The organism is Rhodoferax sp., assembly GCF_013297935.1.
In the GTDB taxonomy this organism is placed as follows: domain Bacteria; phylum Pseudomonadota; class Gammaproteobacteria; order Burkholderiales; family Burkholderiaceae_C; genus Allorhodoferax.
Genome location: NZ_JAAFIX010000001.1, coordinates 392,784 through 450,454, shown reverse-complemented (window position 1 = coordinate 450,454; position 57,671 = coordinate 392,784). Strand labels below are relative to the sequence as shown.

Here is a 57,671-nt window from a genome sequence, read left to right as displayed (position 1 = left end):
CAGCTACCAAGCAGAGAGCTACCAGGTAAGCGTAGGCAGCAGTGGCGGCAGTGCGGGTGCAGGCCAAGACAGTGGCAGTGCCAGCAGCACCACCAAAGCTGCGATTAGCGGCATAGCAGGCAACCAGGCTGCAAGAACGGGGGATGCGGAGACGGGAATCAAGAAGATCTTTGATCAGACGGCGGTGAGCAAAGAGATTAATGCGCAGGTGGCGATTACGCAGGAGTTTGGCAAACAGGCCCCGAAAGCGGTAGCGGACTACGCACAGGCCAAGGCAGATGCACTGACCAAAGCAGGCGACAAAGAAGAAGCCAAGAAATGGATGGAGGGCGGCATCTACCGCGTCGCCCTGCACGCCACGTTGGGCGCACTGAAGGGAGGTACCAGTGGCGCGGCAGGGGCGGCCACCATCGCCGCTGCGGCACCGTTGATGGACCAGCTGCAAGGGCAGTTGGCGGCAAGCCTAGAGAAAACGGGTCTGAGCAAGGAAACAGCCGCAGGCATCAGCAAAACCATTGCGCAAACCACGGCGTTGGCCGCAGGCGCGGCAGTGGGTGGCGTACAGGGCGGCACTATGGCGCTGAATGTGGATGCTAATAATCGGCAGTTGCATCCGGATGAGCGCAGGCTCGCGGCACAACTGGCAGCCAAGAGCAAAGGCAAGTACACGGTCAAGCAAATTGAAGATGCTATGCGCAACAGTGGCAACGGCAACGGGGAAACCATCACCAAAGGTATGGTGGTCAGCGCCAATGACCCCACAGCAATCTACGACAAAGGCGCCCAATGGCAAAAAGGAGCGGATGGCAAGCTTGTTCAGGTACTTCCCAACGGCACCAACGTAGACCCGGCACTGGCTGCGTTTATTACCAGCAGCACAGGTGGCAGCCAGTCTGCCTACAGCTGGTACGACTATCAGCAGGGCAAAAACAGCCCGCTACCAACAAGCGCGGGGTCAACCGGGAACAAGCAGCGTTACGAACAAGTCGCAGCCAACGGCAAGGTCTACACCCTGCCGGTTGCCGACTGCCCCGCAGTCAGTTGCACTACTGACTCTGCGATCGCGCGCTATGGCGTGAGCGCAGAAAACGCAGCTACTATCGCCGCCTACGACGCGGCCAAGAAAAAAGAGATGGCCAAAGACGCCGTCACTGGTGGGCTGATCGTGGCCACCACCGTGGCCCTACCAGCCACAGCCATAGGCGCGGCCACCGGGGGCGCCATTGTGGGCGGAGGCAGCAGTGCAGCTAACCAGAGCATTGACGACAAGCCTATGGACGGCGCTGTGGTAGCCACCGAGACAGTCAAAGGCGCAGCATTGGGTGTGGCGAGCTATGGGGTCGTTAAAGGCTTGGGTGTTGCAGATGGTGTGCTGAGCAAGGCCTCGACCAAAGCCGATGATGCAGCGGTGCTGGAGGCGCAGGCAGTGCCTAAGCAGAGGGTGGAGAACAACATTAATGCGGAAAATGATTTACTTTCTACCAACTTAAACAGGAGTCCATTTAGAGGGCAGCCCTCTGAAATTTCAAATCCTCAGGTTCTTGCTTCAATAATGGAGCGGGGAAATGTTGAGTTAAAGCCCGGCGTTAGTTCCAGCGATGTTTTTCAAAATGTCTTGCAAAAACCAATTGGGCAACGGGCCGATCCATCAACTTACTTGAGTGCTGAATATATTCAGAAAAATCTTACTCAATACACGGATGGAGCTTCTCGAATAATGCTAGACACTTCTTACCATAAATATGGGGTAGGGCAAACGGATGGCACTTCATTTATTATGCCGAAATCAGAGGTCGATTTCATTATGAAGAGCACAAACGGCGACCCAGTAGCAATTGCTAGATATTTGGGTATACCAGAAGCGCAACTACAAGGTGCATCCCTGATAAGGATTGATATTTCTAATCCGTCACAAGCCGGGTTAAGAATTCCGTCTGGTAATGAGGCCGGAGCTAACCCGCAATGGATACCAGGCGGAAAATTGCCGAATGGAACTTCTGAGGCAGTGATAGATGCAACCAAGGTTACTCCGGAAATGCTAAAAACAACTGTTATCAAGAAAGGAAACTGAAATGCTCCGCTTCGTAGATCATTTTGTATCAAGAGAATTGCAGTTTAGCGCTGGAATCGACAGTGAAACGGGCAAACATTTCATCTCTTTTATGCAACCAACCATGAATAGACAAAGCGACTATGAAGTATATTTTTTTATCCCGGAAAATCTATTGGAAATCGCCACAAAGAGTCCAGCCTCTTTAAATGATTATGTAAATGAATGCCGCAATGGACTTCATAAAATCAATGAGATAAATTAAGTTTGATCAGCAAATCAAAGCAGTGCAAACATGGGCTACATCAAGATCAGCGGCGAAAAGATGCAAGTTTATGTACAGACGGACTCGAGTACTAATTCCAAAGGCATTGCAAACAATATCCAAATTTAGCGAGGTGTACAGAATGTTCCTGTAGGCCCAAAGTAACCGCAGTCACTGCGCTAAACCTCCGTTTGTGCGGCTACCGCTGCGGCCTCAGGCCTTGCGCCCTTCGGGTTTACCAAACCCCCGTTATGTCTTGCGCCCCTTGCCCTGCGCGTGTGGCCCATTGCTCACTGCGTGTAGCAACACGCCGCACACATGGCTACTGCAGCCAAGAAAGGTTGTGGTTCCGCAATAACGAGTAGTCTGAGTTAAAAATTGCCATTTGCGCCCATCAATATTGCGCAAGCAGCTATCAAAAATGCAGCAAAGGCGCTAGCCTAGTCCCAGCGTGACGCAAAAGCGCCTTGGCGACATCGTCTGGCTGGTGCAGCAAGAAGTCACGCTGAAAGACGGAAGCAAGCAAAAAGTGCTGGTACCCCAGGTCTATGCCATGGTGCGCAGTGGCGACTTGAGCGCCAACGGCGCCCTGCTCTCTGGCAATGTGGTCAACCTCAACACGACGGGCGACATCCGCAACAGCCACGCCAGCATCCAAGGGCGTGAACTGGTGAACCTGAATGCTGACAATGTGCGCAACCTAGCAGGCCGCATAGAGGGCAAAGCGGTCGCGCTCACCGCCACCCAAGACATCGAGAACACGGGCGGTGCTGTCATTGGGCAGCAAGGCCTCTTGGCCAACGCTGGGCGCGACATCTTGGTACAAACCACCACGGTAGACAGTATCAGCAGCCAAGCTGCGTCACCTTCGAAGGCACCGGCAACAACACCAGCGGCCAGTGCTAGCCTGATTGGCGGTAGTGCCAGCACCGGCCTGCAAACCCACTCCACCGACATCAGCCGCGTAGCGGGCCTGTACGCCACGGGGGATGCCGGCACCCTGGTCGCCAGCGCCGGGCGCGACGTAGAACTCATGGGCGCCCTGGTGCAAAGCGCAGGCAGCACCCGCGTCAATGCTGCACGCAGCCTGAATCTGAGCACGGTGACTACGCGTGCCAGCATGGACGCCACCAAAGACGCCGACAACTACAACCGCAGCAGCAGTAGCCGAGAAGTAGGCACCACCCTGCAAAGCACCGGCAACACCACGCTCACTGCGGGCAACAACATCACCGCCCGCGCCGCCGACGTACAAGCCGCTGGCAACCTGAATGTGACGGCAGGCAACAACGTCGTCATCGAAGCTGGCCAAGCCACCAGCAGCGTGTCTTCTGCCAGCAAAACCAGCAACAGCGGCTTCCTGAGCAGCAGCACGCGCACCGAGCGCAGCAGCAAAAGCAGCACAGAGGCCATTGCCAGCAACTTTGGTGGCAACACTGTCACGGTGACCAGCGGCCAAGACCTAGGCGTCAAAGCCTCCAACGTGGTGGCCGACAAAGATGTCAAGCTGGCCGCAGCAGGCAACGTGCGCCTAGAAGCCGGCACCAACACCCAAAGCCAAAGCAGCTACAGCGCCATGAGCGAATCTGGCCTCATGAGCAGTGGCGGCCTGGACGTGAGCATAGGCAGCCGCGACCAAAGCACCGACCAGAAGAACACCCGCACGACAGCCGCCGCATCCACGGTGGGCAGCACGGGCGGCAACGTCAGCATTACCGCAGGCCAGACGTACACCCAGACGGGAAGTGATGTACTGGCCACCAGCACCACCACGGCGTCTGGATCGACAAGCACCGGCAACATAGCCATCACCGCCAAGAAGGTAGACATCGTCGAAGCCCGCGAAACCAGCAGCTCCGAGACCAAAACCGAATTCAAGCAAAGCGGTATCACCCTGGCCTTGAGCAACCCGGTGGTGAGTGCAGCGCAAACCATGCAAAAGATGGCCACGGCGGCAGACAACACCAAGAGTGACCGCATGAAAGCCCTGGCTGCAGGAAGTGCGGCTTTGGCCGGCTATGGCGCATACACCGCCGTCGATAACGGACGATCGCTCAAAGATGCCACAGCGGTAGACAAGGCCGGTGGTGTCAGCATCAACGTGAGCATAGGCTCCAGCAGCAGCGAGAGTAGCACCAGCATCAGCAGCGACACTGCACGCGGCAGTACGACTGTTGCAGCTGGTGACGTCAACATAACCGCAAAGGGTGCGGGCAAAGATTCCAACTTGCTGGTACAGGGAAGCATAGTGTCGGCAGGAAACACCGCGAACCTGCGTGCAGACAACCAGGTACAGCTGCTGGCTGCGGCCAACACCAGCACCCAAACCAGCAGCAACAGTAGCTCCAATGCCAGCGTCGGCGTGGGTTTCAGCACTGGCTCTAAAAGCGGCATTACCATCAATGCCAGTGTCGGCAAGAGCCAAGGCAGTGGAAACGGCCAGGACATCACCTACACCAACACCCAGATCAACGCTGGCGGGCAAGCCAACATTACCAGCGGGGGCGACACCGCCCTTCAAGGGGCGGTCGTAGCAGCCCAAACTGTCAAGGCCGATGTGGGTGGCAATCTGTCCATTGAAACCCTGCAAGACAAAAGCACCTACAGCGAAAGCAGTAGCAGCAGTGGCGCAGGGGTGAGCGTGTGCGTACCCCCCCTGTGCTACGGAACTAGCAGCGCCAATATTAGTGCCAGTAACACAGACATCAACAGCAACTACCAAAGCGCCAACGAACAGACGGGCATTAAGGCAGGTGATGGCGGCTTTCAGGTCAGCGTGCGGGGCAATACTGACCTCAAGGGTGGCGTGATAGCCAGCAGTGACCAAGCGATAACGGACAATAAGAACAGCCTGAGTACCGGCACGCTCACTACGAGTGACTTGAACAATGAAGCCAGCGCGTCCGCTACGACCAGCGGTTTCAGCCTCAGTACGGATATGTTGTCTCAAGGCAAGTATGGTGCTGCCAAAGGTGTGTTAACCAACCTTGTGGACAACGCCAGTCAATCGGGTAGCAGCACCGGTCAAACCAAAGCCGCCATCAGCGCAGGCACTGTTCGCATCACCGATGATGCTGCGCAAGCCCAGCTAACTGGCAACACCGGAGCGCAGACCATCGCCAGTCTGAATCGCGACACCCAAAATGCCAATACGGTGGCGCAACGCCAAGACGTACAGGCCATGAAACAGACCGTGGAGGCAGAGCGGGCGATCAAGAATGAGGCGTTCAAGCAACTCACCACACTGACCGATGAAGCGTACCGGGTCATGTTCAAAGAGGTACCCAAGTTTTACAAGGTAACGTGTCCCGCCAATACAAACTGCACCACAAATCCCGAAAAAGCAACCGTACAACTGGTGGACAAAGACACTCAAACTGAACTGGCCAATGCACCCAGTGGGGCCGTTCTGGCTGTGAACGGCATTGACAATCCATTGGAACGCGCTGGTCAACTGGCGATGCAGAATGCGGAGCTTGTTAGAGATGCAAATGGCGTTGAAGCTAAGCCCACAACGATCTACCTCATGCACTACGTACCCGCCAATAATGGATTGAGTGAACTCATGATTGCAGCCTATGAAAAAAGCCTTGCCTCCACGTTTGGCTACTCCAACCAGGATGAAGCCTATGCCGCAGCCATCCAAGCGCGGGGGCAGCTAGAGACCACCAGCCTGGGGCACAGCCGTGGCACCATCGTGCAGACGAATGCCAACAACATGCTTGGCGAGCAGAACTTCACCAATCCCAACTTGAGTGTGCGCGGTGTGGGTGGGGCGGTAACAGGGGAGACATATACCGCCGCGGCGCTCAAAGTTGCTGCCAATCCCGACAAAGAGGACAAAAATATCACGTTTACATACTTTTCCAATGACCCGGTGCCAGTAGTAGCGGGTGGCAATCCAGGAGTGATCAGCTTGGCGGAGTTTTGGAAAGTTCTGAGTACCTCCAACAGTGCACACAGTTGCTACGGAACCGGGGCTGTTGGTTGCGCCCAAGTGGAAGTATTGTCTCCGAAAGCACCGGAAGGGGCACATCAGAGCAACAGCAACTTGATTCGGTATGAGGGGGGCAAACGTATCGACAACTCTGCCATGGCCCGCTGACTGAGACTGACAATATGAAAACACCTATTTGGGGCCTTGTCATTGCGACAACTTTGCTGACGGGTTGTGTCAGCAACTTTGTTCGCAACAATGACGAAAGGTATATGCAGCCTGGTGCTCTCGACCCGAACCTGAGCGGCTATTACGACGTTTACAACGTGTCTTTGCTGAACAAGTATCGAATTCGATACGAGTGGCCATTGCCTGCAAGGGCTTGCAAATATGGTTCCATGTCGACTTTAGGAAAGGAGCAGGACCGATATACAGGCGAGATTTTTTGGGTCAATCCAATCTTTGAAGAAGCCGGAAAAACTTTGCAAGAGTCATCTACGGGGGAACCTCGAAATTTTGATTCCTTCGTACGCAGCATCAAAGTACAGCGACCAGTCTATGAAACAGTGAACGGTGTGCGCGGTATTGTTCGTTATGAGGAGAACGAAGAAGGCTTGCAACCGATTTGCTTTGAGGCTTGGGTGGGCAGTAGTCATGCCGTGACAATTTTTCTATATCAGCGTACTGTCGGTCAGTGGCAGGAAGCATTAGCGAAATGGAGTAGGGGCGCCTACCTTGGCAAGGACGCAACGCAGGGTATTGATACTGTCATGGGCAACAAGTGGCATGTCTACCGATTGCCATTGAAACCGCGCGAGATGAACCGCGTTGCGGGGGCCTATGAACTCCGCATATCGCCCATTGGGGACACCGGATACACCTTCGCAATGGAATTTGGCGCCACTGTGGAGTCACTCGATAACCCCCAAGCACACGCCGCCTTCCAAGCCATGTTCAAACGTCTAATTGAGTCGGTCAAAATCGAACCACTGACCCCCGCCATAGAAGCAGATATGGAACAACTCAAAGCCAAAGCATTTGAAGTCACTCGCAAGAATTGCTTACGTATGAAAAATCCATCTGGGTATTGCAAGAAGTACCTCGCACCCTCATAAATGCCAGCGTCACCCGGCCCCAGGTCTACGCCGTCGCCCGCAGCGGCGACCTGGCCGCCAACGGCGCCTTGCTGGGGGGTGATGGGAACAGTGTCATCTCGGGCAACCAGGTCAACATCACCACCACCGGCGACATTACCAACAGCAGCGCCACCATTCAAGGCCGCGAACTCGTGAGCCTCAACGCCACCAACGTACGCAACCTGGCGGGACGCATCGAAGGCAAAGCGGTGGCCCTGAACGCCACGCAAGATATTGAAAACATCGGCGGCGCCGTCATCGCCCAGCAAAGCCTGAACGCTACTGCCGGGCGCGACATCTTGGTGCAGACCACCACGCTGGAGAGCCGCAGCGCAGCGCCCGCCCAGGCCAGCGCACCCGCACCAACCCCCGGCAGCCTGCTGGGCACCGTGGCAGGCGGCGCCAGTGCTGGCACCAGCGGCAACTTGCAAACCCGCTCCACCGACATCAGCCGGGTGGCGGGCCTGTACGTCACGGGAGATGCAGGCACCCTGATCGCCAGCGCCGGGCGCGACGTAGAACTCATGGGCGCCCTGGTGCAAAGCGCAGGCAGCACCAGCGTCACTGCTGCACGCAACCTGGGCCTGAGCACCGTCACCACCAGCGCCAGCATGGACGCCACCCGTGACAGCGACAACTACAACCGCACCAGCCGCAGCGCAGAAGTCGGCAGCAAACTGCAAAGCGCTGGTAGCACCAGCCTTACTGCTGGCCAAAACATCACCGCACGGGCCGCCGACGTACAGGCCCAAACCAGCCTCAATGTTGCAGCCGGTAGCAACGTCACCATCGAAGCGGGGGTTGCTACCAGCTCCATTGCGTCCGCGAGCAAGACCAGCAACAGCGGCTTTATGAGCAGCAGCTCGCGCACCGAGCGCAGCAGCAAAAGCAGCACAGAGACAATAGCCAGCAACTTCGGTGGCAACACTGTCACGGTGACCAGCGGCCAGGACATTGGCGTCAAAGCCTCTAACGTGGTGGCCGACAAAGATGTCAAGCTGGCCGCAGCAGGCAACGTGCGCATAGAAGCTGGCACCAACACCCAAAGTCAAAGCAGCTACAGCGCCATGAGCGAATCCGGCCTCATGAGCAGCGGCGGGCTGGACGTGAGCATAGGCAGCCGCGACCAAAGCACCAACCAAAAGAACACCCGCACGACAGCCGCCGCATCCACGGTGGGCAGCACAGGGGGCAACGTCAGTATTACCGCCGGCAAGACGTATATCCAGACGGGCAGTGATGTTGTGGTGCCCGCAGGCGACGTCACCATCACGGCCCAAAAGGTAGACATCACTTCTGCCGCGCAAAACAGCCTGAGCCAGACCGACACCGAATTCAAGCAAAGCGGCTTGACGCTGAGCATCAGCAACCCGGTGCTTTCTGCGGTCCAAACCATCAACAGCATGGGCAAAGCCATCGAGAAGGCCAAAGACGGACGCATGCAAGCCCTGGCCTTGGCCAGCGCCGGGGCAGCGGGCTACAACGCGGCTGACGCCGTGCAAAAAGGCCAAGGCAGCACGGTTGACGGCAAAGCCAACCAGCTGCCCGTGCTGGATGACAAGGGCCAAGTCACCGGCTACCGCGACGCCACCACTGCCGACAAAATGGGCGGCATCAGCATCAACCTCAGCCTGGGAGCTAGCAGCAGCTCCAGCCACAGCACCAGCCAAGCCACCACCCAGCGCGGCTCCAGCGTGGCCGCCGGGGGCGATGTGACCACCAAAGCCGAGGGTGTCCCGATTTTCAGTGACCCAGTGCGATACATTCGAAACGTTGACTCCGTGCGGGTTAGCGACCTGTGGAGGCTGAGCAAACCAAAGCATGAATCTGGGGCAAATTCGCATCGGCGCCAGCAGCTAAAGAACTGACCCCGGTTCGCCTAGTGCCAGCTGCCGCTCCGTTAGCATCGCAGCCATGAAAACCAGTTTTATCTTTATCGCCATTCTGGTGTGCAGCGTTGCGGGCACACTCACTAGCAACCGCGCTGTCAAAACCGGCATGCTTGTCGTGTGTGGTGCCCTGTCGCTTTACGGGATGCTGCGGTTTCTGGGTTGAGTAGCCGCGCTCACCCTGCGTATGAGTAAGCCTATCCAACATCTATGCATTTCACCCGGCGGCCATGCTCACCGCCTGGCCCGGTGGCACAGGCGCCTACCCGGCGATGTGACGCCTTGCCCGAGCACACCTCCGCCAGCGCTGTCGCTGCTGCCACCGCTGCGTCTGCCGTGCCCTTGAGCCCGGTGCTGCAGGGTTTCATACTCACCCGCAACTGGCGCGACACCCCGGCCGGCACCGAGCTGGAGTACTGGCTGGCCACCGACACAGGGCCTTTGAAAGTGCTGCTGACTGCGCAAATCTCGGTGGCCTTTGTGCAGGCGCAGCACCGTGCCGCCGTAGAGGCGCAGGTGAAGGCCCTGCCCGGCGTGGAGCTGCGGGAGCTGGAGCTCAAAACTTTTGCGCAAAGCCCGGTGCTGGGCATCTACGCAAAGCAGTTCCGCCAGATCGGCCAACTGGCGCGCGCCCTGCAGCCGCACGGCATTGCGCTCCTGGAGGCCGATGTGCGCCCGCACGACCGTTACCTGATGGAGCGCTTCATCACCGCCGGGGTGCAGGTGGAAGGCGGGCGCGCAGAGCAGGGCGCTCGGGTGGACTGCAAGCTCAAGCCCGCGCCCGACTACCGGCCGGTGCTGAAGGTGGTGTCTTTGGACATTGAGACCAGCGAAAACGAGGAGCTGTATTCCATCGCGCTGGATGGCATGGCCGAGCGCGTGGTTTACATGCTAGGCGAGCCGCCGCCGGTGGCTGCAGAGCCTGCGCAGGACGTGGACTTTGCCCTCATCTACTGCGCCACCCGCAAACACATGGTCGAATGCCTGAACGACTGGTTCGCCCGCAACGACCCCGACGTCATCACCGGTTGGAGCGTGATTCAGTTTGACCTGCGGGTGCTGCAAAAAACCGCAGACGCCTGTGGCGTGCCGCTGCAGCTGGGCCGCGAGCGCCAGCCCATCAAATGGCGCACCCACCCTGGCAAGCAGGGCTATCTGTTTGCGCCCATGCAGGGCCGCATCGTCATCGACGGCATCGAGGCACTGCGGGCAGCGGCCTGGAGCTTCTCCTCGTTCAGCCTGGAGAACGTGTCGCAAGCGTTGCTGGGCGAGGGCAAAGCCATTGGCGACGCCTACGACAAGATGGCCGAGATCAACCGGCGCTACCGGGACGACAAGCCTGCGCTGGCGGTCTACAACATCCGCGATTGCGAGCTGGTGCTGCGCATTCTTGAAAAAACAAAGCTGCTGCAGTTTGTGCTGGAGCGGGCGCACACCAATGGCCTGCAGGCCGACCACTGGGGTGGCTCGATTGCCGCATTCAGCCACCACTACCTGCCGCGCATGCACCGGCTGGGTTATGTGGCACCCAATGTGGGCGAGATCCAGTCCAAGGCCTACCCCGGCGGCTATGTGATGGACTCGCGGCCCGGCTTCTACGACTCGGTGGTGGTGCTGGACTACAAGAGCCTGTACCCGTCCATCATCCGCACTTACTTGGTGGACCCTGTGGGCTTTGCCGAAGGCCAGGCGACCCCCGACCCGGCGCTGCTGGTGCGGGGGCCAGAGGGCACCGTGTTTGACCGCCACAAACACTGCCTGCCCGAAATCGTGACCACGCTCTCACTGGCGCGGGACGAGGCCAAGCGGGTGAAGAACGAGCCCTTGTCGCAAACGCTCAAGCTGCTCATGAACTCCTTCGCCGGGGTGCTGGGTGCTACCGAATGCCGCTTCTTCAACCCCAAGCTGGTGTCGGCGGTGACCCTGCGCGGCCACGAGATCGTGAAGCGCACGCAGGCCTTTGTGGAGGCGCGTGGCTACCAGGCAATTTATGGCGACACCGACTCCATCTTCATCTGGCTCAAGCAGCCCCATAGCACCGCCGACGCCCACGCCGTGGCGCGGGAGCTGGTGCGCGACATCAACGCGTGGTGGACGCAGACGCTGATGGACGAGCAGGGGCTGCAGAGCTACCTGGAGATTGAGCTCGACACCCACTACCAAAAGTTCTTCATGCCCACCATTCGCGGCTCAGACGTGGGCAGCAAAAAGCGCTACGCCGGTTTGAGCGTGGACGCCAGCGGCAAAGAGGAAATGATCTACCGCGGCCTGGAAATGGCCCGCAGCGACTGGACGCTTTTGGCGCGCCAGTTTCAAGAAGGCCTGCTCTCGCGCATCTTTCACGAGCAGCCCTACCGCGAGTTTGTGGCCAACTATGTGCAGGCCACGCTGGCCGGTGACAAAGACGACCTGCTCATCTACCGCAAGCGTCTGCGCCACCGCCTGGATGACTACCAGGTCAACGTGCCGCCCCAAGTGCGCGCCGCTCGCATGGCCGACGCCTACAACGTGCGCGTGGGCCGCCCCATGCAGTACCAAAATGGAGGCTGGATTGAATATGTGATGACCCTGAGCGGCCCCGAGCCCCTGGAGGCCCGCCAGTCGCGCATTGACTACCAGCACTACCTGAGCAAACAGCTGATGCCGATTGCGGACGCGATTCTGCAGCCCATGGGGCAAAGCTTTGCGGGGCTCACCTCCCGGCAGCCGGGTTTGTTTTAGGGGGGCATCAAATAGACACTTGCACCGGTGGGTAAGTTTTAGTATGATACGCATCATGCGAAAAACATCTGCCAATATCCGCTCCGCCACCAAAGAAGCCTCTCACGAGCGCATCGTGGATGCGGCGGCGCGCGCTATCCGGCGCAGTGGGTACAACGGCACGGGTGTGGCCGACATCATGAAAGAGGCCGGGCTCACGCACGGCGCTTTCTACGCTCACTTTGAGTCCCGCGAGGCCATGCTGGCCGAGGCGGCAGACCGTGCGGGTGCCGAGTCCAACGCCCTGGCCGCCAGCGTGACGGCCAGCGTGCCCCCCGAGCAAGCCTTGCAGGCGCTGATGCAGGTGTACCTCTCCAAAGAGCACCTGGCGGCTATTGAAACCGGCTGCCCCATTTCGGCCCTGGGTTCTGAGATGCCCCGCCAATCGACCGAAGTGCGCAGTGCTGCTACGCGCCGCATTAAAGAGATGATTGACCTGGTTGCCCGCCAAATGCCCGACTGGGGCCAGCCCGGCGCGCACGAACGTGCGCTGGTGGCCGTGGCCACCATGGTGGGCACACTGACCTTGGCCCGTGCGGTGAATGACTCCGCTTTGTCCGATGCGTTTTGTGCGGCCGCCCTCAAGCAATTGACCCCCGCGAAAGTTTGATGCCTATCCAAGCCGCTTTTTTTGGCTCATAAATATGATGATCGTCATGCCAATTTGAATGACACGCCCAGCCACTCCAACCCATTACCTTTGAAAAGAAACAACACCATGCAAGCCCTCGTTCTCAAGCGCTATGGCAAATCCCCACAGATCGATTTCGCCGATATCGCACGCCCCGGCATCCAGCCCGACGAGCTGCTGGTGCGGGTGCATGCCGTGGGCCTGAACCCGATCGACAACAAGATCCCGCTGGGAACATTCAAACCCGTCGTCAAGCTCAGCCTGCCCGCCACGATGGGCAGCGACCTGGCAGGTGTGGTGGTGGAGGTCGGCAATCGAGTGACTCGCTTCAAGGTGGGCGATGCTGTGTTTGCCAACATCTTCGATCTGGACCGAGGATCACTTGCAGAGTTCGCGGCGGTGCCGGAGAGTGCGGCAGCGCACAAGCCAGAGAACCTGGACTTCGTGCAGGCCGCCTCGATTCCCATGGTGGCCCTCACGTCCTGGCAAGCATTCAAAGAGCGCATGCGCCTGAAGCCAGGCCAGAAGATCTTCATACCAGCGGGTGCCGGGGGCATTGGCACCTTCGCTATTCAACTCGCCAAGCACCTGGGTGCCAAAGTTGGCACCACCACCAGCACCGGCAACGTGGCCTTGGTGCGCGGCCTGGGGGCCGATGAGGTGGTCGACTACAAGCAGCAGGAGTTCGAGAGAGTGTTGCGTGGCTACGATGCCGTGCTGGGCACCTTGCTGGGCGACAGCATCGAAAAATCTCTGCAAATTTTGAATCCCAAGGCCACCATTGTTTCCTTGGTTGGCCCTTTGGATGCCGCTTTCGCAAAGGCACGCAAACTGAACTTCCTGCTGGAGTTTGTTTTCAGTCTGATGAGCCTCAAGATCAAGCACCTGGCCAAAAAGAACGATGTGGAATATTCATTCCTCTTCGCGCGTCCCGATGGCCATCAGCTCACCGAGATCGCTGGCCTGCTGCAGGCGGGCAGCATCCGCCCCGTCATCGACAAGGTGTACCCCTTCGAGCAGGCCAAACAGGCCCTGGCCTATCTGGATGAAGGCCGCGCCAAAGGCAAAGTCGTCGTGCAACTGCGCTGAGCGTCGGGCGGGTGCGGGGCGCAACGCGGCCCCGGGTCTCGCTACGCCTTTTCATATGACAACCATCATCCCAAACCATTTTTAACCCCCTGGAGCTCCCCATGAAAATTGAAAATTCTGTCGTCCTCGTCACCGGTGCCAACCGCGGTATCGGCCTCGCATTTGCCCGTGCATTGCTGGCTCGTGGCGCACGCAAGGTGTACGCCGCTGCGCGCAATCCATCCACAGTGACGCTACCCGGTGTGCAGGCTTTGCAGCTGGATGTGACCAAGCCTGAAGAAATCGCCGCAGCGGTAAAGCAAGCAGGCGATGTCACCCTGGTCATCAACAACGCCGGCATTGCCCAGCCCGGTGGCTTTTTGGTGCCCGATAGCGAAGCGGTTTCCCGCCGCTTGTTCGAGACCAATTTCTTTGGCATGCTGAACATGAGCACGGCCTTTGCGCCCGTGCTCAAAGCCAACGGTGGCGGCGCGTTGCTGAATGTGTTGTCCGTGGCCTCGTGGGTCAACGGTGGTGAGCTGGCCGCCTATTCGGCCAGCAAATCGGCCGCCTGGTCGCTCACCAACTCGCTACGCCACGAACTGGCCGCGCAACAGACTCAGGTGCTGGGCCTGCACATGGCCTATGTCGATACCGACCTGACCCGTGGTTTTGAAGTCCCCAAGACCAGCGCAGAAGACATCGTGCAACGTGCGCTGGACGGTCTGGAAGCCGGTGCGGATGAAGTGCTGGCCGATGCGCTGACCGAGCAAGTCCGCCAAGGCCTGACTGCGCCGCGCCCCGTCTATTTGCCCCAACAGATTTGATGACTCACAGGCAGACCAAAGCCGCGCTGAATAAGGAGACCACCACCATGCGACATTTACTCAAAACCGCCATGCTCGGCGCCGCCTTGGTCGCCACATTGACGACCGTCAGCGCCAGGGCCGCAGACCTTGCGGACTCGTGGAGCACCGTGCCCACACAAACCATCACCGCCAACGGCGTGGACTACGCCTACCGCGAACTGGGCAAAAGCAACGGCGGCACGCCGGTCGTGCTGCTGGTGCACCTGGCCGCCGTGCTGGACAACTGGGACCCCCGTGTGGTGGAAGGACTTGCCGCCAAGCACCACGTCGTCACGTTCGACAACCGTGGCATTGGTGCCTCCAGCGGCGCCCCAGCCAACAGCGTGGAGCAAATGGCTGACGATGCCACGGCCTTTGTTCAGGCCATGGGATTCAAGCAGGTGGACCTCTTGGGTTTCTCGTTGGGCGGAATGGTTGCGCAAGAGATGGTGCTCAAGCAGCCGCAACTGGTGCGCAAAATGATCCTGGCCGGCACGGGCCCTGCGGGCGGGGAGGGCATCAGCACCGTGGGGTGGGTAACCTTTTACGACATGTTCCGGGGCTTGCTGACGGGGCAGGACGCCAAGCAGTTCTTGTTCTTCACACGCACCCCCAATGGCATTGCGGCAGGTAAAGCGTTTCTGGAGCGCCTGAAAGAGCGTACCGAGCACCGCGACAAAGAGATCACGGTAAGTGCCTTCCTGGCGCAGCTGCGCGCCCTGCGCGACTGGGGCACCAAGCCGCCTGCCGACCTGTCGGTCATCACCCAACCGGTGCTGGTGGTCAACGGCGATGACGACCGCATGGTGCCCACCAAGCCCAATACCTACGACCTGGCACGGCGGCTGCCCAATAGCCAGCTCATCATCTACCCCGATGCAGGGCACGGCGGCGCGTTCCAGTTTCACGAAGATTTTGTGCTGAAGTCATTGGCGTTCTTGCAGCCTTAGCAACAGCGGCGGGTAGTCGCGCGGGCTCAGTGACACAGGATTGCTATCAAAAGAGGAGCTGCTTGCGTAATATCTACGAGGGATAGAGGCCGATTTGACTAAAATATACGAGTGGCAGCCCTACTGCATGCAGTACGCCGCCAGCGCCTTGGACAGCTGCCCCGCCAGGTGCCATTAGCAGCAGCTGGCAAAGCGCAGGCGCTCGGGGTAGGCCTCGTACGCTGCCAAGCTGGGAAAGGAGATCCGCCCCCAGGCCTCGTAGTTGCTGCCTTCGTGCGGCACAAAGTAGCCCAGCAAATGCCCACCCGGGCGGGGAATGATGCGTGCCCAGCTCTCTGCGTAGGTGGTGAACTGGTCTTTTGGGAACGGGTCGATTTCGTAGCGGATGAAGCAGGTGATTGGCATGGGGACTCCTATTGCGTGGTGATACAAAGGAGTTTGGGGGAGGAAATTTGGGGATGCTTTGGCGGGTGACGAAATGAGGTTTTTTTACGGCAGAGTGGAACGCTCAATGGCGTGTTCTATCGCTCGATGTCCCCTAACGGAAAAATCCAAAGTCCCTCTCGGGATAGGATCAACGTATCAGTACAGTGATAAAACAAAGCGGGAGTCATACACATGAAAGAGTTTGCTGTTTCTCACGTCGCCAATGACGTCGTGTTTGCGACAAGAAGGCATTTTCTTGAGGCGCTCACGAGATGGAACTACTTTCCGAATCAAAAGTCTTCAGCGTCAGAACTCCCGCCCAATATCTGTACCAAGGGATTTACTCCGGAAGTCGCTTTCAAATTGAGTGAAATTCAGCTCAACAAAGAACGAAGAAAGGGGGGATTCGATCTAGTTGAATATCGTGCGACTCGCTACAACAATGTCTCGCGAGTCCTCGGTTTAATTCATCCACTAGCGTTTGCGAATGTGTTTGCGGCCTTTGATGCCAACTACGCGGAATTAGAAGCGGCGAGGGCTGACGAAAACAGTGCTATCCACGTCGAACAACACAGCGATGGACGCATGCTCATCATGAACTACGAGGACTTCGAAACCAAGGCGGCTAGGGCCGTGCAGCAGAGTTTTGGAAAGAGGTTTCGAGCCCATACGGATGTTGCTAATTGCTTTGGATCGATTTATACACATTCGCTGGAGTGGGCGATCCAAGGTTTCGAGGTGGCGAAGGCCAGCCTAGTTTCTTCAAATCAACCAACCCATTGGAGCAGCAACCTAGATCGAGTGCTGCGAATGAGCAAGCGTAATGAAACTTCCGGATTGCCCATTGGTCCGGCAACATCCAGCATAGCAGTTGAAGTCATATTGGCAGCCGTAGATCGAGAGCTTAGAAAACGCAATTTCTCATTCGAACGTTACATCGATGACTACGCAGCACTTTGCGCTACTTACGAAGAAGCGCAAGACTTCACGCGAACTTTGGGCAAGGAGTTGAGTAAGTATCGATTGACCTTGAATTTGGCCAAGACACATATCGCAGAGTTGCCAGAGCCAGCCCAGGAAAAGTGGGTTGCCGAATTAATGAGCGCAGCTACGCCTTTGCTTCGCGAAGATGGCCAAATTTCGTACCTGAATAGCGGAGATGCATTTCAATTCTTAGACCACGCCATACGCTTGAATAACGAAACCCCAGATGGCAGCGTCATTAAGTTTGCGGTAGCCATAGTTGCAGGAAGAGTGAAGGACAACGCAGCGGCGAATGTCTTTGAATTTGTGCTGAATCTGGCGTGGCACTATCCTATATTGCTCCCCTATTTGGAGAAGATTGATGCACGCGCCGATTCCTATGACAAAGAAAAATTAGTCGAAAAACTGAATTCGATCATCAGTGTGAATGTTGATCATCGAAGATCGGACGGAATTTGTTGGGCGCTCTATTACTTAGAGAGGTTAGAAGCGGCGCCATCAGACAGCTCAATTGCTAGAGTCATCGAGTCTGAAGACTGTGTTGCAATCGCAATGCTGTCCAACTTCGAAGTTGCTGTTGATCGCATCAATGCGTATGCGAAAAGTATTCTCAACTCAAATCTCTATGCAAAAGATCAGAATTGGCTCTTGCTTTATCAGCTATATAGACGAGGATTGATCGCTGATCCCTACGAAAATGAGAAGACATTTGAAGTACTGAAGCAGTATGAAGTTGACTTCTTTTGTGTCGAGGGTGCCAGTACGTTGGCGGAGAAGTATTGTGACTATGTAAGTAATCCATTCATTGAAGACACAGATAGGCAGAATTTCGACGAGTGGCTTCAAGCTGCAGAAAAGTGAGTTTGCCTCGGTCCTCCCTCACGTCGCTGATGAATCCTCTGCGGGAGTAGCGAGGCATTAGATAGTTCCAACCTTCTTATCCCATCGACCCCCGATGCGCCCCAAACCCCGCCATCGCCCCATCCGCCACGGCTAGCGTCACATTGCCCGCCGCCCGCGCCGCATCCCCACACGCAAACACATTCGGCACGCTGGTGGCTTTGAAGTCATCTACCTTGATGAACCGGCCCATGGGGCCATCCTCCAGCGCGCAGCCCAGTTGCTCGGCAATGGGGCTCGTCAATACCGTGTGTGGCTGGGTAAACAATCCGTTAAATCTCATGGTGCGACCGTCTTGCAGCACCACGTCGGCCACACCGTCGATGCGCGCAATCAGCGCGGGCTCTATCTGCGTGCCGCGTCGGGCGATGCTGGCCAGCTCTTCCTCCGTGGGCGTGTAGGCGCCGTTCAAGAAGAGGGTGGGGCTGCCCCAGTCCGGCAGCATGAGGGCGTGGTGCAGCGCCAGGGGTGACGCAGCAATGATGCCGATGGGGCCTGCGTTCATCTCGTAGCCGTGGCAATACGGGCAGTGAAAAACGCTGCGGCCCCAGCGCTCGGCCAGGCCGGGTACGGGCGGCAACTCATCGCGCACGCCGGTGGCCAGGATCAGGCGGCCTGCGCTAATGGTCTCGCTGCCCACTTTGATTTCCAGGCGGCCGTCGGCGGCCACGCGCGCATCACTGGCGCTGCCGTGCATCCACTCCACGCTGGGGTAGTTCATGAGCTGTTCGCGGGCGTCGGCGGCAATCTCGGCCGGGGCGCGGCCGTCTTGGCTCAAGAAGCCGTGCGATGTTTCGCCCGCGGCGTCTACAAAGCGGTTGCGCCGCTGGCCGGCGTCTACCACCAGCACCTGGCGGCGCGCGCGGGCTAGTTGCAGGGCGGCGGCCATGCCGGCGTAGCTGCCGCCGATCACGGCAAAGTCAATGTGCATCATGGGTGTGGTTTCCTAAAGGGTGTTGCGCCATGCGGCGGTGAAAGTCGGCAGAGAGCGCGGCAAGAGTGACGGCGCAAAGAGCGTGAGCAGCAGGGCCCCGGCCTCTTGGGCGGTGCCGGCCAGTGCGTCGTTCACCGCTTGGGCCACCAGGCAGTTCGGGTTGTCTTCTCTAAAGCCCAGCGACACCAAAGGCGACGCGCCCAGCGACTGGTACACATCGCCCAGGGTGATGCGGTCCGTGCTATCGATCCGTACGGCCATCGGTTAATCCCTTAGTCCTGTGCCGCAGGCCGGTGCCATACTGGCTGCCATGCACACGCCTGAAGCCCCCCACTGCGTACGCCACCTCGGCCAGATTTTGTTGTGGCCCTTGCGGCTCATGCCGGTGCGCGGCGCAGAGGCCCGGCACGCCAAGCCCTGGGAGGTGCTGTCCGCCATGGGCGATGCCACGCCCTGGCGCGAGGTGGTGGATGAATACACTGGTGAGGCCTGCAATTTTCACGAGCGGCACTACAACGAGTTCGTGACCTTTCTGCCCTATGTGCAGCGCTTTTTGTATGGCGAGGGCCATGTGAACGGTGGCGGGCAGGTGCACGGCTCGCCCATGCGGGTGTTTCGCCGGCACGATGTCAGCGCGGTGCGCGTGGTGTTGCGGCCGGGCATGGAGCCCATCACCCTGAGCGTGGTGCATGTGGACCTGTATTTCTTTTTAGACCTGGACCTGGTGCTGCTCAATTTGGAGGTGGCGGGCAACCACCTGCCGCTCACCCATGCGCAAGAGTTGCTCTACCGCTTTGGCCGTGGCTACCCCTCGGGCTGGGACGCACAAGGGCAAGCCCAGCACTGCTTGCATCAGGCTGAGTGGCTGGGCGCGCAAGGGCAGGTGCTGGCCCAGTCGGACGCGGGGCAGCCCGAGCTGTTTATGTCGCACGTGGCCCGCCACCGCGCGCCCCGCATTGCCGCCCACTGGGATTGGCTGCTGCAGCCGCTGGTGAGCGACCACTCTGAGCAAGTGGGCCCGCTGCGCTACCGGCAGATTGAGTACTACCGCATGCCCCTGCTGGCCTACCTGGCAGTCGACGAGCCCCAAACCCTGAGTCGCAGCGACTTTGTGCGCCTCGGCTTGGTGACCGGCGCGGGCAGTGTTGATGGCGAAGCCGCGCTGCCGTTTGCAGACGACCACTTGAGCGACTTCGAAGTCCGCTATTGCTACGACCGGTTTTGGACGCCCGGCGGCGCCGCGCCCTACACCCGCTACCTGTGCACCGGCCACTCGCTGGTGGTGGTGGGCGATGCCAGCAGCCAGTTTTTTTCGTGCCGCGACCGGGGTGTGTTGGCCCAGTTCCGGCACCAGCACTTTTTGCTGTTTTTGATTGCGCACTTTCAAAAGGCGGCGCTGCTCATGTTCTCGGACCGGCTGGCCGAAACACTGCGCAACCTCAACATCAGCGACCCGGCCAGCGTGCGCGCGTTCAAGCGCAGCATTCGCAGCAGCTTTGCCAGCTTTTTGCGCTTTACCCACCGCTACTGGTTTCACGAAATTTCGGAGCAGGCGCAGACCCGCGCACTGTTTGCCAAGTGCGCCCAGCACCTGGGCGTGGACCCGCTCTATGCCGAAGTTAAAGAGCGCATTGCCGACATGAACAACTACCTGGAGACAGACAGCTTGCGCCGCCAGGCCAACACCGTGGTGCGTCTGACCGTGGTCACCATCTTGGGTCTGATAGGCACCATCACCACCGGCTTTTTGGGCATGAACCTGCTGGCCGAGGCCGACGCGCCTTTGTCCCACAAGGTGTTGGTGTTTGTGGTGGTGTTTGCAGTGACCCTCGCGCTTACTGTCTACACCATGGCCAAGTCCAAACGCTTGTCGGATTTTCTCGACGTGCTGTCTGAAGAGCGGCTGGGCCCGTGGGATAAGTTGAAGGCATTTGGCGCTATCTGGAGCCGGGACCGCGACGAGGTCTAGAGATCGTTTGCAGGGGGGAGCTCGAATTGCTATAAAAAATATAGCTAGTTGCGCAATGAATTCGTGGGCTACAAGCGTATTTTTTTAAAAACTGCGGCGCACGCCCATCACGGTAGGTTCATGTCCAAACCCATCCATCGGGCAAAGGCAAAGGTTGCAAACACCAGGCCTGCGGCAGCCGCTATAAACACTGCTGCCAAAGCAACACCAGTGCGTAATACCGCGCGTGGCGCCTTTGTGTGCTTGCCTTGGTCGTAGTGCCACTTGACGGCAAAGAACATGGCGGCCCCGAACACCAAGACCTTGAATACGATGAATGCGACAGGTACGAAGTCCATGCCTCAGAGTCTTTTGTTGGTTGCGGGTAGCGCAGCAGGTCGCTGGATGCCTAGGGTTTTGCTGGCTCCTTAGACTGTGGCGCCGCGGCGGGCTTTTTGCGCTTGAAGATAGCGGCTGCGGCCTCCTTGTTGCGGGCTCGCTCGCCCATGATGCGGTCGAGCTCCTCCTTGCTTCCTTTTCGTTTCATGTTGGGGTCTTTACCGAATACGCCTGCCATAGTTGTGTTTCCTTTGTTCCAGTCTAACTGCCGTTAAGGTGGTCTGGCGACGGCGGGTGGCAGATAAACTGTTTTCCATTCCTTTTTGCCTCTGCACGCCATGCCTTACACCCTACCACCCGACACAGTTCAACATTTCGCACAGCATGGCGCTGTTGTGCTGCGCGGGGTACTCACCCCCGCCGAGGTGGCGCAGTTGGAGCGCGGCATTGAGCACAACCTGGCCCACCTGAGCCCGCTGGCGCTGGTCGCCAGCCAGCCGGACGACCCCGGCAAATTTGTAGAAGACTTTTGCACTTGGCTGCACAACCCCGACTACGCGGCAGTCATGCAGCACAGCGCCTTGCCACAGGTGGCAGCGCAGCTCATGCAAAGTGACAGCGTGCGCATCTACCACGACCACCTGCTGGTCAAAGAACCCGGCACGCGCCAGCCCACGCCCTGGCACCAGGACCAGCCCTACTACAACGTGAGCGGGCGGCAAAACGTGAGCTTCTGGATTCCGGTGGACCCGGTGCCGCTGGAGAGCACGCTGCGCTTTGTGGCCGGCTCGCACGCCGGAACTTGGTACGTGCCGCGCACCTTCCGCGACCAACAGGCCAAATGGTTCCCTGAGGGCACATTGGCCGAGCTGCCCGCCATTGACGCGAACCCCGGTCAGTTTGAGCAACTGGGCTGGGCCCTACAGCCAGGCGACGCGGTGGCTTTTCACATGCTGGCCTTGCACGCCAGCAGCGGGGTCGGGCCGGGCACTCGGAGGCGCGTGTTTTCGGCCCGCTACCTGGGCGACGACGCGCGCCACGCGGTGCGCAGTTGGCGCACCTCGCCCCCGTTTGCGGGGCTGGCGGATCGCTTGCCCGATGGGGCGGTGATGGACGACCCGCTATTCCCCTTGATTGCTATCAAATAAGAAGCTGCTCGCGCACATTCTGCGAGCGTTATTGGCCTGTTTGGCTTCCCAATGGCTTGCGTGGCGACATGGGCAAGCACCGTGTCAGTAAGAGGGCTAAGAATGGGTTCATTCGGAAAACTCATCTCATTCGCAGGCCCCTCATGACGCACCCACAGTCTTACCAACACAAACGCATGTCCGCCGCCGAGGCCATCCGGCAGGTCCGCGATGGCGACACCATCATCGTGCCCACGGGCGTGGGTGAGCCGCCCAGTTTGCTGACCGCGCTCTCCGAGCAGCGGCGCAGTTTTCGCGATGTGAAGGTCTGCCAGATTCTGGCCATGCGCAAGTACGGCTACATCGACCCCGCCACCACCGAGCATGTGCGCCACGTCGCCTTCTTTTTTGGCGGCGCCACACGGGCCGGCGGGCAGGAGGGGTGGATTGATTTCATCCCCAACTACTTCTCGGAAATTCCGGCGCAAATCGAGCGCGGGCAAATGGCCGCCGACGTGGTGTTTGCCATGGCGTCCCCCATGGACGAGCACGGCTACTTTGCCCTGAGCCTGGGTGCGGACTACACCATGGCGGCCGTCAAAAAAGCACGCGCCGTGGTGCTGGAGGTCAACCCCAACGTGCCCTTTGCCTTTGGTAATTGCCATGTGCACATCTCGCAAGTGGCGGCGCTGGTGGAGAGCGATGCGCCGGTACTCGAAGTGGGCCTGCCCACCATCGGGCCGGTGCAGCAGGCCATCGGCAAATATGTGGCGGACTTGATTGACGATGGCTCCACGCTGCAGATCGGCTACGGCGGCATTCCCGATGCGGTGGTCATGCAGCTCACCGGCAAAAAGGACCTGGGCATCCACACCGAGATGATCGGCGATGGCATCTTGACGCTGGTGGAGGCGGGCGCCGTGACCAACCGGCGCAAGAACTTCATGCCCGGAAAAATGGTGGCCACTTTCGGGCTGGGTTCGGCCAAGCTCTACCGCTTTATGCACCGCAACCCGGGGCTGGAGATGCACCCGGTGGAGTTCACCAACGCGCCGGAAGTTGCCGGCCTGAACGACAACCTGGTGGCCATCAACGCCACCTTGCAGATCGACTTTTTGGGCCAGTGCGGTTCCGAGAGCCTGGGCCACGCGCCGTATTCCGGCACCGGCGGTCAATCAGACTTTGTGCGCGCAGCCAACCGCTCCAAGGGCGGTAAGGCCTTCATCGTGCTGCCGTCCACCGCCAAGGGGGACACCATCTCTCGCATCGTGCCCTCGCTGTCGCCGTGCACCCATGTCACCACCAGCAAGAACGACATCAACTACGTGGTCACCGAATACGGCGTGGCCCAGCTGCGCGGCAAGTCCATGAAGCAGCGCACGCAAGCGCTCATCGCCATTGCACACCCCAAGTTTCGCGACGAGCTCACCGCGCAGGCCAAGCAACTCAAGATTCTGTAAGGCCCCGCTGACTAAGACCCACGCTGCCCACGTGGCGTGATGTTGATAGGCGGCGTGCCTATTTATTTGCTATGAAATATATAGCGTATTGCGCATATTCTACGAGGGCTAGGGGCCTAAATGGCTTGAATTACAGCGCCGTACGCAGCGTCCAGATTTCCGGGAACAGCACTACGTCCAGCATCTTGCGCAAGTAGCTCACGCCGCCGGTGCCACCGGTGCCGCGCTTGAAGCCGATGACGCGCTCCACGGTGGTCACGTGGCGGAAGCGCCAGAGGCGGAATGCGTCTTCCAGGTCGGTGAGCTCCTCGGCCAGTTGGTACAGGTCCCAGTGCGCCTTGGGGTCGCGGTAGACCTGCAGCCAGGCGGCTTCTACCTCGGGGCTGGCGGCGTAGGGCTGGGTCCAGTCGCGCTCCAAGTGGCTGGCGGGCACGGCGATGCCACGGCGGGCCATGAGTTGCAGCGCAATGTCGTAGAGCGATGGCGCCTCATACGCCGCTTGCACCAGCGCCAGCCGCTCGGGCGCGTGGGTGTGGGGCTTGAGCATGGCGGCGTTTTTGTTGCCCAATGAGAACTCAATACAGCGGTACTGAAAACTCTGGAACCCGCTGCTCTGGCCCAGGTAGGGGCGCATGGCGGTGTAATCGGGCGGTGTCATGGTGGCCAGCACGTCCCAGGCGTGTACCAGCTGCTCCATGATTTTGCTTACCCGCGCCAGCATCTTGAAAGCGGGGGGCAGGTCGCCCTGCGCGATGTGCGCAATAGCGGCGGTGAGCTCGTGCAACATGAGCTTCATCCACAGCTCGCTGGTCTGGTGCTGAATGATGAAGAGCAGCTCGTCGTGCGTGGGCGAGAGCGGGTGCTGCGCCGACAAGATGGTGTCGATCTGCAGGTAGTCGCCATAGCTCATGGTCTTGCTGAAGTCGAGCTGGGCCTTTTCTTCGGCGACGATTTTTTCGGTAGGGTTCATAAGCAACTCAAGAGGTGGACGGGTGGCGCAGGTTGGGGCCGATTTGCTGACCCAAAGGGTCTGATGAGGCCCCGGCCTGTGCCGCCCGGCCGCCTCGTGCAAGCGCAAACCAATGTCAGGTCACCGCATGCTTGCGGTTGAACTCAGGCTTCTTCCACTCGCCACTCTCCAGCACTTGGCGCAAGTGTTCCACCGCATTCCACACATCTTCAAACCCGATGTACAGCGGCGTAAATCCAAAGCGCAAGATGTCTTTATGGATGCCACCATCCCCCGCCCGGTAGTCGCCAATCACGCCACGCGCGATCAGCGCCTGCACGATGGCAAAGGCGCCAGAGCCCAAGTCGCCGCCGGCGGTGTGCTCACGCGTCAGGCAGACCTGTGAGCCGCGTTGGGCATGGTCGCGCGGGGTCGCCAAACCGAGGCTATAGCCTTGGCAGCGCTCTTCCACCAGCTGGATAAACAGGTCGGTCAATGCCAGTGATTTGGCACGCAGGGCTGCCATGCCGCCCAGCTTCTCGGCTGCTTCAAAGCCTTCCAGGCCGCAGCCCAAGAGCGACATGCTGACGATGGGCTGGGTGCCGCACAGATAGCGGGTGATGCCGGGGGCAGGTTGGTAATCGGGGGTAAAGGCAAAGGGTGCGGCGTGGCCCCACCAACCGGCCAGGGGCTGCCAGAAGCGGTCGGCGTGCTTAGGGTGCACCCACACAAAGGCCGGCGCGCCAGGGCCGCCGTTCAGGTACTTGTAGCCGCAGCCTACCGAGAAGTCGGCGCCTGAGGCCTTGAGCGTGACCGGTACGGCGCCTGCGCTGTGCGCCAGGTCCCAAATCATCAAGGCGCCAGCGGCGTGGGCGGCAGCGGTCACGGCGGGCATGTCGTGCATGGCGCCGGTGCGGTAGTTCACGTGGGTGAGCATCAGCACTGCCACGTCGGCAGTGAGTGCGGCAGCAATCTCTTCAGGCTCCACCAGCTTCAGGGTGTAGCCGCGCTCTTTGCACAGGCCTTCGGCGATGTAGAGGTCGGTGGGGAAGTTGCTGCGCTCGCTCACGATCAGCTTGCGCTCAGGCGCGTCCTGCGCGGCGATCGACAAGGCAGCAGACAGCACCTTGAACAGGTTGATGGAGGTGCTGTCGGTAGCGACCACTTCATCAGCATCGGCACCAATGAGCGGGGCAATGCGGTTACCCAGGCGTTGCGGCAGGCTGAACCAGCCCGCAGTGTTCCAGGAGCGGATCAGGCCTTGGCCCCACTCCTGAGTGACGACTTCGGCCGCACGGGCTGCGGCGGTTTTGGGCATCACACCCAAGGAATTGCCGTCGAGGTAGATCACGCCTTCGGGGATGTCGAACAGGTCGCACAGCGGGCGCAGGGTGTCGGCCGCATCGCGGGCACGGCAATCATTCAGGGTGAGGGGAGTGGTCATGGAGTGCTCTGGAGGGTGAGATTGCGCAAATTATGTGTGGTTGGCTGCCTTTTGCTGCTGGTTAATCTTTGATTCAAAAAAATTAGAATAAGTTATTCTTTTGAATTCATTTTTTGGAAAATTAATGCAACAAGTCAGTGACAAAGCCGACCGCCTGCTGCTGCGGGCCTTGCAGGACAACGCCCGCCTGACCTCCGGCGAGTTGGCGCAGGTAGCCAATTTGTCGCAGTCCCCCACGTGGCGGCGGGTCAAGCAGTTGGAGGACGCGGGCACTATCAAGGGCTACCACGCCGCACTGGACCGGCGGGCGCTGGGCTACAGCGTGCTGGCCTTTGTGCTGATTGGCATTGACCACCAGAACGAGGCCTCGTCCCAGGCCTTTGTGCAGGCGGTGTCCGAAATTCCGGAGGTCGTGCAGTTCCACGCCATCTCAGGGCAGGCCGACTTTTTGGTGGGTCTGGTGGCGCGTGACCTGGACCACTACTCCGAGTTACTGCAACGCAAGCTGCACCGCCTGCCGGGCGTGCGGCAGGTGCAGTCGCATTTTTCGCTGCAGGAGTTCAAAGGGCAGATGGCCGATCTGCCCGTGCCCTTGGACTAAGCGGGGCAGCCGCTCAGAGCTTGCCTAGCAGCAGGTACTCCATGAGCGCCTTCTGCACGTGCATGCGGTTTTCGGCCTCGTCCCAGACCACGCTTTGCGGGCCGTCGATGACTTCGGCTTCCACCTCTTCGCCGCGGTGGGCGGGCAGGCAGTGCATGAAGAGGGCGTTGGGTGCTGCCACGGCCATCATCTTGCGGTCCACGCACCAGGCGGCAAAGGCCTTGCGGCGCACCTCGTTCTCGGCCTCATAGCCCATGCTGGTCCACACGTCGGTGGTGATCAGGTCGGCGCCTTGGCAGGCTTCCATCGGGTCGCTATAAGTTTTATAGCTGCCTGCGCCCATTCCACCAGCGCTAGCGGCCAATTTCTCATTGACTTCATAGCCGCTGGGGGTGGACACGCGAAGGTGAAAGCCCAGCTTGGCGGCAGCCTGCAACCAGGTGTTTGCCATGTTGTTGCCGTCGCCCACCCAGGTCACGGTCTTGCCCTGGATAGGGCCGCGGTGCTCTATGTAGGTGAAGATGTCCGCCAGGATCTGGCAGGGGTGGAATTCGTTGGTCAGACCGTTGATGACGGGCACGCGCGAGTTGGCGGCAAAGGCTTGCAGCTTGGTTTGCTCGTAGGTGCGGATCATCACGATGTCGGTCATGCGGCTGATGACCTTGGCGCTGTCCTCAATCGGTTCGGAGCGGCCCAATTGGCTGTCGCCGGTGGTGAGGTGCACCACGCTGCCGCCCAGTTGGTACATGCCGGCCTCAAAACTCACACGGGTGCGGGTGGAGGCTTTCTCGAAAATCATTGCCAGCGTGCGGTCCGCCAGGGTGTGGTGGCGCTCAAAGGTTTTGAACTTGCGCTTGATGAAGGCCGCGCGCTCCAGCAGGTAGGCGTATTCGTCGGCGCTGAAGTCCTCAAACTGCAGGTAGTGCCGCACTGGCGGCGCGCCTTGGGGTAGGGTGCTGGGGACGGCGTTGCTGGAGAGGCTCATGCGGTTTCTTTCAAAAAGGCAGCAATCAGGGGCGCGAGGATGGCGACGATTTCGTCGGCCTCTGCCACGCTCAAGATCAAGGGGGGCACCATGCGCACAACACTGTCAGCCGTGACGCTGAGCAGCAGGCCGGCGTCGGCAGCGCGTTGCACCAGAGCGCCGCAGGGCTTGGACAGGTCGATGCCCATCATCAGGCCTTGGCCCCGGATTTCTTTGACACCGCCATTGGCGATCTCGTCCTTTAACGCGGCTTCAAGCCCTGCCTTCAGGTGGGCGCCGACCTTCTCGGCATTGGCCAGCAGTCCTTCGGCCTCCATGATGCGAATGGTTTCGACCCCGGCCCGCATGGACAGCGGGTTGCCGCCGAAGGTGGAGCCGTGGTTGCCGGGTTGGAAGATGGTGGCCGCTTTGGCGCCCACCACGACCGCGCCCACCGGCACGCCAGAACCCAGGCCTTTGGCCAGCGGCATCACATCGGGCTGAATACCGGCCCACTGGTGGGCAAACCACTTGCCGGTGCGGCCCATGCCGCACTGCACTTCGTCAATCATCAGCAGCCAGTCGCGCTGGTCGCACAGGGCACGCACGTCACGCAGGTAGTCCATGTGCATGGGGTTCACGCCGCCTTCGCCCTGGATGGCTTCAAAGAACACGGCCACCACATTGGGGTTGCCCTCGGTAGCGGCCTTGAGTGCGTCGATGTTATTCACTGGCACACGGATAAAGCCTTCCACCAGCGGGCCGAAACCGGCTTGCACTTTGGGGTTGCCGGTGGCGCTCAGGGTGGCAATGGAGCGGCCGTGGAACGCTTTTTCGTACACCACCACTTCGGGGCGCTCAATGCCCTTGTCGTGGCCGAACTTGCGGGCCAGCTTCAGCGCGGCTTCGTTGGCTTCCAAGCCCGTCGAGCAGAAGAACACGTTCGTCATGCCTGAGCGCTCTACCAACAGTTTGGCCAGCTCTTCCTGCAGAGGGATGTGGTAGTAGTTAGAGGTGTGGATCAGCTTGGTGAGCTGGTCCTGCAGCGCGGGCACAAGTTTGGGGTGGTTGTGGCCCAGGGTGTTGACTGCGATGCCGCCCAGGGCGTCCAGGTACTCTTTGCCGTTCACGTCCCACACGCGGCAGCCTTGGCCATGGCTCAAAGCAATGGGCAGTCGGCCGTAGGTGTTCATCACGTGGGGTGAGGACGGCGTAGAAGCGGTGGCGGCGGTCATGCAATAACTCCGGGTTGAGCAAAAAATAAAAGCGGCCCGACTGTTGCAAAGGCCAGTCGGGCCGTTGAAGCCTGATTTTAGGCGCACTGCCGATGGCGGTTTCGTGACAAATTCACATCACTCTGATGCCGGTTGATATAGCTGGTTTGTCATTCCCAAGACAGGAGAGCGGGTAGAATTCTTGTGCGCTGCAACACTTCTATAAGACTTGTGCGCAGCGGTCACGAATTTCTTAACGCACTGATGGCTACCACTCCTCCAAAAGAACTCTACATCCTGGGAATCACGCGGCAAGGCAAGACCTTTCGCCCCAGTGATTGGGCGGAGCGTTTGGCGGGTGTCATGAGCCAGTTCCGCCCCGGCGGCGCCACCCGGGGCAGCCACCTCGGCTATTCGCCTTGGTGTGTGCCCACCTCGATCGGGCAGGTGAAATGCGTCATCGTGCACCCCGATCTGCGGGATTACGACGTGATGGCTTGGGATTTTTGCCTGAATTTCGCCCGTGACAACGAGCTGCAGGTGAGCGAGACTCGCCCTGAGGCGCCCGCCGCGCCTGCTGCCCGCCCGGCTGCCTCCGAATAATTTTTTTTCCTGACGACAGAAACAAAAAAGCCGTTCAGATGAACGGCTTTTTTGCTTTTGCTGGCAGCGCACCCTAACAAACGCAGACCTTGTTGCCAAGGTCCGTGCGATTGCCTAAGTGATTAGGCTGCGAGTGCCAAGGCTTTCACCTTGGTAGCCAAACGGCTCTTATCGCGTGCTGCTTTGTTCTTGTGGAAGATGCCTTTGTCAGCCACGGTGTCCACCACGGCTTGCATCTTGGCAAACAATTCTGCGGCCTTGGTCTTGTCACCGGCCACAACTGCCTTTTCCACGTTCTTCACCGCGGTGCGGTATTTAGAACGCAAAGAAGTGTTTGCTGCATTGATTTTGATGTCCTGACGGACGCGTTTACGGCCCGACGCCAGGCGCGGGTTCTTTTTCTTGGGTTTACCAGATGCCATGATTTATGTTCCTTGTGTTGGAGGATGTTGCCAGCAAAGCCGATGATTATATACCGGCGCGCTGGGATCAGCCTTCCAGCCGGTTCCGTCCGTTGGCCTTGGCCTCGTAAAGTCGTTTGTCAGCCCGCTGTAGAAGTGCGTTCAGGTCGCCATCGTGTCCGCCATGAACCCCGATGCTGATACTGATGGGCATGCCGGCCGGCATCTCATCGCTGCTGTGCCGGGGCAGCAATTCGCGGAAGGCATCCAAGCGTTCGCGCAAAGCGGCCAAAGGGAGGTTGTCGCTGAATAGGGCGAATTCTTCTCCGCCGATGCGGGCCACCAGCGCGTCGGGGAAGTGCTTGGTCATGCAGCTGGCCACGTGTCGGATCACGATATCGCCATGGGCATGTCCATAGCGGTCGTTGATGGACTTGAAGTGGTCGATGTCGAGCATCGCGACCACGACCGGCGCCTGGGCTTCGTGGGCTAGTTTGTGGCGTGCCTTGCCTTGTTCGAAAAAGTAGCGCCGGTTGTAGAGGCTGGTGAGTGGGTCGACAAAAGCCAACTCGTGCAGATGTTCGACCAGCTCCAGCATTTCGAGGTTCTGGTTGACCCGGCAGGTCATTTCTTCAAACGAGTAGGGCTTGGAGATGAAGTCGTTGGCGCCGTGTTTCAAAAACCGGGCCGAGATGTCGGAATGGTCTTCCCCGGAAATGCCGATGATGGCCAGTCTCTCCTTGCCCATGATCCGGCGTGCCTCAGCGACGAACTCAAAACCATCGACCAAGGGCATGTTGTAGTCCACCAGTGCCAACTTGATGTCGGGCTGGGCGTTAAGCGCCGCCAGCGCCTCGCGACCGTTGTGGGCGACCTGTACCGACAAGCCTTGCATCGAGAGCATGCGGCGGATGATTTCCAGCGACGAGGGCGAGTCGTCCGCCACCAGGACCTTCAGTCCCGAGTTGCGGATCAAGCGGCCGATCCACTGCACCGCGTATTCAAATGAGGGCAGCCCTTTCTTGAGTACATAGTCCACGATGAGCCCTTGGGTCATCATGCCGCGGATGTCGCTGGTGATGGTTCCGGTCAGGGCGATCGCCGGAATATGCTGAGCGGCGACCAGATCAATGACTTCGCCGTACGGCGCATCCGGCAGGTTGACATCGCAGACGGCCGCAAAAATTTCGTGGGACCTTGTCGCCAACAATTCGCGTGCCTCTGCAAGTGTGGCAGCTGTAAACACGGTGCACTGCCAGGTTGTCTGGATCATGCTGGAGAGCATTTCTGAGAGCGCGCGCTGGTCTTCCACCACCAGGACAGCATGCTTGCCCCCGGGCCAAGCAGAGTTGCGCGGCGCCCTGAATGAGTGACGCAGACTGGATTTCATAGCAATTCCAACGAAATTCTAAATAGCCTGTCATTCAATCATGAAAAGACCAGATCTGCCACGCGAGGCGCCCGAATCCCAATACGCCGCCGCTACACTCCGGCAGGTGAGCCTTATCAAATCTGTTTCTACCGTGTCGTTGTGGACACTGGCCTCCCGGGTCACCGGTTTGGCCCGTGAGCTGCTTGTCGCTGCTGCCTTCGGTGCCAGCGCCATGACGGATGCCTTTAATGTGGCATTCCGCATTCCCAATCTGTTTCGCCGTTTGTTTGCCGAAGGTGCCTTCAGCCAGGCCTTTGTGCCTGTACTGGCGGCGAGCAAAGCCAAACAGGGCGATGACGCAACCAAGCTATTGATCGACCGGGTTGCCACCTTGCTCGCCTGTGCGCTGGTGCTTACCTGTGTGGTGGGTGTGATTGCTTCTCCCGTACTCGTGTGGGCCATGGCCAGCGGCTTGCAGAAAGATCCGGCAGGCTACGAGGCGGCTGTTTTCATGACGCGCTTCATGTTTCCCTACATCGGCTTTATGTCGCTGGTGGCCTTGTCGTCTGGAATTCTGAATACCTGGAAGCGTTTTGCAGTGCCTGCTGCCACGCCGGTGTTGCTGAACCTGAGCATGATTGGTGCCGCTTGGTTGCTAGTGCCTTGGTTCAGGGTGCAAGGTATCCAGCCGATTTACGCGATGGCAGTCGGCGTCATGGTCGGCGGGCTCTTGCAGTTGCTGTTGCAAATACCGGCACTCAAGCGTTTGGGGCTGCTGCCGCGCTTTGGCCTGCAGGCTGCCCTGTTGCGGGAGGCCTGTGCGGATCCGGAAACCCGGCGCATCGGGAAGCTCATGCTCCCGGCATTGCTCGGGGTCAGCGTGGCGCAGATTTCACTATTGATCAACACCCAGATTGCCTCCCACCTGCGCACCGGAAGTGTGAGCTGGCTGACCTATGCAGATCGCTTGATGGAGTTTCCCACCGCAATGCTGGGCGTTGCCCTCGGTGTGGTGCTGATGCCGCAGCTCGCGGGAGCGCGCGCCAAGGACGATGGCGCGGCCTATTCGGCGCTGCTGGATTGGGGGTTGCGCATTGTGGTGCTGCTGGCAGTGCCCTGTGCCGTAGGTTTGCTGACGTTTTCCAAGCCGCTGGTGGCGGTGCTCTACCACTATGGTGCATTTTCCGCCCTGGATGTGGAGCAGACCACATGGGCCCTGATGGGCTGGGGGGCGGGTTTGCTGGGGATCGTAGCCATTAAAGTGCTGGCGCCCGGGTACTACGCCAGCCAGGACATCAAAACACCGGTCAAGATTGCGGTGGTCGTGCTGATTGCCACCCAGCTGATGAACCTTGCCTTAGTTCCATGGTTCCAACATGCGGGCTTGTCCTTGTCGATTAGTCTGGGCGCCATGATCAATGCGACCTGGCTTCTGGTGGGCTTGGTGCGCAATGGGCGTTTCCAGCCATTGGCGGGCTGGGGCCGGTTTTCGCTTCAGGTGCTGGCAGCGTCTGCGGTGTTGGTGGTGTATCTGCTGTGGGCTGCGGGTCTGGTGGATTGGGTGGCGCTGCGCGCGCAACCCTGGATGCGTATTGGCTGGCTCACCTTGCTGATGGCAGGGGCCGCGGCGGTATATTTCGGATGCCTGCGGGTTGCCGGCTTGAATGTGCGCATCTTCTTGAAGCGCTGAACCGGGAGGACGAGCATGAAGTTGGATCTGACAGTTCCCTCCACGCTGGAGTATTTCGCCAGCCTGGTGCATAGCGACCAGGAATTCGCCTTGTTTGAAGCGGCGCTCAGTCTCGGTCAGGATGAATACCCTGATCTGGACCTGCAGTCCAGCATGGCAGAGGTAGACCAGTTGCTGGCCCGGCTGCGTCGCCGTTTGGCCGACGATGCCTCGGCCCTGCAGCGGGTTCGAGTGCTCAACCAGTTCTTCTTCAGCGACCTCGGTTTCGCTGGCAATGTGAACAACTACTATGACCCGGACAACAGTTTTGTCTCGCAGGTTTTGCGGACACGGCGGGGAATTCCGATTTCACTGGCCGTGTTGTGGATGGAATTGGCCCAGGGCTTGAAGCTCGATGCCCAAGGGGTGAGCTTTCCGGGGCATTTCATGGTTAAGGTCAACCTCCCTATGGGGCAGGCGGTGATTGACCCGATGTCAGGGCGCTCTCTGGGCAAAGAAGAGTTGTCCGAGATGCTGGAGCCCTACCGGCGGCGCAGCGGGCTGGTGGACGATTTCGAGGCGCCCTTAGGGCTGTACTTGCAGGCTGCGTCTCCTCGTGAAATTCTGGCGCGCATGCTGCGCAACCTGAAGGAAATCCACCGGTCGCAACAAGACTGGCCGCGCTTGCTCGCTGTCCAGGAGCGTTTGGTGGTGTTATTGCCGGACTCGTGGTCGGAGTACCGTGACCGCGGCATGGTGCATGCGGAGATGGGGCACGCGCGTCAGGCGCTGATCGACTTGGAGTTGTACCTCGAACACGCCAGTCAGGTCATAGATGCTGATCGGGTGGTCGATCAGGTCAAGGCTTTACGCACCCAGAGCGGGCTTTAAGCTGCCGGCTTGCGCAACAGGAATTGCGGCAGCGCCTGAGACCCCGCCGCACGGACTGAAAGGGCGGGGGAGTGGTCCTCGTTAGCGGGCTTGGGGCCATGAGCAAACACGGTCAACCTGCTGCCATGCACCAGCGACTCTTGCGCCGGCATCAAGCTGTTGGCCCGGGGGGCTGCGACTTTGGATGGCTCGCTGACAGCCGGGGTGACTAACTCGGGGGCGGGCGTGGGGTTGGCCTGCATGCCACAGGCCTGTCGGGTCCACTCCAGAATGGGTTCCCACTGGGCAATGTCGGCTGTTTGCAAAGGCTTATGCGGATCGAAGAGCGTGAACCCGCTGTCCAGGCTGCGCACATACGCCTGGGTTTCCCGCAGTACCCCGATGAATGGCACCGTGTGGCTGCTAGCCCACTCCCGCAGGGTGTCTACAGCGCGGGTCCGTGCATCCAAGCGCATTCCGATGACCGCCAACCGGCACCGCCCGGACGCCACGCGGGGCATGGCGCGCAACTCTTGCAGGCACTGGCCGGCAGATTCGCGGTCAAACAGGGAGTTGCAGACGGGCATCAATACCACATCCGTCGACATGATGACCTTAGACAACTCAAAGCCGTGCATGCCTCCGGGAGTGTCCAGGACCACATGGGTGATGCCCGGCGGCGCCTTCAAGGTGTTTTTTTGGCCCACCGACCAGCCTGCAATGGGCGCCAAAGGAGCGGGGCGGCGCTTCAGCCAGGTGCGGGTGGACTGTTGTCGATCCACATCGCCCAGCATGACGGCGATACCCTGGTTGGCCAGCCAGGCAGCCAAGTGGGTGGCCAGAGTGCTTTTGCCGCTGCCCCCTTTGCGGTTGATGACTGCGATTACCGGCATAGATGCTGTCCTCGTACCAACGATGGCCGGAGTTTGGACCCAAATAGGCCGAAAGTCCAGACAGGCCGTGCGCGGACAGCTATGAAATTTCTAGCAACAGCAATCTTGGAGGCCGCTGAAGCCGCCTCCGGGTGGGCTTTAGCGTACGACGACTTGCTCGCCTGCGCCCTGGTCGGCAATCACGCCCACGGTGTAAACGGTTTCGCCACTGGCGCGCAGGGTGGCTGCGGTCGCTTCTGCGTGCGCCGCATCGACTACCACGACCATACCAATGCCGTTGTTGAAGGTGCGGTTCATCTCGATATCGTCAATACCGGCGGTTTTTTGCAGCCAGCCGAACAGTTCGGTTTGGGGCCAGCTGCCCTTGACCAGGTGCGCCGCCAGACCGTCGGGCAACACGCGGGGAATGTTTTCCAGCAAACCACCACCGGTGATGTGGGCCAGGGCCTTGATGGGGTGGGCCGCCAGCGCAGCCAGCACGTTTTTCACGTACAGGCGGGTGGGTTCCATGATGGCTTGCTTGAAAGGTTTGCCGTCCAGGGTGGCGGGCACCGTGCCTGCAGCTTCTGCGCGTTCAATACATTTACGCACCAGGCTGAAACCGTTGGAGTGCACGCCGGCAGAGGCCAGCCCCAGCACCACGTCGCCTGCTTTCACGTCGGCGCCGGTCAGGATTTTGGATTTTTCGACCGCACCTACGCAAAAACCTGCCAAGTCGTATTCGCCCGCGGGGTACATGCCGGGCATTTCAGCGGTTTCACCACCGATGAGGGCGCAGCCAGACAGCTCGCAGCCCTTGGCAATCCCGCCCACCACAGCAGCTGCGGTGTCCACATCGAGCTTGCCGCAGGCAAAGTAGTCCAGGAAAAACAGCGGCTCGGCGCCTTGCACCAGCACGTCGTTCACACTCATGCCGACCAAGTCGATACCCACGGTGTCGTGCATATTCCACTCAAAAGCGAGCTTCAGCTTGGTGCCCACACCGTCGGTCCCGCTCACCAACACGGGTTCTTTGTAGCGCTTGGGCACTTCAAAAAGGGCGCCGAAGCCGCCGATACCAGCCAGAACGCCTTCGCGCATGGTCTTTTTGGCCAAGGGCTTGATGCGCTCAACCAGTGCGTCACCGGCAACGATGTCGACACCAGCGTCTTTGTAAGAAAGGGGAGTGGAGGCAGAAGATTGGGTCATGGGATGTAGCGTTTGGGGCGAAGCGGAGGCAGACCCCGATAGAATTTGCCCAGATTTTAAGGGTTTGCCCCTTCTCTTTCTCTCATGCCCATCACCCCCACCCAAAAAAGATTCGCTGCATGGGTCACTATTGCAGCATTCGCCGTCCTCGTTTTGTGGCTGCTGGCCCCTGTGTTGGCGCCCTTTGCCGTGGCTGCTGTGCTGGCCTATGCACTCACGCCTGTGGTTAATTGGATTGACGACATCGGACTGGGCCGCATCCCGCGCGTGGTGGCTGTGGTGCTGGTGGAGGTGGTGTTTTTGATCACGGTGCTGAGCGTGTTGCTCCTGATCGTGCCGATTCTTGCCAAAGAAATGCCCCTGATGCGTGAGCAGTTCCCGGTGTTGCTGGACAGCCTGAACGAAGCACTCAAGCCCTTGTTGGCCCAATGGGGCATCAAGCTGAACCTGGATGTGCTGAGCATCAAAAGCTTTGTGATGAAGTACCTCAATGCCAATGTGGAGGACGCCTTCGGGTCTGTGCTGGCTTCACTCAAACTGGGCGGCAGTGTGGCGTTTGCCCTGATCGGGAATGCCATTCTCATTCCGGTCGCCTTGTTTTACCTGCTCATGGACTGGAGTCGCTTTATGGCGCAGCTGCGGCAACTGGTGCCGCCCCGCTTGCGTGCGCCGACTGACAGCTTTCTGAGGGAGTCCGATGAGGTGCTAGGCCAGTATCTGCGCGGCCAGCTGTTGGTGATGTTGATTCTGGCGGTGGCTTACAGCGTCGGCTTGGCCTTGTTCGGCTTGGATCTGGCATTGCCCATCGGCATCTTCACCGGGCTGGCGATTTTTGTTCCCTATCTGGGCTTCGGGGTCGGCCTAGTGCTGGCGCTGTTTGCCGGACTGCTGGAGTTTTCGGCAGCCCAGGGGGTTGCCTATCCGCTGGCGATGGTGGCCGTGGTGTACGGCTTAGGCCAAGTCCTAGAGAGTTTTGTGCTCACGCCGCGTCTGGTGGGTGAGCGTATTGGTTTGCACCCCTTGGCCGTTATTTTTGCCTTGTTGGCATTCGGCCAGTTGTTCGGGTTTGTAGGCGTTCTGGTGGCGCTGCCGGCCAGTGCGGTGCTTTTGGTGGCGATCCGCCGGGCCCGTGCCGGCTACCTGGCCAGCCGCCTGTACCTTGGTTGATTTTTGCGTATGAAACAGATCGCGCTGGACATCGGTTTGTCCACCGGCCCGACGGTGGCCAATTTCTTTGCCGGCCCCAACGAGGCCGCACTCAAACATCTGGAGCTGTGGATCGGAGACAAGTCCCACTCCAGCAGCCGCTCCCCGGTGCCCACGTATTTTTGGGGCCCCGAAGGCAGTGGCAAAACCCACTTGCTCAAAGCCGCCCGCGAAGGCTTGCGCGAACAAGGCGCCAAAGTCGGTTGGCTGGGCGCGAATGATGAGCCCACCGAATTCGACGAGCGGTGGGCCGCCGTCGTCATGGATGATGTGCACCTTTTCACCGCAGAGCAGCAACATGCGGCCTTCAACTGGTTTGTCAACGCCCACGCGCACCACAAGCCGGTGCTGGCGGCAGGTGAGCAGGCGCCGGTAGACCTCAAATTGCGGGACGATTTGCGCACCCGTCTCGGCTGGGGGCATATTTTCAGTCTGCAATTGCTGAGCGAGCCGGAGCGGCGCAGTGTGCTGCGCCAAGCCGCCGATGCACGCGGCGTGTTTTTGAGCGATGACGTCATGGACTTCATGCTCAGCCGCTTCAGCCGTGACCTGGGCAGCCTCATGGAGCTGCTCGACCTGATGGATGGCTACGCCCTGCAAACCCAGCGCGCCATCACGATTCCCCTTATCAAATCCATGCTGGAAAACACATGACCGTCAAAAAGCTTGCCTTGTTCGACCTGGACCACACCCTGATTCCGCTGGACTCGGATTTTTCCTGGGGCGAGTTCACCACCGCTTTGGGGTGGACGGACGCCGACGTATTCAAGCAAAAAAACCATGAGTTCTACGAGCACTACAAGGCCGGTACGCTGGATATTCACGCGTACTGCCGGTTTGCCACCGCTGCGGTAGTGCGGCAAGGTGCTAGCAAATCGATAGCTGCACACGTAGACTTTATGAGGGATGTGATCCAAAAAGCCATTCAACCTCAGGCGCTGAAGCTGGTGCAGGACCACCAGGCGGCGGGAGACACGGTCATCATCGTGACGGCGACCAACGCCTTCGTGACCCGCCCGATTGCGGCAGCCTTCGGCGTCGAAGACCTGATTGCGGTCGATCTGGTGACGGACGATGCTCCCGGCGGTACCGGCTGGTACACCGGTGAGATCGCCGGAGTGCCATCGTTCCGCGAGGGCAAGGTCACCCGCGTCAATCAGTGGCTGGCCGACCGTGGTTTGAGCTGGGATTCTGTGCACACAACTTTCTACTCGGACTCGATCAACGACGTGCCCTTGATGGAAAAAGCCGATGTGGCGGTAGCGACCAACCCCGATCCGCGTTTGCGCGCACTGGCCGAGCAGCGTGGATGGCGCATACTCGAGCTCTTCTCCTGACCCGCGGGCAGGACTGTTAGGAACAAGAACTTGATCAAAAAATTCATCGATAAATTGCTGGGTAAATCACCTTCTGCGGCGGGCGGCAAGCCCCAGTTCGGGAAACGGGTGGAAATACCGGTCTCCGTGCACGGCATCGACCCCAACCTGGTTGACGACCGCGCCATCAATGTGGTGCGCACCCTCCAGCAAGCGGGATTCGAAGCCTATGTCGTGGGCGGTGCGGTCCGAGACCTGCTGGTCGGCTTGCGGCCCAAAGACTTTGATGTGGCGACCAATGCCACGCCGGAGCAGGTCAAGGGCCTATTTCGCCGCGCCTTCATCATCGGCCGGCGTTTCCGTATCGTGCACGTGGTGTATGGCCGGGGGCGTGAACACGAAGTGATCGAGGTCTCCACCTTCCGGGCCTACCTCGACAATGCCGCCGCAGAGCAAGTGGCCGGCAATGAGCGCACCAGCAAAAACGAGCTGGCCCACCTGAAGCATGCTGTCGACAGCACCGGCCGGGTGCTACGCGACAACGTCTGGGGCCCGCAGGAAGAAGACGCCGTGCGCCGCGACTTCACCATCAACGCCATGTACTACGACCCGGAAACCCAGATCGTGGTGGACTACCACAATGGGCTGAAGGACTCCAAGAGCCGCACCTTGCGGATGATCGGCGACGCGGCTACCCGCTACCGCGAGGATCCGGTGCGCATCATCCGCGCCGTGCGTTTTGCCGCCAAGCTGAGCCCGCTGGGCTTCAAGTTGGAGCCCAAGACCGCCGGTCCGCTGGTCAAAAGCCAGAAGCTGCTCAATGACGTGCCGCAGAGCCGCTTGTTTGACGAAATGCTCAAGCTCCTGCAGACCGGGCATGCGCTGGCGTCTATCGAGCAACTCCAGTTGCTGGGCTTGTCGACAGGCATTTACCCCTTGCTCGATGTGGTGGTGGAGCGCGCCGGCCAGAGCTTTGTGGCGGCCGCTCTGAAAGACACGGACCGCCGGGTCGGCGAAGGTAAACCGGTCGCCCCGAGCTTTTTGCTGGCTTGTGTGCTGTGGGCCGACGTGCGCAACGGCTGGGACCAGCGCCAGGCCCGCGGTGAGCATAGCCACCCCGCCTTGCAAGATGCGATTGAAGACGTATTCAATGCCCGGATCGGCGATGTCTCCGGCCGCGGCAAACTCGCGGGCGACATGCGCGAAATCTGGCTGATGCAGCCCCGGTTCGAAAAGCGGGTGGGCAGCACCCCCTTTGGCATGGCGGAACAAGCGCGTTTCCGTGCCGCTTTTGACTTTATGCGCTTGCGCGCCGATGCCGGTGAGGTGGATGAAGTGCTGGCCGACTGGTGGCAGGAATTCAGCATGGCCAGCGACGACGTGCGCCAGGACATGGTGGACCAGGTGCGTGCCGAACAGCAGCAGCAACGCAAGCAAGCCCCTAAAGGCCCTCGCGTCGCCAAGCCAGCCCGTGAGCCCCGTGCGGCCGACGCCGAGCCACGCGGACCGGCTGAAGGCGCCTTGCCTGACGCACCGCAAGAGCTAGGGGATGCCCCCCGCAAGCGCAAGCGCCGCCGCCGCAGCAATGCCGGCCGCAGCGCAGGTGCGGGCGACACAGCAGCCGAATAAGGCGGGTCGTGGTGCGGGAGCCGGTCGAGGCCTTTATCGGCCTCGGTGCCAATCTGGGTGAACCTATGGCGGCACTCCGGCAGGCCTTGGCGCGCTTGGCTGAGTTACCGTACACGGAGTTGCTGGCGGCCTCCGGGCTTTACGGCAGCACGCCGGTGGACTCCAGCGGGCCGGACTACGTGAATGCTGTCGCATGGGTGCGAACCCGCTTGACGGCACCGGCGCTGCTGGAGGCTTTGCAGCACCAAGAGGCCTCCGCCGGGCGGGAGCGCCCCTACCGCAATGCGCCACGGACCCTTGACCTCGACCTACTTCTTTACGGCAGTGCCCGCATGGAGGGGCCCACGCTCACCGTGCCGCACCCGCGCATGACCGAGCGCGCCTTTGTGCTGCTGCCTCTAGCCGAGATTGCGCCCCACCGGGTGTCCGACGCTGAGCTGGCCTCCGTTCAGGGTCAGGGTATCTGGCGTTTGGCAGGGTAAGTCCTCTCTTTTCTCCATTCTGTGCACCAACGTCACATGGTTAAATTACAGAATAATTAAAGGAGATTGGAATGCAGTTCAGCCGGATGCGGTTGGCCACCAAATTGTGGTCGGCCATGGTCGTGATGGTCGTGGCTCTAGCGCTCATCATTGCTTTCACAGCACTGCAGTCCCGCAAGTCGCGGGAAGCCTACGGCGCAGTTAATGCCGCCATGGTCACCCAGATCAAGCACGCCAACCAGTTGGCAGCCTTGGAAGACGTGAACGCCACCCGCGCTTATGCGGTCGTGGTGTCGACCGACCCCGGGGTAGCCAAGGCCTTCAAAGACGAAATCAGTGCCGGCAACAGCCGCATTGAGGAACTTCAAAAAACCATTGAGGCGAGTCAGCTCACCGAGCAGGACCGCCAGCAGCTCGCCAAAATTGCCACCTTGCGAAAGGCTTTGAATGACCTGACTAGCCAGACAGCGCTGCTCAAGGTCACCAAACCCGCTGAAATGCCGGCATTTGTCGAAACCCAATACCGGCCTGCCGTGCTGGCGCTGCAAAAAGGGCATGCCGATTTTGTTGCGATGCAGGACTCCGCCAGCGAAAGCCTGCGCGAAAATTTTGAGACCGAGGGTCGCAAGCTGATTGTGTTGTCAGCCGGTGGTCTGGTGCTGCTGATCGGGGGCATTTTGATCGGGGCGGGCTTTCTGATCCGCTCCATCAAGCAACCACTGGTGCAGGCCAATGCCTTGGCTGCCCGCATTGCCGAGGGCGACCTGAGCTCCGCGGTGGATGAATCACGGGCCGATGAGTTCGGTGACCTGATGCGCTCTCTTTCCGCCATGAACCGTGCCCTGTCCCTCATGGTGTCCCAGGTGCGCCACAGCACCGACAGCATTGCCACCGCCAGCAGTGAAATTGCGACCGGTAACAACGACTTGGCGCAGCGCACGGAAGAGACGTCCAGCAACTTGGCCTCCACCGCATCCAGCATGGACAGCTTGACCCAGGCCGTGCGCCTGAGCTCTGACAACGCCCAGCAGGCCGGCACCTTGGCCGCGAACGCATCGAGTGTGGCTCAGCGGGGTGGCGAAGTCGTGACCCAGGTGGTGCGGACCATGCAGGACATCGATGCCAGCAGCAAAAAAATTGCGGACATCATTGGCGTGATCGACGGCATTGCGTTTCAGACCAACATTCTTGCCCTGAATGCGGCCGTCGAGGCAGCCCGTGCCGGAGAGCAGGGGCGGGGCTTTGCGGTGGTGGCCTCTGAAGTGCGTTCGCTAGCCGGTCGCAGCGCCGAAGCCGCTAAAGAAATCAAGGCGCTGATCGGTACCTCGGTCGACAAGGTGGAGCACGGCACCCAGTTGGTGACCACCGCCGGGGCGACCATGCAAGAGATCGTGCAGAGTGTGCGCCGCGTGGCAGACGTGATCGGTGAGATCACTGCCGCGTCCAGCGAGCAGAGTAGCGGTATTGCCGATGTGAATCACGCCATTTCCAATCTGGACCAGATGACCCAGCAGAACGCTGCCCTGGTGGAAGAGAGCGCCGCTGCCGCGGAAAGCCTGCGCGATCAGGCGGCCCAGCTGGCGCAGGCGGTGGCCGTGTTCAAGGTCGATACCCGCCACGCCCAATAAGGCGGGTTTCTCCCGGCATAAAAAAAACGCTGCCGGAGCAGCGTTTTGAGGTGGTCAGATCAGCCGGAAACGCTTAAGCGATTTCAGCAATCAACTCGATCTCAACACAGGCACCCATAGGAATCTGGGCCACACCGAAGGCGCTGCGAGCATGGGCACCCACTTGCGGTCCGAAGACCTCGCCCAAGAGTTCGCTGGCGCCATTGGTCACCAGGTGCTGCTCGGTGAAGTCGCCGGTGGAGTTGACCAGCGACATCACTTTGACAATGCGCTTGACCTTGTTCAGGTCACCCACTGCGGCGTGCAGAGTTCCCATGAGGTCGATGGCGATGGCGCGGGCAGCTGCTTTGCCTTCTTCGGTGCTGATGTTTTTTCCCAGTTGGCCCGCCCAGACGGCACCGTCTTTTTTCGCAATGTGACCACTCAGAAACACCAGATTGCCGGTTTGCACAAAAGGCACGTAGGCAGCCGCAGGAATAGAGACCGGGGGCAAGGTAATCTGGAGTGCGGTGAGTTTGTCGTAAATGCTCATGAAAGTTCTCTCTGGTTTGTGATAAAAATTGCCGTTAGCCCAATTGGTATATGCGCAAGTAGCTATAAAAATAGTAGCAATCAGATCCAAGGGAAGCGGTCAGTCGGACTGAGTTTGGGACTGTGATTGCGATTGCGACATGCCCTGACCCTGACCCTGGCTCTGCGTCTGTGTTGGGGGCGGGGCTGCAGTCGCAGGCACGTCATTATGGTCAGTGATACCGGTGTGCAGGTTGTCGGTGCGGATTTCTTCGACGGTGACGCCCACCGACAGCGTGTGCCGGGAGCCGCCATGAATCACCCCGCGCAGCGGCGACACATCACCGAAATCCCGGCCGGTGGCCACGGTCACGTAATCGGCGCCCGGAGCATGCCAACCCCAGCGGTTGTTGGTGGGGTCAAAGTCCACCCACTGCGCACCGGTAGGGAGGTCCGGCACATACACACTCACCCAGGCGTGCGACGCATCGCTACCGATCAGCTTGACTTGCCCCGGGGGCGGTTGCGTCAGCAGGTAGCCGCTGACATAGCGCGCCGGCAGGCCCATGCTGCGCCAGCAGGCCAGCATGATGTGGGCAAAGTCCTGGCACACACCTTTGCGTTGCTCCAGCGCTTGCAGAGCCGGTGTGTTGATCTGGGTGCTGTGGGTCTCGTAGGTGAAGTCGGTGTGAATCCGCTCCATCAGGTCCATAGCCACGCCGATCAAATCGGTGCCACTCGTAAAGCTCGGGCGCGCATAGCCGGAAAACTCCAGCTGGCGCGGCACAAACGGGCTCGCAAACACAAACTCAGCCGCCGCCTCATAGGCCGCGCCGGCCTGAAAGCGCAGCCGGTCCCGGAGCGTTTCCCAGGGAAGACTGCTCTGGGGCGTGTCATGTGCGCGGGTGGACACCAGGCTGCAGGCCCTGACCTGCAAAACACTGTGCGGTACTTGCAGCGAGAAAAAACAACGGTGATTGCCGAACACATCTGGGGCACTGCGTTGCTGCGCCGGCTGCGGGTTAATGACCAGGCTGTGGCTCAACACCTGCTGGCTGCCATGGGCCCGGGGTTCGAGGTACGCCACATGCTGCGCCGTTTCGACGGCAGGTTGGTAGTCGTAGCGGGTTTCGTGGGTGACTTGCAGCAGCATCAGGTCCCCACACTTTGTTTGGTTTCACCGGAGTGGGTGAAATAGGTGATGCTGATGTCTTCCGACACCGTGTAGGCGGCTTGGCACAGCGACTTCAAAAGCTCGCGCAGCGGCCCCATGACGGGTCCGTCAGCGGGGCTTTCGCACAGCGTAGCCAAGTCCCATTGGTCGGGTGCGGGCACCTGCAGGCTCATGGCACTGAGCTCATGGGCGGGGCTCTGGGCCAGCTTGGCCAAGCGCCCGCGCAGCGTGTGGGCCACCCATGCCAGGGAGCGCGGGTTATCGCGGTCCAGCACCAGCAGGTCTATGAGGGCTGCGACATCGCGGCTTTGCTGGTACTGGGCGTGGAAGGTAATGGTGCTGTCAAACAGCCCGAGCAGAGCCTCGAACCCGCCGTCAGTATCGACAGCACCGGTATCGAGTGACTGGTCCAGCGCGGTGGCCAAAAAGTTCAGGCGCTCCACATGCCGCCCGATGCTGAGCAGCCTCCAGCCATCGTCGCGAGTCATGCGGTCGGTTTGGGCCCCGGTGATCGCTGCCAAGTGGTCACTGGCGTCTTTGAGAATGCGCAAGGCTTGGTTGGGCGCATAGTCGCCTTGGGCCGCCAGCTGGGCACAGCGCTGGAAAATCTCTTCCTCGGCGCGGACGATGGTGGCCCAATGCTCCTGCGACAAGCGCTCGCGCACGGTGGCCGCGGCCATTTTCAGGGCGCGCATGTTGTAGCCGACCCCCGTGGCGCCCTCGGGCGACGCCAGGCTGGCAATGATGGAGCGCTCAAACACCCGCCGCGCCTGCACGGCCGAGGGCACGCCCGGCAGCACCAGCGTGTTGATTTGCGCCAACTGGGTGAGCCACTGCAGCAGTGGCGCACTGGACTGTTCTTCGCCACCCAAATACTCCAGCGCCAGCCGCGCTAAGCGGATGGTGTTGTCGGCCCGTTCGGTGTAGCGGCCCAGCCAGTACAGGTTTTCGGCGGCACGGCTGGTGACCAGCCGCTTGCGCTGCGCCAGCACGGCCGGTGTGAGGGTGGTGGGTAGGAGGGTGGTGGTGTCGACCTCACCCCGGGTCAAGGCCCACACGTCTGCGCTGCTGCCGCCCCGTTGCATGGATGCAATGTCGGCGCTGGTGCCCGCCACGCGGGCCAGGCCGCCGGGGAGCACCCGCCACCGGGCTTGGCCCTGGGCGTCTTTGCCATCGGACACCGCAAAAACCCGCAGCATGACCGAGCGTGCCTCCATCGTGGCCGCGTCGGTGGGGTCTGAGGGGATGCGCCAGGTCGGCATTTGTGACAGGGGCAGGTAGGCCTGCACCGTGTGCTCCTCGCTTTGGCGCACGATACGGCCGGCCAGCCGGTCCAAGGCACTTTGCTGGAGGGTGTGGCCCAGCATGGCATCGAAACTGGTGTGGATGCTGGAGCCCGGGTAGGTGGGTTTGATCGTGCGCTCGCCCAACAGCGGCAAGGCCGCCTCCATGGCGCTGCGCTCGCCGCACCACCAGGTGGGCAGAGCCGGCAGGCTCAAGCTTTCGCCCAGCAGCGCCTGCGCGATCGCGGGTAAAAAGCCCAGCAACGCGGGCGACTCCAAAAAGGCGGAGCCCGGTGTGTTGGCCACCAGCACGTTGCCTGCGCGAATGGCTTGCAGCAGTCCGGGCACACCCAAGGTGGAGTCGGGCCGGAGTTCCAGAGGGTCCAAGTACTGGTCGTCCACCCGCTTGAGCAGGCCGTGCACAGGTACCAACCCGCGCAGGGTTTTGAGGAAGAGGCGCTCGTCCCGTACGATGAGGTCACTGCCCTCCACCAGCGTCAAGCCGAGGTAACGCGCCAGATAGGCGTGCTCAAAATAGGTTTCGTTGTATGGGCCCGGGGTCAACAGTGCAATGTGGGCCTGTGCGCCGGCGGGGCTGGCGTTTTTCAGGCTGTCCATCAGTGCCCGGTAGGTGCTGGCCAGGCGCTGCACCTTGAGCGCTTGAAACGCCTGCGGGAACTGGCGCGACACAGCCAGCCGGTTCTCCAGCAAATAGCCCAAGCCGCTGGGTGCCTGGCAGCGTTGGCCCACAACCCACCAGTTGCCGTCCGGTCCGCGGGCCAGGTCAAAAGCGGCCACATGCAGGTGAACGCCGCCCACGGGTTGCACCCCGGCCATCGGGCGCAGGTAGCCGGGGTGGCCGTGTACCAAAGCGGGGGGTAAGAGGCCGCGGTGCAAGAGTTGCTGCGGCCCATAGACATCGGCCATGACCGCGTCGAGCAGCCGCATGCGTTGTTGCACCCCGGCCTCAATATGCGCCCAGTCGGGCGCATCCACAATCAAAGGAAAAAGGTCGAGCGACCAAGGGCGTTGGGGGCCTTCGGCATCGGCATACACGTTGTAGGTGACACCGTTGTCACGAATCTGTCGCTGAAGGCTGGCAATGTGCTGGTCGAGAGCCAGGTCGTTGCTTCCCTCCATATTGCTAAAGAACTGCCGCCAGACGCCCGTCAAGTGAGAGGCGCCAGCGTCAGAATCGATCGCGCCGCGCAATTCGTCGAAATGGCCCGCTTGGGCTGTGCAGGCGCGCGCGTGACTGAGCACGTCTTCAGCACTTTCGGGGCGGGGGGTGGGGCGGGATTCTTCTGCGTTTGTCACTGTGGGCAAGTATGCCAGCAAGGGCGGACTCTGGGCCTCTGCAAGCAATCACCATGCCGGTCATACTTCACGGCAATTGCAAAAACTCGGCTTTTTATGCGTAACGAATTCCATTTCTACGAACCCCGGTCAGGTCATGGGCTGGTCCATGACCCGTTTAACGCCATCGTCGGGCCCCGGCCTATCGGCTGGATATCGAGCCGCGCCCCCGACGGGGTGCTCAACCTCGCACCCTACAGTTTCTTTAATGCTTTCAACTACGTGCCGCCCATCGTCGGATTTTCCAGCATCGGCGCCAAAGACACCTTGCGCAACATTCAGGCGACCGGCGAGTTCGTGTGGAATCTGGTCACGAAAGAACTAGCGGAGGCGATGAATCAAACCTGTGCCCCCGTGGGGCCCGACGTGGACGAGTTTTCACTCGCAGGCCTCACGCCGGCGGCCTCGAACCTCGTGGCGGTTCCCAGGGTGCAAGAGAGCCCCGTCAGTTTCGAGTGCCGTTGCACCCAGATCGTTCAGTTGCAGACCGCAACAGGCGCTACGGTGCCCAGCTGGTTGATCCTGGGCGAGGTGGTCGGGGTGCACCTGGACCGGCGCTTGCTGGTGGATGGGGTCTATGACACCGCGGCTGCCGAGCACGTGTTGCGGGGGGGCGGGCCGGCGGATTATTTCAGCGTGGGGCCTGGGCAGCTTTTCAAGATGTTCAGGCCGCAATAAAAAAGCCACCGTCAACATGGTTGCGGTGGCTAGGCAGACAAGCGGTGCAGACTGCTTGTTTGGTTTGCGGCCAGTGAGCCGCAGGCTGAGGTCAGGCCTTCTTAGCGTAAGCGCTGCACCAGCCTTTGCCGGCGACTTGTTTGCCGGCAAACAGCGGGCAACCGCCGGCGGCGTCAGCGGCCTTACCTTGGTAGAGCGCGCAATTGGAGCACGCTTGGCCGGCTGCGTACTTGGGGAACTTGGCTTTGTCGACCTTGCTGGCGTCCGCTTTGTAGCCGAGGGCACCGGCTTGCGGGTCGGTTTCTGCCAACATGGGTGCAGCTGCGTGAACCTGGCTTGCCAGCAGCGCAGTGCTGCCGAGCGCGACTTGAATCATGAATTCGCGACGTTGTGTCATGGCTTGGTTTCCTAGGGTGAAAGGCATGCCCGCACGATAGCGGGGCATGTCCGGATTGTTATGAAAACCCTGCTCTCGCCACTTGATCTTGATCAATACCCGGCTAAACCACTCCAGTGTTGGCTGCAGTTTCAGCCCAAAGGCAGCGTATCGAAGGTGCTGTAACAGCTTTTGAGCCAGGTTTTGACCCGCTGGCGCTCCAGCATGCCGAGGCTGTCGTCCCCGTCTTTGCGGTGGACCGCGGCCCAGAAGCTGGCGTTTTGCCGGTCGATTTTGCGCATGCTCGCTTCGTGCAGCTGGGGCAGGGTGGTGACATGACCGCCCAGTGCAATGGCCTTTTTGAGTGCGGCAGAGTCTTCGAGCTGAGAAAAGTCGCTGCCACGGCCCTGGTTTTTCACCACGATGTAGTTCGGTCCGGCACCATAAGTGGCCACCAGACGGTCCAACAGGTCCACGGAGTCTTTGCCCGCATCGGCCACGTGCCAGAAGTTCACCGTAATGCCCATGCTGGCCATCAGTGAGACCAGGTCGGAGTCTTTGACCCAGCGGGCCAACGGTGCGGCGGTCTGGGCGGCCAGATCGACGATGACGTTGGGAGCCGGCCCTTCGACAGGCTCCTCCTCAAACACCGCGGCGATCAGGTCCAGGCCTTCGTAGGTGTCGACCACGACCGGCGAGGCAAAGTCCGCATAGAAGCGGGTGAACGAGGTGTGGGAGCGGTCGGTGTCAAACCCGGTGAAGGCCCGCCCCTTGTCAATGAAATATTGCGCGAGCACACGCGCCAGCACGGATTTGCCGACGCCGCCTTTTTCGCCGCCGATGAAGTTGATGGAGGGCATCTGTGTTTTCCTTGTTAAAGGCGCTGAGTATGCAAGTTGCATGCTAGGGCCGTGTGACGGTTTGGCCGCAGCGATGCGGCATAGGCCAGCAACACGAACTTGAACCGACCATCCAAGGACCTCAGATCCGGTTCGTGTTCTACCAGGTGGTTCTGTGCAAAGGCGACGCTGTTGCGGTCTTGGGGTTTGTAGCGGAGCATGGTGATCTTCTTGCAAAGAGAGATCGGGAAGGGCGTGCCAGCGATGGTTTTTTACAGCCTCAACGTCGAAGCCAAAGGGCGCCGAAGGCGTCCGACTTGGGCGCCCTGTTAAACCTCATGGCGCAGAAGCTGGTGCACGAATAGGTGAAATTCACTGGCTAACTCCCGGCGCCAAACCCTCATAGCCTTCCGCAACACGAGATCGTGCGGCACCCAGCAATGTCATGTAGTCCGACTGAAATGGCTCGGTCAAGGCTTTCTCAATCTGTCCCGATATTCGGGACAGTGCGATGAACTCTGCGTTGTGCTTCAACGCCAACGAGTGCACATGCTCGAAGCGCGCGAACAGCCCCTCAAGCACCAGCGCTTCATCGCGAGACAGTTCGAGAGTGACTTTGTCTTCCATGAGGTTTAACGTCGGAGGCCACCGGCAAGCAGAACGTGCCGCGTAGCGGCATCCTGCTGCTGCGTGTCCGTGTGGGCCGACCAGTTAGAAGGCAATTTTCCGCCAAGATTCCGCATCATCATGGTTTTGAGTAGGCCATTATTTGCTTGTACATGACGTAGCCATTCTGGTTAATCGGCTCAGGAAAGCATTGTGTTGAACCGTCAAGTAGGGTTCGTCTAACGATGCCACCTTTAAACGAATAAGAAGTCCATTCCGAAAGAAGCCTTCCAGTCCTTGAATCGATAATTCTGGTATGTCTGGAGTCTACTGGGCTGAGCGAGTGGATTGGCTGGGATACACCACTGTCCCATCGAACTAAAGAGTCAGCTAGGCGTACCAGTGCGAGGTGCTCTCTCCAATGCTCGGGGGGGGAGGTAAATCCAAGCCGCCACTCTCCGTCTTCGGAATAAAGTTCGTTCCCCACTGGAATTGCCCCGTGAAGTTTGATTTCACTCCTTTGGCAGAGATATGAGTACTGCCCTAAGCCTATCGCCTCATCGAAAAAAGGCATAAAGAAGATCGCCGGAACCGCAAGTGCCAATGGGAATGATTTCGAGGAGACGGCCTTCGCTAACGTCACAGACGCAGCGGCCCATAAGGCAATTACTAAGAGGGCAAGGAGACCAGCCATCGACTGCCTTCTAACGTGTTATGGAAGTGAGACCCGTCTTATGAACAAAGTCGCTTGGACCCATGATTTCCTCCGTTGGAATTTTTAAGTGCTTGATTTATATCTGATTTCGCAGATTTAAGGCCGCATGGCTCTTCATAAAAAAGGAGCTAAACCCTGCAAACCTGCTTATGAACAAGGCGGCTTGCTGATGAACACGGTTTATGCCAAATCAAGAGCGCTTTGATTTGATTGACTATTTTGCCTTTAGCTGCATTTTTGATGGCGATAACAGAACGGACAAACCCTGCAAGATGCTGGAACTGTATGCCTTCCTTGAAAGTCAGCTTCCGCCCCGCAAAGCGGCCGTTCTTCCAGAGCTGTGCCCGCCCCCGCGTGAATCAAATTGCTACATTTTCAGTAGCTGCTTGCGCATATTCCACGGGGGTTGGAGGCAGATTTGGAAAAAAACTCAGTTCCGCCGCATGTCTTTGGTAAACGGGAACTCCTTGCTGCCCGGCACATGGATGGTGGCCGGTGGCACCACCAGCGTGCCCGGGGTGTGGCCCAGTGCGCTGAAGCGGGACAGGCGGCGGCTCTCGGCCTCGTAGCTGTTGACCGGGAAGGTGTCGTAATTGCGCCCGCCGGGGTGGGCCACAAAGTACTGGCAACCGCCTAGCGAGCGCTTCATCCAGGTGTCGACAATGTCAAAGGTCAGCGGGGCATGCACGCCAATGGTGGGGTGCAGGCTGCTCGGCGGGTTCCAGGCCTTGTAGCGCACAGCGGCGACAAACTCACCCACTGTGCCGGTGCTGGTCATAGGCAGGGCCTCGCCGTTGCAGGTGACCACGTAGCGGCTCTCATTCAGCCCGGTGACGCGCACTTCCAGGCGTTCCAGGCTGGAGTCTACGTAGCGGGCGGTGCCGCCGGCGGAGCTTTCTTCGCCCATAACGTGCCAAGGCTCCAGCGCGTTGCGCAGGGTCAACTCCACGCCCATGCTCTTGACCGAGCCCACCAGCGGGAAGCGGAACTCGTAGTGCGGTGCAAACCAGCTGGTGTCGAACGCGTAGCCGGCCATGTTCATGTCGGCCATCACATCATCAAAGTCCATTTTGATGAAGGTGGGCAGCATGTAGCGGTCGTGCAGCTCGGTGCCCCAGCGGGTGACCGGCGCCTTGTACGGCGACTTCCAGAAGCGGGCCACCAGCGCACGCAGCAGGAGCTGCTGCACGCTGCTCATGTGGGGGTGAGGCGGCATCTCGAAGGCGCGCAGTTCCAGCAAGCCCAGGCGACCGGTAGACGAGTCCGGCGAGTACATCTTGTCGATGGAGAACTCGCTGCGGTGGGTGTTGCCCGTCACATCAATCAGGATGTTGCGCAGCGTGCGGTCCACCAGCCACGGCGGCATGGTCTGGCCGTAGAGCTCGCGGTTTTTGTAGATCTGCTCGATGGCGATTTCCAGCTCGTAGAGCTGGTCGTTGCGGGCTTCGTCCACACGCGGGGCCTGGCTGGTGGGGCCCACAAACATGCCGCTGAACAGGTAGCTGAGCGACGGGTGGTTGTGCCAATACAGCAGCAGGCTGGCCAGCAGCTCAGGCTTGCGCAAAAACGGGCTGTCGGCCGGCGTGGCGCCGCCCATGACAAAGTGGTTGCCACCGCCGGTGCCAGTGTGGCGGCCATCAGTCATGAACTTCTCGGCAGAGAGGCGAGATTCAAATGCCGCGTTGTACAAAAACTCGGTGTTGTAGACCAGCTCTTTCCAGTTGGTGACGGGGTGAACGTTGACCTCGATCACGCCGGGGTCCGGGGTGACTTGCAGCAACTTCAAGCGCGGGTCGCGGGGGGGCGGGTAGCCTTCCAGCACGACTTGCATTTTGAGTTCGCTGGCGGTGGCCTCAATGGCGGCTAGCAGGTCCAGGTAGTCTTCCAGGCGCTCCAGTGGCGGCATGAAGATGTACATCACGCCCGATTTGGAGCCCACCGCCTCGGCCTTGGGGCCGCTGGCGCGGCGCGGGTCGCGCACTTCCACACACAGCGCGGTGCGGGTGATCCAGTGGGCGGACTCAAAGCGGTTGGGCGCCTCGGCGTACATGGCCGGCTCCGGCTGCTTGGCGCTCTGGGCGTTGGTGGATACCGCGGTGTCGCCTGCCTTGGCCAAGCCGACGGCGCTTTGCATTTTGCGGCTGGCCTCAGGCACGGCGAGGTTGCCCGCCTTGTAGGGCAGCCCGCTGGTGGCCAGGCTACCGGTCACGGGAAGGGTGGTTTTGGCACCGACCGCATAGCGCGCAGCCAAGGCGCCGTGCGCCGGCAGGGGGCCGCGGTCCACCGTGGGGTCGCTCTCCACCAGGTAGGGGAAGTCGCCCTCGCTGACCCAAGGCAGCGAGTCCAGCGGCAGGCGCAGGCCCATGGGCGAGTCGCCGGGCATGAGGTACATGCGCTCGTCGCGGAAGAACCAGGGGCCGGTCGTCCAGCTCGGGCCGGTCAGGCGCGGGCCCGTGCCGACTTTCAGGGGCAGCACATAGCCCACCACGGAGTCGAGTTTTTGCTCGAAGACGCGGCGCAGGCGGGCGCGCTCCATTTCGTCGTCGAGCTTGCTGTTGAAGGGGTCCACATTTACCGGCAGGCGGCGCTCGCGCCACAGGTAGTACCAGGTGTCTTCATAGCCGGCCTGCACGTATTTGTCGGTCAGGCCCAGCTTGCCGGCCAGGCTGCGGATGAAGTAGCCCGCGTCTTCGGCGGTGTAGTGGGTGGGCTTGCGCTCGTCGGTGAACAGGGCCGGGTTGCTCCAGACCTTTTGTTTGTCGGCGCGCCAGTAGATGTTGAGCGCCCAGCGGGGCAGCTGCTCGCCGGGGTACCACTTGCCCTGACCGAAGTGCAGAAAGCCGCCTTGGCCGTATTCGTCGCGCAGTTTGTGCACCAGCTCGGTCGCAAAGCCACGCTTGGTGGGGCCCAGAGCGTCGGTGTTCCACTCCGCAGCGTCGCGGTCGTTCACCGCCACAAAGGTGGGCTCGCCCCCCATGGTGAGGCGCACATCGCCGGCCACGAGTTCGGCATCGACCTGGTCACCCAGGCTCATGACATCGGCCCACTGCTCGGGCGTGTAGGGTTTGGTGACGCGGGGGGACTCATACAGGCGGGTGACCTGCATGTGGTGGGCAAACTCCACCTCGGACTTGTCCACGCCGCCTTCAATCGGGGCAGCACCGCTGGGCTGCGGGGTGCAGGCCAGTGGAATGTGGCCTTCGCCCGCCAACAGGCCGCTGGTAGCGTCCAGCCCGATCCAGCCTGCGCCGGGCAAATACACCTCGCACCAGGCGTGCAGGTCGGTGAAGTCGACCTCAGTGCCGCTGGGGCCGTCGAGCGATTTCACGTCCGGCGCCAGCTGAATCAGGTAGCCCGACACAAAGCGCGCCGCCAAGCCGCAGTGGCGCAGCAGTTGCACCAGCAGCCAGCCGGAGTCGCGGCACGAGCCGCTGGCCAGCGTCAGGGTTTCTTCCGGCGTTTGCACACCGGGCTCCATGCGGATGGTGTAGCTGACCGCGTTGTGCACCAACTGGTTGATGTAGACCAGAAAGTCGATGGTGCGGCGCTCTTTCAGGTCGATAGCCTTCAGGAATTTTTCGAACTCGGGCGTTAGCGGTTCGGCCACGAGGTAGGGCGCCAGCTCTTGCCCCAGCAGCTTGTCGTACTTGAATGGAAAGTTCTCAGCCGCGGGCTCCAGGAAAAAGTCGAAGGGGTTGTACACCGCCATTTCGACCACCAGGTCAACGGTGACCTTGAACTCTTTGGTTTTTTCGGGGAACACCAGGCGGGCTTGGTAGTTGGCAAACGGGTCCTGCTGCCAGTTCACAAAGTGGGTGCTGGGCTCGACCTTGAGCGAATACGAAATGATTTTGCTGCGGCAGTGCGGGGCCGGGCGCAGGCGGATGACTTGGGGGCCGAGATTGACCAGGCGGTCGTACGAGTAGTGGGTGACGTGGTTCAGCGCTGCGTGAATGGACATGGGCCGGTCTCGGTAGGTCTCTCAGGGGACGCTGTGCAGCGGTTGCTGCACAGCCGCCATAGTAACAATCAGGTTTGACGATCTCACTAAGCAAAGTCCGCGCCAGTGCGCCGGGGTGCGGGTCCCGCAGGGCGGCGGTTAGCATGTCCGCATGTACCCGACCGCCTTGCGTCTCGCTGTCTGGCCCCGCACCGGCGCGGCCTGGGGGCTGGGCTTGTTGGCCGGCATGGCGGGGCAACTGCAGCAGCCCGCGCTGTGGTCGCCCTGGGTTTATGGTGCTTTTGTGCTTCTAGCCCTCATCTTGTATGCGCGGGTAGCTACTAAAAAGATAGCATTTCGGGGGCGCCAGGTGCTGGCAGCGGTGTCTGGCTTGGCGCTGGGCTGGGGCTTGACCGGGCTGCGGGCGCTGTTGTTTGTGAGCCAGGCGCTGGCGCCCGCGCTGGAAGGGCGCGATGTGCTGGTTACCGGTGTGGTGGTCGATCTGCCCCAGGCCACCGAGTCGGGGCTCCGGTTCCGCTTGCGGGTGGACAGCGGTGACCAGGCCGCGCTGCTGGACGGCCGCCCGGTGACACTGCCCCGGCTCATCGATGTGGGTTGGTACACCAGCGGCTTCAACGCGCAGGCCCAGCTCCCGGAGCTGCAGCGCCCGCCACCTGCCTTGCAGGCCGGGCAGCGCTGGCGCTTGACCCTGCGGCTCAAAGCGCCGCACGGCAGCATGAACCCCCACGGTTTTGACTACGAGCTTTACCTCTGGACCCAGGGGGTGCAAGCCACCGGCTATGTGCGGGCCACTGCCAGCAGCCCGGCACCGCAGCTGTTGGGCTCCACGTGGCTCGCTCCGGTGGCGCAACTGCGTGAGTGGGTGCGCGACCGGATTACGGCGCAGGTCAGCGACCCGCGCTCGGCCGGACTGCTGGCCGCCTTGGTGGTGGGGGACCAGCGCGCCATCGATCGGTCCGACTGGGATGTGTTCCGCGCCACCGGTATCAGCCATTTGGTCAGCATCTCGGGGCTGCACATCACCATGTTCGCTTGGGCGGCTACTTGGTGCGTGCGGCGTGGGTGGCGCCTGTCGGCACGCTTGTGCCAACGCTGGCCCGCACCCGAAGCCGCCTGGAGCGTGGGGCTGCTGCTGGCGGTGGCGTATGCGGTGTTTTCGGGCTGGGGCGTGCCGGCCCAGCGAACGTGTTTGATGCTGGCCCTGGTTGTGGGGCTGCGCTTGCAGGGTGCCCGCTGGCCCTGGCCCTGGGTGGCGCTGGGGGCTGCCGTGGGCGTGTTGCTGTGGGATCCGTGGGCCTTGTTGCAGCCGGGTTTCTGGCTGAGCTTTGTGGCGGTTATGCTGTTGTTTGCCGCTGAATCTGCTACAAATTCAGGAGCTGTAAGCGCAGGTAATACGCGGGCTGTAGGCACTTTTGACTCTAAATTCTCGGGCCTGGCCTCGTCGGGGCTGCGCAGCGTCTCGGCTTTGTGGCGGGAGCAGTGGGTGATTACGCTGGCCTTGGCGCCGCTGGTGCTGCTGTGGTTCGGGCAGGTCTCGCTGGTGGGCCTGTTGGCCAATGCGGTGGCGATTCCCTGGGTCACGCTGGTGGTGACCCCGCTGGGCTTGCTCGGGGTCATGTGGCCTGCTCTCTGGACGGCGGCCACCGGCGCCATCGTGCTGCTGTATGCGGCGATGGACGCACTCGCAGCACTGCCCTTTGCCAGCCTCAGCCTGCCTTTGCCCCCTGTGGTGCCGGGTATTTTGGCCACGCTGGGGGCTGCACTTCTGGTTATGCCGGTGCCCCGCGCACTGCGGGCCTTGGGGCTGGTGCCGGTGGTGGCCTTGCTGCTGTGGCGCCCGCCGGTGCCGCAGGCGGGCGAGTTCTCATTGCTCGCGGCAGACGTGGGGCAGGGCAATGCGGTGCTGGTGCAAACCACCAACCACGCCTTGCTGTTTGATGCCGGCCCGCGCTACAGCCTGGAGAGCGATGCCGGCAACCGCGTGCTGCTGCCCCTGCTCAAGGCGCTGGATGTGCAGCTCGACACCGTAGTGCTCAGCCACCGCGACACCGACCATGTGGGGGGCGCGCCCGCGGTGTTGATGATGCAGCCCCAAGCAGCCTTGCTGAGTTCGCTGGAGCCCCAGCACGCCTTGCAGCAGCTCCGCGAGTCGCGGCGCTGCGAAGCGGGCATGCACTGGCAGTGGGACGGTGTGGACTTCGAGGTACTGCACCCGCGCGCTGAAGACTACGACACGCAACCACCGCCCAAAGCCAATGCCCTGTCGTGCGTGCTTCGCATCAGCAACGGGCGGCAGACGGCGCTGCTTCCCGGCGATATCGAAGCCGCCCAGGAGCTGCGGCTGCTGGCCGACCCCGCGGTGTTGCCCCGCTTGCGGGCCGATGTGCTGCTGGTGCCGCACCATGGGAGCAAGACCTCCAGCACTGAGGCGTTTTTGCAGGCGGTGCAGCCCCGCCACGCACTGGTGCAGGCGGGCTACCGCAACCGCTATGGGCATCCGGCGGCCGGGGTGGTGGAGCGCTACGCCGGACAACGCATCAATTTGGTGATGTCGCCCCGCTGTGGTGCAGCGCAGTGGCTCTCGGTAGAGCCCCAAAATGTGGCGTGTCTTCGGGAAGACGAGCGGAAATATTGGCACCATGATGTGCCATAGTGGTGCACGGGCGCAGTGGCCCGAAGTTTGCATAAGAGGTAATCAGAGAGGTCTTTTACATGCAGAAATTCGACGAGATGTACACCCAGCTCCCTTATGAATTTTTCAGCAAGGGCAGCCAAATAAGAGACCACTACAAGATTTACGACGAATGGCTCGCTCGCCAGCCCGGCGACATGATGGCCAAACGTCGTGAAGAAGCGGAAATGATCTTTCGCCGTGTGGGCATCACCTTCGCCGTTTACGGTGAAAAAGACGAGGACGGCTCCGGCACCGAGCGCCTGATCCCGTTTGACCTGATACCCCGCATCATCCCGGCCCACGAGTGGTCCAGCATGGAAAAAGGCCTGGTGCAGCGTGTCAATGCGCTGAACCGCTTTATCCACGACATCTACCACGACCAAGAAATTCTGAAAGCCGGCGTGGTGCCTCGCGAGCAGATCGAGGGCAACGCCCAGTTCCGCCCCGAGATGGTGGGTGTGGACGTGCCGCACCAGATTTACTCCCACATCTCCGGCATCGACATCGTGCGCGCCCCGGACGCCAAGGGCAACGGCGAGTACTACGTGCTCGAAGACAACCTGCGCGTACCCAGTGGCGTGAGCTACATGCTGGAAGACCGCAAGATGATGATGCGGTTGTTCCCCGACCTGTTCAGCGCGCACCGCGTGGCGCCTGTGGCCCACTACCCTGACTTGCTGCTGGAAACCCTGCGCCAGAGCAGCCCGGCCACTACCGCCGAGCCCACCGTGGTGGTGCTCACCCCCGGCATGTACAACAGCGCTTACTTTGAGCACGCCTTCATGGCCCAGCAGATGGGGGTGGAGTTGGTCGAAGGGCAAGACCTGTTTGTCAAAGACAACTTTGTCTATATGCGCACCACCCGCGGCCCACGCCGTGTGGACGTGATCTACCGCCGGGTGGACGACGACTTTTTGGACCCCACCGTTTTCCGCCCCACGTCTACCCTGGGTTGCGCCGGTCTCATCAATGCCTACCGCGCGGGCAATGTGACCATCTGCAACGCGGTCGGCACCGGCATTGCAGACGACAAGTCCATCTACCCCTATGTGCCCAAGATGATCGAGTTCTATTTGGGCGAAAAACCCATCCTGAACAACGTGCCCACCTACATGTGCCGCAACAAGGACGACTTGGCCTACACCCTGGCCAACCTCAAAGACCTGGTGGTGAAAGAAGTGCACGGTGCCGGCGGCTACGGCATGTTGGTGGGCCCGGCCGCCACCAAGGCCGAGATTGAAGACTTCCGCAAAGCAGTGCTGGCCAACCCGGCCGGCTACATCGCCCAGCCTACCCTGAGTCTGTCGAGCTGCCCCACCTTTGTGGAGAGCGGCATTGCACCGCGCCACATTGATTTGCGCCCCTATGTGCTCTCGGGCAAAACCGTGCAAATGGTGCCCGGTGGCCTGACCCGCGTG

The 57,671-nt window shown here is 60.5% G+C and carries 47 protein-coding genes and 1 pseudogene (2 of these 48 cut by a window edge); 28 read left to right on the top strand and 20 right to left on the bottom strand.

Translation table 11 applies throughout. The features are described 5' to 3' along the window. From QZW03_RS02155 to QZW03_RS02105, 11 genes are all read left to right on the top strand, one after another. Window positions 1–2,071: part of a hemagglutinin repeat-containing protein coding region (locus tag QZW03_RS02155; RefSeq protein WP_296507891.1), annotated on the top strand (this coding region is incomplete at its 5' end). Its footprint begins 1,869 nt before the window's first position; the window shows 2,071 of its 3,940 annotated nt. Window position 2,072: 1 nt separating this feature from the next. Then, window positions 2,073–2,315, top strand: coding sequence for a hypothetical protein (locus QZW03_RS02150; protein WP_296507890.1), 243 nt, complete (start codon window positions 2,073–2,075; stop codon window positions 2,313–2,315). Window positions 2,316–2,766: 451 nt separating this feature from the next. Continuing rightward, window positions 2,767–6,420, top strand: coding sequence for a hemagglutinin repeat-containing protein (locus QZW03_RS02145; protein WP_296507889.1), 3,654 nt, complete (start codon window positions 2,767–2,769; stop codon window positions 6,418–6,420). A 14-nt stretch (window positions 6,421–6,434) separates the two neighbouring features. Then, window positions 6,435–7,367 carry a hypothetical protein gene (locus tag QZW03_RS02140; protein WP_296507887.1) on the top strand — a complete coding sequence of 311 codons (933 nt, stop codon included), beginning with the start codon at window positions 6,435–6,437 and terminating at the stop codon, window positions 7,365–7,367. Next, window positions 7,340–9,256, top strand: a complete 1,917-nt coding sequence (locus tag QZW03_RS02135) for a hemagglutinin repeat-containing protein (RefSeq protein WP_296507885.1) — start codon at window positions 7,340–7,342, stop codon at window positions 9,254–9,256. The genes QZW03_RS02140 and QZW03_RS02135 overlap by 28 nt, the downstream gene beginning before the upstream one ends. Window positions 9,257–9,302: 46 nt before the next feature. After that, window positions 9,303–9,443, top strand: a complete 141-nt coding sequence (locus tag QZW03_RS02130) for a hypothetical protein (RefSeq protein WP_157673055.1) — start codon at window positions 9,303–9,305, stop codon at window positions 9,441–9,443. Window positions 9,444–9,619: 176 nt separating this feature from the next. Continuing rightward, entirely contained in the window at window positions 9,620–11,998 is a 2,379-nt protein-coding gene (locus tag QZW03_RS02125) for a DNA polymerase II (RefSeq protein WP_296508306.1), read from the top strand. 43 nt (window positions 11,999–12,041) lie between these two features. Then, window positions 12,042–12,647: a TetR/AcrR family transcriptional regulator gene (locus QZW03_RS02120; RefSeq protein WP_296507881.1), complete on the top strand. Its 606-nt coding sequence runs from the start codon at window positions 12,042–12,044 to the stop codon at window positions 12,645–12,647. 108 nt (window positions 12,648–12,755) lie between these two features. Further along, window positions 12,756–13,757 carry an NADP-dependent oxidoreductase gene (locus QZW03_RS02115; protein ID WP_296507879.1) on the top strand — a complete coding sequence of 334 codons (1,002 nt, stop codon included), beginning with the start codon at window positions 12,756–12,758 and terminating at the stop codon, window positions 13,755–13,757. 101 nt (window positions 13,758–13,858) lie between these two features. After that, window positions 13,859–14,563: an SDR family oxidoreductase gene (locus QZW03_RS02110; RefSeq protein ID WP_296507877.1), complete on the top strand. Its 705-nt coding sequence runs from the start codon at window positions 13,859–13,861 to the stop codon at window positions 14,561–14,563. Window positions 14,564–14,610: 47 nt separating this feature from the next. Continuing rightward, window positions 14,611–15,534, top strand: coding sequence for an alpha/beta hydrolase (locus tag QZW03_RS02105; protein ID WP_296507874.1), 924 nt, complete (start codon window positions 14,611–14,613; stop codon window positions 15,532–15,534). 192 nt (window positions 15,535–15,726) lie between these two features. On the opposite strand, the pseudogene QZW03_RS02100 reads toward QZW03_RS02105, so the two are convergent. Next, a pseudogene (locus QZW03_RS02100) lies at window positions 15,727–15,939 on the bottom strand (NIPSNAP family protein); the annotation flags it as partial. 213 nt (window positions 15,940–16,152) lie between these two features. Between QZW03_RS02100 and drt4 the strand changes: the two are divergent. Further along, the gene (gene drt4, locus QZW03_RS02095) at window positions 16,153–17,805 is read left to right on the top strand and encodes an antiviral reverse transcriptase Drt4 (RefSeq protein WP_296507872.1); all 1,653 of its coding nucleotides are present in this window, start codon (window positions 16,153–16,155) and stop codon (window positions 17,803–17,805) included. A gap of 76 nt (window positions 17,806–17,881) precedes the next feature. Here the strand turns inward: drt4 and QZW03_RS02090 are convergent, their stop codons facing one another. Both QZW03_RS02090 and QZW03_RS02085 read right to left on the bottom strand, forming a co-directional pair. Further along, window positions 17,882–18,778, bottom strand: coding sequence for an NAD(P)/FAD-dependent oxidoreductase (locus tag QZW03_RS02090; RefSeq protein ID WP_296507870.1), 897 nt, complete (start codon window positions 18,776–18,778; stop codon window positions 17,882–17,884). Window positions 18,779–18,790: 12 nt separating this feature from the next. Further along, the gene (locus tag QZW03_RS02085; protein ID WP_296507869.1) at window positions 18,791–19,039 is read right to left on the bottom strand and encodes a hypothetical protein; all 249 of its coding nucleotides are present in this window, start codon (window positions 19,037–19,039) and stop codon (window positions 18,791–18,793) included. A 49-nt stretch (window positions 19,040–19,088) separates the two neighbouring features. On the opposite strand from QZW03_RS02085, the gene QZW03_RS02080 reads away from it, so the two are divergent. Further along, window positions 19,089–20,747, top strand: a complete 1,659-nt coding sequence (locus QZW03_RS02080; protein WP_296507867.1) for a hypothetical protein — start codon at window positions 19,089–19,091, stop codon at window positions 20,745–20,747. 107 nt (window positions 20,748–20,854) lie between these two features. On the opposite strand, the gene QZW03_RS02075 is transcribed toward QZW03_RS02080, so the two are convergent. Both QZW03_RS02075 and QZW03_RS02070 read right to left on the bottom strand, forming a co-directional pair. Then, a complete protein-coding gene (locus QZW03_RS02075; protein ID WP_296507865.1) occupies window positions 20,855–21,085 on the bottom strand; it encodes a hypothetical protein in 231 nt (76 codons plus the stop codon). 50 nt (window positions 21,086–21,135) lie between these two features. Beyond that, on the bottom strand, window positions 21,136–21,303 hold the full coding sequence (locus QZW03_RS02070) for a hypothetical protein (RefSeq protein ID WP_296507863.1): 168 nt from the start codon (window positions 21,301–21,303) through the stop codon (window positions 21,136–21,138). Between the two features lie 100 nt (window positions 21,304–21,403). On the opposite strand from QZW03_RS02070, the gene QZW03_RS02065 reads away from it, so the two are divergent. Continuing rightward, window positions 21,404–22,213 (top strand): phytanoyl-CoA dioxygenase family protein, encoded by an 810-nt coding sequence (locus QZW03_RS02065; RefSeq protein WP_296507861.1) that lies wholly within the window; start codon window positions 21,404–21,406, stop codon window positions 22,211–22,213. Window positions 22,214–22,356: 143 nt separating this feature from the next. Further along, complete coding sequence (locus QZW03_RS02060; protein ID WP_296507859.1) at window positions 22,357–23,652, top strand: acetyl-CoA hydrolase/transferase C-terminal domain-containing protein; 1,296 nt, start codon at window positions 22,357–22,359, stop codon at window positions 23,650–23,652. Window positions 23,653–23,782: 130 nt separating this feature from the next. Here QZW03_RS02060 and kynA read toward each other — a convergent pair whose 3' ends face one another. Continuing rightward, a complete protein-coding gene (gene kynA / locus QZW03_RS02055; RefSeq protein WP_296507857.1) occupies window positions 23,783–24,622 on the bottom strand; it encodes a tryptophan 2,3-dioxygenase in 840 nt (279 codons plus the stop codon). Between the two features lie 115 nt (window positions 24,623–24,737). After that, window positions 24,738–26,045 carry a kynureninase gene (gene kynU / locus QZW03_RS02050; RefSeq protein ID WP_296507855.1) on the bottom strand — a complete coding sequence of 436 codons (1,308 nt, stop codon included), beginning with the start codon at window positions 26,043–26,045 and terminating at the stop codon, window positions 24,738–24,740. Window positions 26,046–26,169: 124 nt separating this feature from the next. Here kynU and QZW03_RS02045 point away from each other — a divergent pair, with 124 nt between their 5' ends. Then, window positions 26,170–26,646: an Lrp/AsnC family transcriptional regulator gene (locus QZW03_RS02045; RefSeq protein ID WP_296507853.1), complete on the top strand. Its 477-nt coding sequence runs from the start codon at window positions 26,170–26,172 to the stop codon at window positions 26,644–26,646. Window positions 26,647–26,659: 13 nt separating this feature from the next. Here the strand turns inward: QZW03_RS02045 and argF are convergent, their stop codons facing one another. Beyond that, a complete protein-coding gene (gene argF, locus QZW03_RS02040) occupies window positions 26,660–27,631 on the bottom strand; it encodes an ornithine carbamoyltransferase (RefSeq protein WP_296507851.1) in 972 nt (323 codons plus the stop codon). Further along, window positions 27,628–28,845 carry an aspartate aminotransferase family protein gene (locus tag QZW03_RS02035; protein WP_296507849.1) on the bottom strand — a complete coding sequence of 406 codons (1,218 nt, stop codon included), beginning with the start codon at window positions 28,843–28,845 and terminating at the stop codon, window positions 27,628–27,630. Before QZW03_RS02035 ends, argF begins: the two co-directional genes overlap by 4 nt. A gap of 243 nt (window positions 28,846–29,088) precedes the next feature. On the opposite strand from QZW03_RS02035, the gene QZW03_RS02030 reads away from it, so the two are divergent. Continuing rightward, window positions 29,089–29,427: a DUF3579 domain-containing protein gene (locus QZW03_RS02030; RefSeq protein WP_087494413.1), complete on the top strand. Its 339-nt coding sequence runs from the start codon at window positions 29,089–29,091 to the stop codon at window positions 29,425–29,427. A 122-nt stretch (window positions 29,428–29,549) separates the two neighbouring features. Here QZW03_RS02030 and rpsT read toward each other — a convergent pair whose 3' ends face one another. Both rpsT and QZW03_RS02020 read right to left on the bottom strand, forming a co-directional pair. Beyond that, window positions 29,550–29,849, bottom strand: coding sequence for a 30S ribosomal protein S20 (gene rpsT / locus QZW03_RS02025; protein ID WP_094478292.1), 300 nt, complete (start codon window positions 29,847–29,849; stop codon window positions 29,550–29,552). 67 nt (window positions 29,850–29,916) lie between these two features. After that, window positions 29,917–31,218 (bottom strand): diguanylate cyclase, encoded by a 1,302-nt coding sequence (locus QZW03_RS02020; protein ID WP_296507845.1) that lies wholly within the window; start codon window positions 31,216–31,218, stop codon window positions 29,917–29,919. A gap of 106 nt (window positions 31,219–31,324) precedes the next feature. On the opposite strand from QZW03_RS02020, the gene murJ reads away from it, so the two are divergent. Next, window positions 31,325–32,890 (top strand): murein biosynthesis integral membrane protein MurJ, encoded by a 1,566-nt coding sequence (gene murJ / locus QZW03_RS02015; protein WP_296508305.1) that lies wholly within the window; start codon window positions 31,325–31,327, stop codon window positions 32,888–32,890. A gap of 15 nt (window positions 32,891–32,905) precedes the next feature. Further along, on the top strand, window positions 32,906–33,760 hold the full coding sequence (locus tag QZW03_RS02010; protein ID WP_296507843.1) for a tetratricopeptide repeat protein: 855 nt from the start codon (window positions 32,906–32,908) through the stop codon (window positions 33,758–33,760). On the opposite strand, the gene QZW03_RS02005 is transcribed toward QZW03_RS02010, so the two are convergent. Both QZW03_RS02005 and purM read right to left on the bottom strand, forming a co-directional pair. Then, on the bottom strand, window positions 33,757–34,632 hold the full coding sequence (locus tag QZW03_RS02005) for a ParA family protein (RefSeq protein ID WP_296507841.1): 876 nt from the start codon (window positions 34,630–34,632) through the stop codon (window positions 33,757–33,759). The two genes, QZW03_RS02010 and QZW03_RS02005, sit on opposite strands and share 4 nt — an antisense overlap. 138 nt (window positions 34,633–34,770) lie before the next feature. Next, entirely contained in the window at window positions 34,771–35,820 is a 1,050-nt protein-coding gene (gene purM, locus QZW03_RS02000) for a phosphoribosylformylglycinamidine cyclo-ligase (RefSeq protein WP_296507838.1), read from the bottom strand. Window positions 35,821–35,904: 84 nt separating this feature from the next. Between purM and QZW03_RS01995 the strand changes: the two genes are divergently transcribed. From QZW03_RS01995 to QZW03_RS01970, 6 genes are all read left to right on the top strand, one after another. Then, a complete protein-coding gene (locus QZW03_RS01995; RefSeq protein ID WP_296507836.1) occupies window positions 35,905–36,987 on the top strand; it encodes an AI-2E family transporter in 1,083 nt (360 codons plus the stop codon). A 9-nt stretch (window positions 36,988–36,996) separates the two neighbouring features. Beyond that, window positions 36,997–37,680 (top strand): DnaA regulatory inactivator Hda, encoded by a 684-nt coding sequence (hda, locus tag QZW03_RS01990; RefSeq protein ID WP_296507833.1) that lies wholly within the window; start codon window positions 36,997–36,999, stop codon window positions 37,678–37,680. Further along, window positions 37,677–38,363 (top strand): HAD family phosphatase, encoded by a 687-nt coding sequence (locus QZW03_RS01985; protein ID WP_296507831.1) that lies wholly within the window; start codon window positions 37,677–37,679, stop codon window positions 38,361–38,363. Before hda ends, QZW03_RS01985 begins: the two co-directional genes overlap by 4 nt. Window positions 38,364–38,393: 30 nt before the next feature. Then, a complete protein-coding gene (gene pcnB / locus QZW03_RS01980) occupies window positions 38,394–39,971 on the top strand; it encodes a polynucleotide adenylyltransferase PcnB (protein ID WP_296507829.1) in 1,578 nt (525 codons plus the stop codon). Window positions 39,972–39,979: 8 nt separating this feature from the next. After that, window positions 39,980–40,453, top strand: a complete 474-nt coding sequence (folK, locus tag QZW03_RS01975; protein WP_296507827.1) for a 2-amino-4-hydroxy-6-hydroxymethyldihydropteridine diphosphokinase — start codon at window positions 39,980–39,982, stop codon at window positions 40,451–40,453. Window positions 40,454–40,524: 71 nt separating this feature from the next. After that, the gene (locus QZW03_RS01970) at window positions 40,525–42,081 is read left to right on the top strand and encodes a methyl-accepting chemotaxis protein (protein WP_296507825.1); all 1,557 of its coding nucleotides are present in this window, start codon (window positions 40,525–40,527) and stop codon (window positions 42,079–42,081) included. A 73-nt stretch (window positions 42,082–42,154) separates the two neighbouring features. Here QZW03_RS01970 and QZW03_RS01965 read toward each other — a convergent pair whose 3' ends face one another. From QZW03_RS01965 to QZW03_RS01955, 3 genes are all read right to left on the bottom strand, one after another. Beyond that, on the bottom strand, window positions 42,155–42,613 hold the full coding sequence (locus tag QZW03_RS01965) for a RidA family protein (RefSeq protein WP_296507823.1): 459 nt from the start codon (window positions 42,611–42,613) through the stop codon (window positions 42,155–42,157). Window positions 42,614–42,712: 99 nt separating this feature from the next. Next, complete coding sequence (locus tag QZW03_RS01960) at window positions 42,713–43,744, bottom strand: transglutaminase family protein (protein WP_296507820.1); 1,032 nt, start codon at window positions 43,742–43,744, stop codon at window positions 42,713–42,715. Next, entirely contained in the window at window positions 43,744–46,365 is a 2,622-nt protein-coding gene (locus QZW03_RS01955; protein ID WP_296507818.1) for a circularly permuted type 2 ATP-grasp protein, read from the bottom strand. The genes QZW03_RS01960 and QZW03_RS01955 overlap by 1 nt, the downstream gene beginning before the upstream one ends. 96 nt (window positions 46,366–46,461) lie before the next feature. Between QZW03_RS01955 and QZW03_RS01950 the strand changes: the two genes are divergently transcribed. Then, window positions 46,462–47,082 (top strand): flavin reductase family protein, encoded by a 621-nt coding sequence (locus tag QZW03_RS01950; protein ID WP_296507817.1) that lies wholly within the window; start codon window positions 46,462–46,464, stop codon window positions 47,080–47,082. Between the two features lie 91 nt (window positions 47,083–47,173). On the opposite strand, the gene QZW03_RS01945 is transcribed toward QZW03_RS01950, so the two are convergent. From QZW03_RS01945 to QZW03_RS01930, 4 genes are all read right to left on the bottom strand, one after another. After that, a complete protein-coding gene (locus QZW03_RS01945) occupies window positions 47,174–47,479 on the bottom strand; it encodes a high-potential iron-sulfur protein (RefSeq protein ID WP_296507814.1) in 306 nt (101 codons plus the stop codon). 131 nt (window positions 47,480–47,610) lie between these two features. Continuing rightward, window positions 47,611–48,318, bottom strand: a complete 708-nt coding sequence (locus tag QZW03_RS01940; protein WP_296507811.1) for a mobilization protein — start codon at window positions 48,316–48,318, stop codon at window positions 47,611–47,613. Window positions 48,319–48,669: 351 nt separating this feature from the next. Then, a complete protein-coding gene (locus QZW03_RS01935) occupies window positions 48,670–48,924 on the bottom strand; it encodes a hypothetical protein (protein WP_296507810.1) in 255 nt (84 codons plus the stop codon). 1,124 nt (window positions 48,925–50,048) lie between these two features. Then, on the bottom strand, window positions 50,049–53,579 hold the full coding sequence (locus QZW03_RS01930; RefSeq protein ID WP_296507808.1) for a transglutaminase family protein: 3,531 nt from the start codon (window positions 53,577–53,579) through the stop codon (window positions 50,049–50,051). 151 nt (window positions 53,580–53,730) lie between these two features. Here QZW03_RS01930 and QZW03_RS01925 point away from each other — a divergent pair, with 151 nt between their 5' ends. Continuing rightward, window positions 53,731–56,232, top strand: coding sequence for a DNA internalization-related competence protein ComEC/Rec2 (locus QZW03_RS01925; protein ID WP_296507806.1), 2,502 nt, complete (start codon window positions 53,731–53,733; stop codon window positions 56,230–56,232). Between the two features lie 59 nt (window positions 56,233–56,291). Continuing rightward, window positions 56,292–57,671, top strand: partial view of a circularly permuted type 2 ATP-grasp protein gene (locus QZW03_RS01920; RefSeq protein ID WP_296507804.1) — the 5' portion only. The gene runs 135 nt beyond the window's last position; only the first 1,380 of its 1,515 coding nucleotides appear in the window; the start codon lies at window positions 56,292–56,294; its stop codon lies off the right edge, out of view.

What these genes read in the sequence shown, in the direction of transcription:
- QZW03_RS02150 (WP_296507890.1), top strand. Translation starts at nt 2,073, where the DNA reads ATGCTCCGCTTCGTAGATCATTTTGTATCAAGAGAATTGCAGTTTAGC.
- QZW03_RS02140 (WP_296507887.1), top strand. Translation starts at nt 6,435, where the DNA reads ATGAAAACACCTATTTGGGGCCTTGTCATTGCGACAACTTTGCTGACG.
- QZW03_RS02130 (WP_157673055.1), top strand. Translation starts at nt 9,303, where the DNA reads ATGAAAACCAGTTTTATCTTTATCGCCATTCTGGTGTGCAGCGTTGCG.
- QZW03_RS02120 (WP_296507881.1), top strand. Translation starts at nt 12,042, where the DNA reads ATGATACGCATCATGCGAAAAACATCTGCCAATATCCGCTCCGCCACC.
- QZW03_RS02115 (WP_296507879.1), top strand. Translation starts at nt 12,756, where the DNA reads ATGCAAGCCCTCGTTCTCAAGCGCTATGGCAAATCCCCACAGATCGAT.
- QZW03_RS02110 (WP_296507877.1), top strand. Translation starts at nt 13,859, where the DNA reads ATGAAAATTGAAAATTCTGTCGTCCTCGTCACCGGTGCCAACCGCGGT.
- QZW03_RS02105 (WP_296507874.1), top strand. Translation starts at nt 14,611, where the DNA reads ATGCGACATTTACTCAAAACCGCCATGCTCGGCGCCGCCTTGGTCGCC.
- drt4 (WP_296507872.1), top strand. Translation starts at nt 16,153, where the DNA reads ATGAAAGAGTTTGCTGTTTCTCACGTCGCCAATGACGTCGTGTTTGCG.
- QZW03_RS02090 (WP_296507870.1), bottom strand. Translation starts at nt 18,778, where the DNA reads ATGATGCACATTGACTTTGCCGTGATCGGCGGCAGCTACGCCGGCATG.
- QZW03_RS02085 (WP_296507869.1), bottom strand. Translation starts at nt 19,039, where the DNA reads ATGGCCGTACGGATCGATAGCACGGACCGCATCACCCTGGGCGATGTG.
- QZW03_RS02080 (WP_296507867.1), top strand. Translation starts at nt 19,089, where the DNA reads ATGCACACGCCTGAAGCCCCCCACTGCGTACGCCACCTCGGCCAGATT.
- QZW03_RS02075 (WP_296507865.1), bottom strand. Translation starts at nt 21,085, where the DNA reads ATGGACTTCGTACCTGTCGCATTCATCGTATTCAAGGTCTTGGTGTTC.
- QZW03_RS02070 (WP_296507863.1), bottom strand. Translation starts at nt 21,303, where the DNA reads ATGGCAGGCGTATTCGGTAAAGACCCCAACATGAAACGAAAAGGAAGC.
- QZW03_RS02065 (WP_296507861.1), top strand. Translation starts at nt 21,404, where the DNA reads ATGCCTTACACCCTACCACCCGACACAGTTCAACATTTCGCACAGCAT.
- QZW03_RS02060 (WP_296507859.1), top strand. Translation starts at nt 22,357, where the DNA reads ATGACGCACCCACAGTCTTACCAACACAAACGCATGTCCGCCGCCGAG.
- kynA (WP_296507857.1), bottom strand. Translation starts at nt 24,622, where the DNA reads ATGAACCCTACCGAAAAAATCGTCGCCGAAGAAAAGGCCCAGCTCGAC.
- kynU (WP_296507855.1), bottom strand. Translation starts at nt 26,045, where the DNA reads ATGACCACTCCCCTCACCCTGAATGATTGCCGTGCCCGCGATGCGGCC.
- QZW03_RS02045 (WP_296507853.1), top strand. Translation starts at nt 26,170, where the DNA reads ATGCAACAAGTCAGTGACAAAGCCGACCGCCTGCTGCTGCGGGCCTTG.
- argF (WP_296507851.1), bottom strand. Translation starts at nt 27,631, where the DNA reads ATGAGCCTCTCCAGCAACGCCGTCCCCAGCACCCTACCCCAAGGCGCG.
- QZW03_RS02035 (WP_296507849.1), bottom strand. Translation starts at nt 28,845, where the DNA reads ATGACCGCCGCCACCGCTTCTACGCCGTCCTCACCCCACGTGATGAAC.
- QZW03_RS02030 (WP_087494413.1), top strand. Translation starts at nt 29,089, where the DNA reads ATGGCTACCACTCCTCCAAAAGAACTCTACATCCTGGGAATCACGCGG.
- rpsT (WP_094478292.1), bottom strand. Translation starts at nt 29,849, where the DNA reads ATGGCATCTGGTAAACCCAAGAAAAAGAACCCGCGCCTGGCGTCGGGC.
- QZW03_RS02020 (WP_296507845.1), bottom strand. Translation starts at nt 31,218, where the DNA reads ATGAAATCCAGTCTGCGTCACTCATTCAGGGCGCCGCGCAACTCTGCT.
- QZW03_RS02010 (WP_296507843.1), top strand. Translation starts at nt 32,906, where the DNA reads ATGAAGTTGGATCTGACAGTTCCCTCCACGCTGGAGTATTTCGCCAGC.
- QZW03_RS02005 (WP_296507841.1), bottom strand. Translation starts at nt 34,632, where the DNA reads ATGCCGGTAATCGCAGTCATCAACCGCAAAGGGGGCAGCGGCAAAAGC.
- purM (WP_296507838.1), bottom strand. Translation starts at nt 35,820, where the DNA reads ATGACCCAATCTTCTGCCTCCACTCCCCTTTCTTACAAAGACGCTGGT.
- QZW03_RS01995 (WP_296507836.1), top strand. Translation starts at nt 35,905, where the DNA reads ATGCCCATCACCCCCACCCAAAAAAGATTCGCTGCATGGGTCACTATT.
- hda (WP_296507833.1), top strand. Translation starts at nt 36,997, where the DNA reads ATGAAACAGATCGCGCTGGACATCGGTTTGTCCACCGGCCCGACGGTG.
- QZW03_RS01985 (WP_296507831.1), top strand. Translation starts at nt 37,677, where the DNA reads ATGACCGTCAAAAAGCTTGCCTTGTTCGACCTGGACCACACCCTGATT.
- QZW03_RS01970 (WP_296507825.1), top strand. Translation starts at nt 40,525, where the DNA reads ATGCAGTTCAGCCGGATGCGGTTGGCCACCAAATTGTGGTCGGCCATG.
- QZW03_RS01965 (WP_296507823.1), bottom strand. Translation starts at nt 42,613, where the DNA reads ATGAGCATTTACGACAAACTCACCGCACTCCAGATTACCTTGCCCCCG.
- QZW03_RS01960 (WP_296507820.1), bottom strand. Translation starts at nt 43,744, where the DNA reads ATGCTGCTGCAAGTCACCCACGAAACCCGCTACGACTACCAACCTGCC.
- QZW03_RS01950 (WP_296507817.1), top strand. Translation starts at nt 46,462, where the DNA reads ATGCGTAACGAATTCCATTTCTACGAACCCCGGTCAGGTCATGGGCTG.
- QZW03_RS01945 (WP_296507814.1), bottom strand. Translation starts at nt 47,479, where the DNA reads ATGACACAACGTCGCGAATTCATGATTCAAGTCGCGCTCGGCAGCACT.
- QZW03_RS01940 (WP_296507811.1), bottom strand. Translation starts at nt 48,318, where the DNA reads ATGCCCTCCATCAACTTCATCGGCGGCGAAAAAGGCGGCGTCGGCAAA.
- QZW03_RS01935 (WP_296507810.1), bottom strand. Translation starts at nt 48,924, where the DNA reads ATGGAAGACAAAGTCACTCTCGAACTGTCTCGCGATGAAGCGCTGGTG.
- QZW03_RS01930 (WP_296507808.1), bottom strand. Translation starts at nt 53,579, where the DNA reads ATGTCCATTCACGCAGCGCTGAACCACGTCACCCACTACTCGTACGAC.
- QZW03_RS01925 (WP_296507806.1), top strand. Translation starts at nt 53,731, where the DNA reads ATGTACCCGACCGCCTTGCGTCTCGCTGTCTGGCCCCGCACCGGCGCG.